This window comes from Streptomyces blastmyceticus, assembly GCF_039521185.1.
Classification (GTDB): domain Bacteria; phylum Actinomycetota; class Actinomycetes; order Streptomycetales; family Streptomycetaceae; genus Streptomyces; species Streptomyces blastmyceticus.
The window spans coordinates 1-42,494 of sequence record NZ_BAAABW010000025.1; the positions used below are offsets into that span (position 1 = coordinate 1).

General features: G+C 71.8%; 34 protein-coding genes. 25 read left to right on the plus strand and 9 right to left on the minus strand.

Annotated elements, in window-relative coordinates; all coding sequences use genetic code 11:
- Positions 1-153 precede the first annotated feature (153 nt).
- Positions 154-1,083 (minus strand): SDR family oxidoreductase, encoded by a 930-nt coding sequence (locus ABD269_RS22265; RefSeq protein WP_344120315.1) that lies wholly within the window; start codon positions 1,081-1,083, stop codon positions 154-156.
- Positions 1,084-1,269: 186 nt separating this feature from the next.
- Here ABD269_RS22265 and ABD269_RS22270 point away from each other — a divergent pair, with 186 nt between their 5' ends.
- The 3 genes from ABD269_RS22270 (at position 1,270) to ABD269_RS22280 (ending at position 4,210) form a co-directional block, all read left to right on the plus strand.
- Positions 1,270-1,791: a DUF4240 domain-containing protein gene (locus ABD269_RS22270; protein WP_344120509.1), complete on the plus strand. Its 522-nt coding sequence runs from the start codon at positions 1,270-1,272 to the stop codon at positions 1,789-1,791.
- 21 nt (positions 1,792-1,812) lie between these two features.
- Positions 1,813-2,712, plus strand: coding sequence for a TIGR01777 family oxidoreductase (locus tag ABD269_RS22275; protein ID WP_344120317.1), 900 nt, complete (start codon positions 1,813-1,815; stop codon positions 2,710-2,712).
- A 172-nt stretch (positions 2,713-2,884) separates the two neighbouring features.
- Entirely contained in the window at positions 2,885-4,210 is a 1,326-nt protein-coding gene (locus tag ABD269_RS22280) for an NAD(P)/FAD-dependent oxidoreductase (protein WP_344120319.1), read from the plus strand.
- 49 nt (positions 4,211-4,259) lie between these two features.
- Here the strand turns inward: ABD269_RS22280 and ABD269_RS22285 are convergent, their stop codons facing one another.
- A complete protein-coding gene (locus tag ABD269_RS22285) occupies positions 4,260-5,711 on the minus strand; it encodes an NsdA family TPR-like regulatory protein (protein ID WP_301887881.1) in 1,452 nt (483 codons plus the stop codon).
- A gap of 311 nt (positions 5,712-6,022) precedes the next feature.
- Here ABD269_RS22285 and lipB point away from each other — a divergent pair, with 311 nt between their 5' ends.
- From lipB to ABD269_RS22305, 4 genes are all read left to right on the plus strand, one after another.
- Positions 6,023-6,805: a lipoyl(octanoyl) transferase LipB gene (gene lipB, locus ABD269_RS22290; RefSeq protein ID WP_301887880.1), complete on the plus strand. Its 783-nt coding sequence runs from the start codon at positions 6,023-6,025 to the stop codon at positions 6,803-6,805.
- Positions 6,806-6,966: 161 nt separating this feature from the next.
- Positions 6,967-7,932, plus strand: coding sequence for a lipoyl synthase (gene lipA, locus ABD269_RS22295; RefSeq protein WP_301887879.1), 966 nt, complete (start codon positions 6,967-6,969; stop codon positions 7,930-7,932).
- A 223-nt stretch (positions 7,933-8,155) separates the two neighbouring features.
- Positions 8,156-8,404 carry an SCO2195 family GlnR-regulated protein gene (locus ABD269_RS22300; protein WP_301887878.1) on the plus strand — a complete coding sequence of 83 codons (249 nt, stop codon included), beginning with the start codon at positions 8,156-8,158 and terminating at the stop codon, positions 8,402-8,404.
- A gap of 10 nt (positions 8,405-8,414) precedes the next feature.
- Positions 8,415-9,095, plus strand: a complete 681-nt coding sequence (locus ABD269_RS22305) for a DUF4191 domain-containing protein (RefSeq protein WP_301887877.1) — start codon at positions 8,415-8,417, stop codon at positions 9,093-9,095.
- A 99-nt stretch (positions 9,096-9,194) separates the two neighbouring features.
- Here the strand turns inward: ABD269_RS22305 and ABD269_RS22310 are convergent, their stop codons facing one another.
- The gene (locus ABD269_RS22310; protein ID WP_344120324.1) at positions 9,195-9,662 is read right to left on the minus strand and encodes an RDD family protein; all 468 of its coding nucleotides are present in this window, start codon (positions 9,660-9,662) and stop codon (positions 9,195-9,197) included.
- Between the two features lie 250 nt (positions 9,663-9,912).
- Here ABD269_RS22310 and glnA (ABD269_RS22315) point away from each other — a divergent pair, with 250 nt between their 5' ends.
- Both glnA (ABD269_RS22315) and ABD269_RS22320 read left to right on the plus strand, forming a co-directional pair.
- The gene (glnA, locus tag ABD269_RS22315) at positions 9,913-11,322 is read left to right on the plus strand and encodes a type I glutamate--ammonia ligase (protein WP_116211339.1); all 1,410 of its coding nucleotides are present in this window, start codon (positions 9,913-9,915) and stop codon (positions 11,320-11,322) included.
- Positions 11,323-11,401: 79 nt separating this feature from the next.
- Positions 11,402-11,914, plus strand: a complete 513-nt coding sequence (locus ABD269_RS22320; protein WP_344120327.1) for a hypothetical protein — start codon at positions 11,402-11,404, stop codon at positions 11,912-11,914.
- A 65-nt stretch (positions 11,915-11,979) separates the two neighbouring features.
- Here the strand turns inward: ABD269_RS22320 and ABD269_RS22325 are convergent, their stop codons facing one another.
- Positions 11,980-12,258, minus strand: coding sequence for a hypothetical protein (locus ABD269_RS22325; protein ID WP_344120329.1), 279 nt, complete (start codon positions 12,256-12,258; stop codon positions 11,980-11,982).
- A 118-nt stretch (positions 12,259-12,376) separates the two neighbouring features.
- Here ABD269_RS22325 and ABD269_RS22330 point away from each other — a divergent pair, with 118 nt between their 5' ends.
- The 9 genes from ABD269_RS22330 to ABD269_RS22370 all read left to right on the plus strand — a co-directional run bounded on the left by ABD269_RS22330 (position 12,377) and on the right by ABD269_RS22370 (position 23,703).
- Positions 12,377-12,745, plus strand: coding sequence for an arsenate reductase family protein (locus tag ABD269_RS22330; protein WP_344120331.1), 369 nt, complete (start codon positions 12,377-12,379; stop codon positions 12,743-12,745).
- 130 nt (positions 12,746-12,875) lie between these two features.
- Positions 12,876-13,880 (plus strand): sphingomyelin phosphodiesterase, encoded by a 1,005-nt coding sequence (gene sph, locus ABD269_RS22335; protein WP_344120333.1) that lies wholly within the window; start codon positions 12,876-12,878, stop codon positions 13,878-13,880.
- Between the two features lie 132 nt (positions 13,881-14,012).
- Positions 14,013-14,387, plus strand: a complete 375-nt coding sequence (locus tag ABD269_RS22340) for a hypothetical protein (RefSeq protein WP_344120335.1) — start codon at positions 14,013-14,015, stop codon at positions 14,385-14,387.
- A gap of 401 nt (positions 14,388-14,788) precedes the next feature.
- Positions 14,789-15,355: a winged helix-turn-helix domain-containing protein gene (locus ABD269_RS22345; protein ID WP_301887868.1), complete on the plus strand. Its 567-nt coding sequence runs from the start codon at positions 14,789-14,791 to the stop codon at positions 15,353-15,355.
- Positions 15,356-15,500: 145 nt separating this feature from the next.
- The gene (locus ABD269_RS22350; protein ID WP_425572956.1) at positions 15,501-16,802 is read left to right on the plus strand and encodes a sensor histidine kinase; all 1,302 of its coding nucleotides are present in this window, start codon (positions 15,501-15,503) and stop codon (positions 16,800-16,802) included.
- A gap of 29 nt (positions 16,803-16,831) precedes the next feature.
- The gene (locus tag ABD269_RS22355) at positions 16,832-17,479 is read left to right on the plus strand and encodes a LuxR C-terminal-related transcriptional regulator (protein WP_344120337.1); all 648 of its coding nucleotides are present in this window, start codon (positions 16,832-16,834) and stop codon (positions 17,477-17,479) included.
- Between the two features lie 109 nt (positions 17,480-17,588).
- The gene (locus ABD269_RS22360; protein WP_344120339.1) at positions 17,589-20,708 is read left to right on the plus strand and encodes an alpha-N-acetylglucosaminidase; all 3,120 of its coding nucleotides are present in this window, start codon (positions 17,589-17,591) and stop codon (positions 20,706-20,708) included.
- A gap of 140 nt (positions 20,709-20,848) precedes the next feature.
- On the plus strand, positions 20,849-21,640 hold the full coding sequence (locus ABD269_RS22365; RefSeq protein WP_301887864.1) for a tyrosine-protein phosphatase: 792 nt from the start codon (positions 20,849-20,851) through the stop codon (positions 21,638-21,640).
- Between the two features lie 119 nt (positions 21,641-21,759).
- Complete coding sequence (locus tag ABD269_RS22370) at positions 21,760-23,703, plus strand: hypothetical protein (RefSeq protein ID WP_425572957.1); 1,944 nt, start codon at positions 21,760-21,762, stop codon at positions 23,701-23,703.
- Positions 23,704-23,737: 34 nt separating this feature from the next.
- On the opposite strand, the gene ABD269_RS22375 is transcribed toward ABD269_RS22370, so the two are convergent.
- Positions 23,738-24,940: an RNA-guided endonuclease InsQ/TnpB family protein gene (locus tag ABD269_RS22375; protein WP_344120342.1), complete on the minus strand. Its 1,203-nt coding sequence runs from the start codon at positions 24,938-24,940 to the stop codon at positions 23,738-23,740.
- 352 nt (positions 24,941-25,292) lie between these two features.
- On the opposite strand from ABD269_RS22375, the gene ABD269_RS22380 reads away from it, so the two are divergent.
- Positions 25,293-26,003: a TetR/AcrR family transcriptional regulator gene (locus ABD269_RS22380; RefSeq protein WP_344120344.1), complete on the plus strand. Its 711-nt coding sequence runs from the start codon at positions 25,293-25,295 to the stop codon at positions 26,001-26,003.
- A gap of 19 nt (positions 26,004-26,022) precedes the next feature.
- On the opposite strand, the gene pulA is transcribed toward ABD269_RS22380, so the two are convergent.
- Both pulA and ABD269_RS22390 read right to left on the minus strand, forming a co-directional pair.
- Positions 26,023-28,620, minus strand: a complete 2,598-nt coding sequence (gene pulA / locus ABD269_RS22385; RefSeq protein ID WP_344120346.1) for a pullulanase-type alpha-1,6-glucosidase — start codon at positions 28,618-28,620, stop codon at positions 26,023-26,025.
- Between the two features lie 291 nt (positions 28,621-28,911).
- The gene (locus ABD269_RS22390) at positions 28,912-30,312 is read right to left on the minus strand and encodes an alpha-amylase (protein ID WP_344120348.1); all 1,401 of its coding nucleotides are present in this window, start codon (positions 30,310-30,312) and stop codon (positions 28,912-28,914) included.
- A gap of 323 nt (positions 30,313-30,635) precedes the next feature.
- On the opposite strand from ABD269_RS22390, the gene ABD269_RS22395 reads away from it, so the two are divergent.
- The 6 genes from ABD269_RS22395 to ABD269_RS22420 all read left to right on the plus strand — a co-directional run bounded on the left by ABD269_RS22395 (position 30,636) and on the right by ABD269_RS22420 (position 37,717).
- Positions 30,636-31,940 (plus strand): extracellular solute-binding protein, encoded by a 1,305-nt coding sequence (locus ABD269_RS22395; protein WP_344120350.1) that lies wholly within the window; start codon positions 30,636-30,638, stop codon positions 31,938-31,940.
- 149 nt (positions 31,941-32,089) lie between these two features.
- Positions 32,090-33,061 carry a carbohydrate ABC transporter permease gene (locus tag ABD269_RS22400; RefSeq protein WP_344120352.1) on the plus strand — a complete coding sequence of 324 codons (972 nt, stop codon included), beginning with the start codon at positions 32,090-32,092 and terminating at the stop codon, positions 33,059-33,061.
- Complete coding sequence (locus ABD269_RS22405) at positions 33,058-33,906, plus strand: sugar ABC transporter permease (protein ID WP_301887858.1); 849 nt, start codon at positions 33,058-33,060, stop codon at positions 33,904-33,906. Before ABD269_RS22400 ends, ABD269_RS22405 begins: the two co-directional genes overlap by 4 nt.
- Before the next feature lie 126 nt (positions 33,907-34,032).
- On the plus strand, positions 34,033-35,667 hold the full coding sequence (locus ABD269_RS22410; protein ID WP_344120354.1) for a glycoside hydrolase family 13 protein: 1,635 nt from the start codon (positions 34,033-34,035) through the stop codon (positions 35,665-35,667).
- A 25-nt stretch (positions 35,668-35,692) separates the two neighbouring features.
- The gene (locus ABD269_RS22415) at positions 35,693-36,826 is read left to right on the plus strand and encodes a LacI family DNA-binding transcriptional regulator (RefSeq protein ID WP_344120356.1); all 1,134 of its coding nucleotides are present in this window, start codon (positions 35,693-35,695) and stop codon (positions 36,824-36,826) included.
- A gap of 36 nt (positions 36,827-36,862) precedes the next feature.
- Complete coding sequence (locus tag ABD269_RS22420) at positions 36,863-37,717, plus strand: phosphatase PAP2 family protein (protein WP_301887855.1); 855 nt, start codon at positions 36,863-36,865, stop codon at positions 37,715-37,717.
- Between the two features lie 18 nt (positions 37,718-37,735).
- Here the strand turns inward: ABD269_RS22420 and ABD269_RS22425 are convergent, their stop codons facing one another.
- Positions 37,736-40,801, minus strand: a complete 3,066-nt coding sequence (locus ABD269_RS22425) for a bifunctional [glutamine synthetase] adenylyltransferase/[glutamine synthetase]-adenylyl-L-tyrosine phosphorylase (RefSeq protein ID WP_344120359.1) — start codon at positions 40,799-40,801, stop codon at positions 37,736-37,738.
- A gap of 155 nt (positions 40,802-40,956) precedes the next feature.
- Positions 40,957-42,318, minus strand: a complete 1,362-nt coding sequence (gene glnA, locus ABD269_RS22430) for a type I glutamate--ammonia ligase (RefSeq protein WP_301887853.1) — start codon at positions 42,316-42,318, stop codon at positions 40,957-40,959.
- Positions 42,319-42,494: the final 176 nt, after the last annotated feature.

Genomic DNA, 42,494 nt, shown 5'->3' on the forward strand with positions numbered 1-42,494 from the left:
CCGTCCGGCGTTTGAGGACCGGGGTCTGGGGCGGAGCCCCAGTTTCGGGAAGGGGCGGGATAGGGGAAACAACCCGCCGGGCCGCACCCGACCGGGGTCCGGGGCGGAGCCCCGGCCGCAGCGGCGGGGCAAGGGGAACAAAGCCCCCAAGCGCTAGCGGTAGTCCGCCGCCGGCGCCCGCTTTCCCCCGAACACCACATCCCTGAAGTACGCGAAGCAATCCGGCCGAGACCCATCCGCGTCAGTGAACCCGTACGCCCGAGCCAGCTCACCACTCGACAGCGAAGCCCCGTTCCACCGCCCCCTGTCCGGGTCCGCCGCGAGATGCGCGACCGCGCGGCCGATGAACGCCGGCGACTCCGCGATCGCGAAGTGCGGGTCCTTGGACACCGCGCCGCGCCACGTCTCCTCCGTCACCCCGAAGTGGTCGAGCATCTCCTCGGACCGCAGGAAGCCGGGGGTGAGCGAGACCGCGGTCCCGCCGTGGTCCTTGAGCTCCTCCGCGAGGCCGCGCGCCATCCGGATCGGGCCGTACTTCGCGAGGTCGAAGAAGAGGTTCCCGCGGTAGGCGGCGTTGAACTCGTCCGTGCCGTCGGTGATCTCCACGACCAGTCCCCCGGGCCGCCGGATCAGCAGCGGCAGCGCGTAGTGGCTGGTGATCGCGTGCGTCTCCAGGGAGAGCCGCAGCATGCGCAGGCCCTTGGCGAGATCCACCTCCCAGACCTTGGTGTCGAACTCCAGCAGGTGGTCGCCGCCCCAGACGTCGTTGACGAGCACGTCGAGCCGCCCCCGCTCCCGGTCGATCCGCTCGACGAGCGCCCTGACCTGGTCCGGCTCCAGATGGTCGGTGGGCACGGCGATGCCGGTGCCGCCCGCTGCCGTCACCAGCTCGGCGGTCTCCTCGATGGTCTCCGCCCGCCCGACCTCGCTGCGGTGCTCGCGCGTGGTGCGGCCGGTCGCGTAGACGGTCGCGCCTGCCTCGCCGAGTGCCACGGCCATGGCCCGGCCCGCCCCTCGCGTCGCGCCCGCGACCAGGGCGACCTTGCCCACCAGCGGTCCGCTCGCCGTGCTCCGAGTGTTCACGTTGCGGTGTCCCTTCGTCGTACCGATGTCCTGCCGGTCGTTGCGTGGGCGACCCTGCCACCGAATCCGGACACCTCCTGTCGTGATTCGCGAGATCCCCTTCGGGCGACGCGCCGGTAACGACACGGCCGCATCCGGTCCGCTCCACGTGCGGCGCCCGGTGCTTGGCCCGATGCTGGTGCCGTGATGGACGAGACGGAGTTCTGGGAACTGATCGACGCCACGCGCGAGGCCGCCGAGGGCGACGCCGAGGACCAGGCCGACCTGCTGGTCGAGCGGCTGATGCAGCTCGACCCGGACGTCGTCGTGGACTTCGCCCGGCACTTCGAGGCGCGCTACAACCGCTCCTACCTGTGGGACCTGTGGGGCGCCGCGTCCGTGCTGCTGAACGGCGCGAGCGACGACGCGTTCGACTACTTCCGCTGCTGGCTCATCGGCCAGGGCCGGGAGGTCTTCGAGGGCGGCATACACGACCCCGACCACCTCGCGGAGCTCCTGGAGGACTTCGACGACGAGGTGGACGGCGACGGGGAGGACCTGGGCTACGCGGCCGACGAGGCGTACGAGCAGCTGACCGGCGCCGAGACGCCGGACCTCGGCCTGCCCGCCCCGCCGCGCGAACCCCTCGGCACGCCCTTCGACCTGGAGGACGAGTCCGCCCTGGCCGAACGCTTCCCCAGACTGTGGTCCCGCTTCAGGGATCAGTGAGAGGCCCGACAGGATAGGCACATGCGGATCGCGATCACCGGCTCGACCGGTCTCATCGGCACGGCACTCGTACGCTCCCTCACCGCGGACGGCCACCACGTCGTACGCCTCGTCCGCCGCCCGCCCCGCACCCCGGACGAGGTGGAGTGGGACCCCCGGCGGCAGTGGGTGGACACGGACGGGCTCGCCGGGTGCGAGGGCGTGGTGCACCTGGCGGGGGCGGGCGTGGGCGACCACCGCTGGACGGCCGCCTACAAGAAGACGATCCGCGACAGCCGCGTGCTGGGCACCGCCGCCCTCGCCGAGGCCCTCGCCTCCCTCGACACCCCGCCGCGCGTGCTGGTCAGCGGCAGCGCGATCGGCATCTACGGCGACACCGGCGACCGGGAGACCGACGAGAGCACCCCTCCCGGCCACGGCTTCCTCGCCGACGTCTGCCAGGAGTGGGAGGAGGCGGCCGGGCCCGCGGCGGAAGCCGGCGTACGGACCGTGTTCGCGCGCACCGGGCTCGTGGTGGCGCGCGGCGGCGGCGCCTGGGCCAAGCTCTTCCCGCTGTTCCGGCTGGGCCTGGGCGGGCGGCTGGGCAGCGGCAGCCAGTACTGGAGCTTCATCGCCCTGCACGACCACGTCGCCGCCCTGCGCCACCTCCTGGACACCGGGACGCTGTCCGGGCCGGTGAACCTGACCGCGCCCCGGCCGGTCACCAACCGGGAGGTGACGGCGGTCATGGGGCGCGTGCTGCACCGGCCGACGCTCTGCACCGCCCCCGCGCCCGCGCTCAGGCTGGCGCTGGGCGAGATGGCGGGTGACGTGCTGGCGAGCCAGCGCGTGCTGCCGCGGCGGCTGCTGGACTCCGGCTTCTCCTTCGCGTTCCCCGACGTCGAAAGCGCCGTACGCGCGGCGCTGACCGACACACGCTGAACACGGCCCCGGCACGGCCCTCCAGGACGTGCTACCGCCGTGCGACCGTGCTCTGTCCGTGCGCGACTGTTGTTGACCGAATTTCTCTCTACGGTCGAGGCAAATCGCGCATTGCCGCTGCCCGTTGAGGGCATCAGGCCCCAGAGCGAGCGGACCGACCCCAGGAGGGCACGTGCTCAGCAGCGCACGCGACACCGCACACGACGCCGACGTCGTCATCGTGGGAGCCGGCCTCGCCGGGCTCTCCGCGGCGCACCGGCTCACCGCCGCCGGGGTAACGGTCACCGTCCTGGAGGCCGCCCCTTACGTCGGTGGACGGATGACGACCGGCCAGATCGACGGGTTCCGGCTGGACCGCACGGCACAGCTGCTCAACACCGCCTTCCCCGAACTGCTCCGCACCCCGGGCCTGGACGCGCTCACCCTGCGCCCCTTCGCCCCCGGGGTCCTGGTCCACGCCGACGGGCGCAACCAGCGCACCGGCGAACCCGGCCACACCAAGCGCGCGTTCACCACGGCCCGCGCCCTCGCGACCGCCGCCCGCGCCTCCCGCGTCGGCGGCCTCGACCAGGCCCGGCTGGGCACCGCCCTGGCCCGGCTGGCCGCCCTGCCCGCCCACCGGGTCCTCGCCCGCCCCGACCGGCCCACCGCCGACACCCTCGCGGGGCGCGGCCTGCCGTCCCGCACGGTCGAGGGCTTCCTGCGCCCCCTGCTGGCGTCGCTGCTGTGCGACCCGGACCTCACGACCTCCAGCCGCTGCGCCGACCTGGTGCTGCGCGGCTACGCCCGCGGCCGCCTCTGTCTGCCCGAGGGCGGCGCGGACACCGTCCCCGAGCTGCTCGCCGCGCTGCTGCCGCCCGGCACGGTCCGTACGGGCGTCCGCGCCGAGGCCGCCTGCACCACCTCCGTCGACACGGCCGGGCACGGCGGGTTCCGCTGCCGCTCGGTGGTGGTGGCCACGGGCGCCCGGGCCGCGGCGGAGCTGATCCCGGGCCTGCGGATGCCGGGGTTCCACCCGGTGACGGTGCTGCACCACACCACCGTGGACCCACCGCTGCGCGAGGCATCGCTGATCATCGCCGGAGGGCGGCGCGGACCCGTCGCGCACACCATGGTGGCCAGCGAGGTCGACCCCACCCGGGCGCCCGCGGGCCGGGCGCTGATCACCTCGACGGTGCTCGGGGCCGCGGCCGGGCTGCCCACCGCGGAGCTGGACCGCGCGGCCCGCGCCCAACTCGCCCGGGTCTACGGCACGTCCACCACCGACTGGCAGCTGCTGGCCGCCCACCACGACGCCGACGCGGTCCCGGCCATGCCGGCCCCGCACGACGTGCGCCGCCCGGTCCGCCTGCTGTCCGGCCTCTACGTCTGCGGCGACCACCGCGACACGAGCACAGTCCAGGGCGCGCTCTTCTCGGGCCGCCGCGCCGCGCTGGCGGTCCTCCGCGACCTGGGCATCCGCGCGCCCCAGGACACGGACGAACTCCAGGCGGCGTAAGGCCTCTTGGGGCGGGCGGGGGCAGGACCCCAGCCCGCCCCCGGCCCGCTCACAGCATCGCGACCTTCTCCCGGTACCCGCGGACGGCCGCCGCGTCGCGGTACGGCTCCAGCCGGCGCTCGAAGTCGCGGACGTACTCCAGGGCCCGCACCGACCGCATCTCGGCCGCCTGCGCCGCCGCCTCCGCGCCCAGCGCACACGCCTGCTCCAGCTCGCCAAGCCCCAGCCGCGCCGTGGCCAGCACCACCCGGCAGAAGAGCCGGCTGCGGGCGTACGCCGCGCTCCGCAGCTGCAGGGACCGCTCCGCGTGCTGCGCCGCGGCCCGGTACTGCTGGAGGTCGCGGTGGCAGTGCCCGAACTCGTCCGCCAGCTGCGCCTCGTCGAAGAACCGGGCCCAGTACGGCACCTCGTCGCCGGGCCGGGCGCTCTCCAGCGCCCGCTCCGCCCGCGCGAGCGACGCCGAGCAGGCCCGCACCTCGCCGAGCACCCCGTGCCCGCGGGCCTCGACCGCGTGCAGCAGCGACTGCACCACGGACGGCGCGCCCGAGCCCACGCCCTGCTGCGCCACCCGGGCCAGCTGCACCGCCTCCCGGCCGTGCCCGAGATAGACCGCCTGCCTGCTCATGGTCACGAGCACATAGCTGCCGTACGGCCGGTCCCCCGCCGCCTGGGCGAGCCGCAGCGCCTGCACGAAATAGCGCTGCGCCAGGCCGTGGGCGGCGATGTCGTACGACGTCCACCCGGCGAGCCGGGTGAGGTCGGCGACGGCGCCGAAGAGCCGCCGCCCGGCCGCCTCGCCGTAGGTGCCGCGGAGCATCGGCTCGGCCTCGTGCTCCAGATAGCGCACCAGGGCCTGCCGGGCGTGCCCGCCGCCGTACGCGTGGTCGAGCGTCCGGAAGAGCTCGCCGACCGAGCGCAGCGCCGCGATGTCGCCCATCGAGACCCGGCCGCCGGGCCCGCGCTCGGCGTGCCGCTGGCGCGGCGGCAGCCCGCGGGCCTGCGCGGGCACCCGGGCGCCGCCGTCCGTGACGGGCACGGGGGCCGCGCCGCGGGCCACGCGCTCGTCGGCCCGGCCGATCAGCCAGTCCCGGCTCGGCACCACCAGCCCCGCCGGGGTGAAGGCGATCTTCCGTAGCTCGGTGTGGCTCCCGGAGTCCTTGCGCCAGAGACCGCTGACGATGTCAATGGCCTCTTCCGGGGAGGCGGCGAATTCCAGCCCGGCGTACACCGGCGCACACGCGTCGAGCCCGAGATCCTGCGCGGACAGCCGTCGGCCCAGCCGCCGGGTGAAGACCTCGGCGATCAGCGCCGGTGTCGTGCCGCGCGGCTGCTGGCCACGCAGCCACCGGGTGACCGAGGTCTTGTCGTAGCGCAGGTCGAGGCCGTGCTCCAGCCCTAACTGATCGACGCGCCGAGCCAGCCCTGCGTTGGAGAAGCCAGCCTCCGCGATCAGCGCGGCGAGCTGACGATTGGGGATGCGCTGCGGGGGTCGTTCCGTCATCAGCCTGCCGGTCTCCCTGATCGCGTTGTGGAACGGCGCGAACTTAGCGGCCGCGCAACGCCCCGATCGCCGCCTTCGCCCCGCATTCATCCGATCGTGTGAGGACAGATCAAATACGCATGGAAGGCGCTCCCGGTGCCCAGGGGGCCGGTCCGCCGCCGACCGGCCGCCTGCGGCGGTGCCGGCGGTCCGCCGTACAGTGGCAAGGGCGTGAGTGACAGCGTGCGGAACGGCCGTGAGACGGCGTGGGACGCACGGGGAGCACCCACCCGTGCACTGCAAGGTTCGAAAAGGTTCGAAGAGGAGCTGCCGTGAGTGAGCTGCGCTTTGTCCACCTGGGCTTCGGGGCGGACGCCGTCGAGTATCAGGAGGCGTGGCAGGAGCAGCGGCGGGTGCACGCGGCCAGGTTCGCGGACGAGGTCCCGGACACCTGTCTGCTGTTGGAGCACCCGGCGGTCTACACCGCGGGACGGCGCACGGAGGACAGCGAGCGCCCCCTGGACGGCACCCCCGTCGTCGACGTCGACCGCGGCGGGAAGATCACCTGGCACGGCCCGGGCCAGCTGGTCGGCTATCCGATCCTCAAGCTGCCCCGCCCGGTGGACGTCATAGCCCACGTGCGCCGCCTGGAGGAGGCGCTGATCCGCGCCTGCGCGGATTTCGGACTGGAGACCACCCGGGTCGAGGGCCGCAGCGGCGTGTGGGTGCTGGGCGACGCCCGGGAGGCGGAGCCGGCGGCCGGCGGGCTGGAGCTGGACTTCGACCCGCGGCTCGCGGACGAGGAGTTCGACCCGCGGCTCAACGGCCCGGAGTACGCCCCGTCCAACGCCGGGCAGCGCGGCGAGGACCGCAAGCTCGCGGCGATCGGCATCCGGATCGCCAAGGGCGTGACCATGCACGGCTTCGCGCTGAACTGTGACCCGGACAACACCTGGTTCGACCGGATCGTGCCCTGTGGCATCCGGGACGCGGGAGTGACCTCGCTCTCCAATGAGCTGGGGCGCCGGGTGCCCGTGAGCGAGGTGGTGCCCGTGGTGGAGAAGCGGCTGCGGGAGGTCCTGGAGGCGGCGGAGCCGCTGCCGAGGGCCGTCTAGCGGCTCCCCCGGGACGGCCCGGCGGCACGGGGGAATGGCCCCCACCGGCCGCGGGTTGTCCCACCCGTAACCCACACGCGCACCCCATACGCGTAAACACGTACGAATTAACGGGCGTACCCTGGTGTCCGCCGAAGAATCGAAGCCATAGGGAGCCGGACGTGTCCGCTGTCGCACCCGACGGACGCAAGATGCTGCGCTTGGAGGTCCGGAACGCCCAGACCCCCATCGAGCGCAAGCCCGAGTGGATCAAGACCCGGGCGAAGATGGGCCCCGAGTACACCAAGATGCAGAACCTCGTGAAGAGCGAGGGCCTGCACACCGTGTGCCAGGAGGCCGGCTGTCCGAACATCTACGAATGCTGGGAGGATCGCGAGGCGACCTTCCTCATCGGTGGCGACCAGTGCACCCGGCGCTGTGACTTCTGCCAGATCGACACGGGCAAGCCGCAGGCGCTGGACCTCGACGAGCCGCGCCGCGTGGGCGAGTCCGTCGTCACGATGGACCTGAACTACGCCACCATCACCGGCGTCGCGCGCGACGACCTGGCGGACGGCGGCGCCTGGCTCTACGCGGAGACGGTCCGGCAGATCCACGCGATGACGGCGGAGCGCGAGGGCGGCCACACCAAGGTCGAGCTGCTGATCCCCGACTTCAACGCGGTGCCCGAGCAGCTGGCCGAGGTCTTCTCCTCCCGCCCCGAGGTGCTCGCCCACAACGTCGAGACCGTGCCGCGCATCTTCAAGCGCATCCGCCCCGGCTTCCGCTACGAGCGCTCCCTGGAGGTCATCACCAAGGCGCGCGAGGCCGGTCTGGTCACCAAGTCCAACCTGATCCTGGGCATGGGCGAGACCCGCGAGGAGGTCAGCGAGGCGCTGCGCGACCTGCACGAGGCGGGCTGCGAGCTGATCACCATCACCCAGTACCTGCGTCCCACCCCGCGCCACCACCCCGTCGAGCGCTGGGTGAAGCCGCAGGAGTTCGTGGAGCTCAAGGACGAGGCCGACGCGATCGGCTACTCCGGTGTGATGTCCGGGCCGCTGGTCCGCTCCTCGTACCGCGCGGGCCGGCTCTTCCAGCAGGCGATGGACCGGCGCGCCGCCGCCCCCTCGGCGCAGGCGGTCTGAGCGACCCGCCCCGCAGCACCCCGACGCGGCCGGTACCCGCCCACCCGAAAGGGGGCACGGTATCGGCCGCGTCAACGTTTCATAGGTGTTTGACCAACTGGTCATCCATTGGTAACACCGTTCAGTGACGATGGGAGTACGCACCGCAGCAGTGCTCCCGCACTCCGCACCGCCAGCCCCCCGCTGCTCAGTCATCCCATTCCGCTTCCGAGGGGACCATGACATGCAGGCCGCGCCGGTACGCGCCTCTTCCGCTCCGCCCTCCGCACTGCCCGCCACCCTCTCCGTGAGGCCACCGTCCGTCACGGGGGCCCTGCGCGCCCTGGAGGGGCTGCTGATGCGCGGTGGTCAGCGCACCGCCCGCCGGAACGCCTGGACCGCGGTGCTGGAGGACCGCCGCCGGGCCAAGGCCCGGCGCGAGGCGCAGCACCTGCTGGAGGCCGTGGCCACCCCGGGTCCGCAGGCCACGTAAACTTCGCCTTATGGCGAGGAAGGAAACATCCGAGAACCCCGGGCGACTGAAGCAGATCGCCCTGACCTACAAGATGACCAAGAAGGTCGACTCGAAGGTCGGTCTTGTCGTCGCGGCTGTGGGCATCGTCACCTTCGGTGTGCTCCTCGCCATCGGCTTCTGGATCGGCCACCCGGTCTACCTGGGCATCCTGGGCTTCCTGCTGGCCTTCCTCGCGATGGCGATCGTCTTCGGACGCCGGGCCGAGCACGCCGCCTTCGGGCAGCTCGAAGGTCAGCCGGGCGCCGCTGCCGCGGTCCTGGAGAACGTCGGCCGTGGCTGGACCACGACGCCCGCGGTCGCGATGAACCGCAACCAGGACGTCGTGCACCGCGCCGTCGGCAAGGCGGGCATCGTGCTCGTCGGCGAGGGCAACCCCAACCGGGTCAAGGGCCTGCTGGCGGCCGAGAAGAAGCGCATGGCGCGCATCGTGGCGGACGTCCCGGTGCACGACATCCTGGTGGGCGACGGCGAGGGCCAGGTGCCCATCAAGAAGCTGCGCACGACGCTGCTCAAGCTCCCCCGGGTCCTGCCCGGCGCCCAGGTGACGGTCGTCAACGACCGACTGCGGGCGCTCGGCGACCTGCTCAGCAACATGCCCATCCCGAAGGGGCCGATGCCGAAGGGCACACGGATGCCGAAGGGCCGCTGAGGCGCCCGTAGGACCCCCGATACGACACGAAGGCGGGGCGGAACCGAGAGGTTCCGCCCCGCCTTCGTTCGTTGTCGTACGCCCTGTGTGCCGCTCTCCTCAGATACGGACCTGGACGGCCCGGGCGAAGCGGTCGTGCAGGCCGCGGCCGTCGCGGTCCCAGACGATCGCCGGGATGACGATCACGAGGAGCACGCTGCGCAGCAGGACCTTCGGGAGCGTGAGCCGGCCGCCGTCCTCACCGATCACGCGCAGCCCCAGGAGACGCTTGCCCGGGGTGCAGCCGATCGTACCGACGGTGAGCACACTGAGTACGAAGAAGATCAGCAGGGCCCAGTTGCTCGTGTGTTGGGCCTTGCCGTCCGCCAGGAAGGCGTAGGCGACGAGCATGCACAGCGCCCAGTCGATGAAGATTGCCGCGATGCGCCGCCCGGGCCGTGCGATCGAGCCCGGTCCGCTCTCCGGCAGTCCGAGGCGCTCGCCCCGGTACCCGAAGTCGACGCCCATCTCCTCGGCGGCCGCGCGCGGTCCGGAGAGCCATGAGCCCATTGCTTGCCTGTTGTCCACCTGACCACGGTACTGCGACCGCATACGTTCGCTTCCGTCCGGGTCCGGTATTCGCCGTTTCGACCCCGCTTCGAGCCGTGTTCCGGTTAACCTCGGCGAAACAAATGGGTCATGCTTGGGAAATCCCGTCTCTCTAGGGTCGGCTCAGCGCGGCGCTGCATATGGACCCGCATATGAACGTGCACGAAACCGCATGGGCCGCGCCACCGAAGCAACCCCGACCGCTCGCGGCCGGGCTAGGAGGAGTTGGATGTTCCAGAACGGCGACGACGCCAAGAAGTTCATCAAGGACGAGGACGTCAAGTTCGTCGATGTCCGCTTCTGCGACCTGCCCGGCGTGATGCAGCACTTCACGATCCCGGCGAAGGCGTTCGACCCGGCCGAGGAGCTCGCCTTCGACGGTTCCTCGATCCGCGGGTTCCAGGCCATCCACGAGTCCGACATGGCGCTCCGCGCGGACCTGTCGACGGCGCGCCTCGACCCCTTCCGCCGCGACAAGACGCTCAACATCAACTTCTTCATCCACGACCCGATCACGGGCGAGCAGTACAGCCGCGACCCGCGCAACATCGCCAAGAAGGCCGAGGCCTACCTCGCCTCCACCGGCATCGCGGACACCGCGTACTTCGGCCCGGAGGCCGAGTTCTACGTCTTCGACAGCGTCCGCTTCGAGACCAGCGCGAACCAGTCCTTCTACCACATCGACTCCGAGGCCGGCGCCTGGAACACCGGTGCGGTCGAGAACAACCGTGGCTACAAGGTCCGTTACAAGGGCGGCTACTTCCCGGCCCCGCCGGTCGACCACTTCGCCGACCTGCGTGCCGAGATCTCCCTGGAGCTGGAGAACTCCGGCCTCCAGGTCGAGCGCCAGCACCACGAGGTCGGCACGGCCGGCCAGGCGGAGATCAACTACAAGTTCAACACGCTGCTCGCCGCGGCCGACGACCTGATGCTCTTCAAGTACATCGTGAAGAACGTCGCCTGGCGCAACGGCAAGACCGCGACCTTCATGCCGAAGCCGATCTTCGGTGACAACGGCTCGGGCATGCACGTCCACCAGTCGCTGTGGCAGGGCGGCGTCCCGCTCTTCTACGACGAGCAGGGCTACGCGGGCCTCTCCGACACCGCCCGCTACTACATCGGCGGCATCCTCAAGCACGCCCCGTCGCTGCTGGCCTTCACCAACCCGACGGTGAACTCCTACCACCGCCTGGTCCCCGGCTTCGAGGCCCCGGTCAACCTGGTCTACTCGCAGCGCAACCGCTCCGCCGCGATGCGCATCCCGATCACGGGCTCCAACCCGAAGGCCAAGCGCGTCGAGTTCCGCGCCCCGGACCCGTCCTCGAACCCGTACCTCGCCTTCTCGGCCCTCCTCCTGGCCGGCCTCGACGGCGTGAAGAACAAGATCGAGCCCGCCGAGCCGATCGACAAGGACCTCTACGAGCTCGCCCCCGACGAGCACGCGGGCGTCCCCCAGGTCCCCACCTCCCTCCCGGCGGTCCTGGAGGCCCTCGAGGCCGACAACGAATACCTCCAGGCCGGCGGCGTCTTCACCTCCGACCTGATCGAGACCTGGATCGACTACAAGCGCACCCAGGAAATCGCCCCGATCCAGCTGCGGCCGCACCCGCACGAGTTCGAGATGTACTTCGACCTCTAGATCGCGCGGTTCGTTCGGCTGAGCCCCGCCGCTGCCTCATGGGCAGCGGCGGGGCTCAGCCGTTGTTTAACCTGGGACGATGCCCGCACCCTCCGCTCCGCCCCTCCGCTTCCGGGATCCCGGACACGACAAGTACCACTTCGCCTGTACCGACAGGGTGCTCGTACGCTGCCCGAAGTGCGAGCGGCAGGCGCAGGTCGTCCCGGTGCCCCGCGACGCCGACAGCGCGACGCCCCGGTGGCCCGCGGAGCGGCGGCTCGTGTGCCGCCACTGCGGGCTGTCCCGGAAGCGGGACGAGCAGACGATGACCTTCCGCTGGTACGGCGATCCCGAGATGAGCGACCCTTATTTCCAGGTGCCGCTGTGGCTCCGGACGCGGACCCGGCACGGCCTCCTGTGGGCGTACAACGCCGAACACCTCGACCTGCTGCGGCAGTACGTGCAGGCGACACTGCGCGAGCACGACCCCTGGCACGAGCCCTGGCGCAAGATGGGACTCATCGGCCGCCTCCCGGCATGGATCAAGCAGGCGAAGAACCGCGACGAGGTGCTGCGCGGGCTGGACCGCATGCGGGCGTCGCTCACGGGCTGAGCGAGAGCCGAGCCCGTCAGGTCCCCTTGCCTCCACGAGAGGCAAGGGGACCCGTGCGTCGTGGGTCAGCCCGCGCTCGGGTGGATGAGGGAGCGGACCAGGCTGCATGTGGTGTCGGATGGGACGTGGACGCCTATCTGGGTCGCGGCCACGCGGATTCGGCGGTTGTCGGCGCGGTCCTGGGTGTGGACGCCCGAGTGGAGCAGGGCGATGGCGAGGCGCATGGCCTTCAGGCGGCGGTTGTGCGTCTCGTACCACTCGCGTGGCCGGCCCGCGGGCAGGCGCTTCTTCGGCAGGGTCGGGAGACTGGGCAGGTTCGGGTGAGGTGGTGCGGCTATGGCCATCGACATCCTCCTGACGCGTGTGTGAGCCCTCGCTCAACACCCCCTATTTTACTGCCGGGCACTGACAATCGGCCCAGGTCAGACCGCACTTGAGGGGTCTCGCGATACGGTGGCGGGCATGGAGATCTGGATCAATCCCGCCTGTTCGAAATGCCGTGGCGCGCTGTCGCTGCTCGACGCGGAAGGGGCCGACTACACCGTCCGCCGCTACCTGGAGGACGTACCGGGCGCCGAGGAGATCCGCGCCGTGCTCGGCCGGCTCGGGCTGGAGCCGTGGGACATCACGCGGACGCAGGAGGCGGAGGCCAAGGAGCTCGGGCTGAAGGACTGGCCGCGGGACGCGGAGGCGCGGGAGCGCTGGATCGCGGCGCTCGCCGGGCATCCGAAGCTGATCCAGCGGCCGATCATCACGGCGGACGACGGATCGGCGGTGGTGGCCCGCACGGACGAGGCGGTACGAGTGGCTCTGTCCAGGTCCACTCCCTGACCGCCGAGGCCCAGCGCTTTCGACTTCTTCCGTAAGCGATTCGATCACCTGGGGGCTAACCGGAAGTAACCCTTTCTGATTTGATGTTGACGGCCCGTCTGATTCGTCCCTCACCCCCCAGGGAGATGCAGTGCCGCACATCAAGCCCGTGAAGTCCGCAAGAATCGTCTCCGCATTCGCCACGGCGCTCGCCGCGGTGGCGGTGTCCACGGCAATGCCGCAGTCGGCTCGGGCCGCAGCGCCCGCCGACGGCTCGGTGCCGGAGCTGAAGGTGCTGACGTACAACACCTTCTTGATGAGCAAGAACCTCTATCCGAACTGGGGTCAGGACCACCGGGCCAAGGCGATAGCCGCCGCCGATTTCTTCCAGGGCAACGATGTCGTCGTGCTCCAGGAGGCATTCGACAACAGTTCCTCGGACGCCCTCAAGGTCAATGCGGCCGGGCAGTACCCGTACCAGACGCCGGTCGTCGGGCGGAGCAAGGACGGCTGGGACGCGACGGGCGGGAATTACTCCTCCACCACGCCGGAGGACGGCGGCGTGACCGTGCTCAGCAAATGGCCGATCGTCCACAAGGAGCAGGTGATCTACCAGGACGCGTGCGGCTCGGACTGGTGGTCCAACAAGGGCTTCGCCTATGTGGTGTTGAATGTGAACGGCACCAAGGTGCACCTCGTCGGCACCCACACGCAGTCCACCGACAGCGGCTGCAAGGCGGGCGAGGCGGTGGCGGACCGCGCCAAGCAGTTCCGGCAGACCGACGCCTTTCTGGACGCGAAGAAAATCCCGGCGAACGAGCAGGTCATGCTCGCCGGTGACCTGAATGTGGACTCGCACGGCACGGAATACGCGTCGATGCTCGCCAACGCCGATCTCGCGCCCGCGGCGGCCCGCACCGGCCACCCGTACTCCTTCGACACCAAGGAGAACTCCATCGCGTCCTATCGCTATCCGACGGACGGCCGGGAGGATCTCGACTACGTGCTGCACCGCAACGGCCACGTACGGCCGGACAACTGGCGGAACACGGTGGTCAAGGAGCGGTCCGCGCCGTGGACGGTCTCCAGCTGGGGCAAGGAGTACACGTACACCAACCTCTCGGACCACTATCCGCTGATCGCCGGGAACGGGTGAGCCGCGCGACGGCGGGCCCGGTGCGGGACTTCTCCCGCGCCACCCCGCCGTCGCCGGGATGTCAGTGGGGGGTGACAAGATTCCTCCATGCGGGCCGCTGATCGCGAGCGGTCCCCGGAGCGAGGGGGAACCATGCTGCCCATCACCGTGAACACCGAGCCCGGCGAGGTCCGTTCGGGGATCGACGCCGAGGAGCTGGCCCGCCTGATCGGCCGGCTGGGCGCGGACGGTGACCGCTTCGTGGTGGTCGAGCGAATAGCCGACGGGCGCGAGGGCGACCACTACATCCAGACGTGGCACGAGGGCGACGGGCCGTACGAGGTGGAGTACCGCGACGGCTCGGCGGAGCGGCACTTCGGGGTGCGGATGGCGGACGCGGAGGAGGTCGTGGCCGTCTTCGTGGCGTGGGCGCGCGGCGCGGAGGGCTGGGCGGACGGCTATGACTGGGAGCCGGTCGAGCTGGAGGCGGAGCCGGAGGTGATGGAGCCCGAGGTGATGGAGCACTGAGCCTTCGGCGCGGAGCGCCGGGCGTGCGAGCCTCGCGGGGCCTCCCAGTGGGGCTCGCAGCGGGGGCTCCGCCCCGGGCCGCGGCCTTCACGGTGCCCGCGCCGCGTTCGGAACGCGGCAACAACCTGCGGTAACCCCTGCTCTCCCGTCGCGGGTCATGCTTCAATAGGCGCATGGCCAGCTTCCAGAACACCGCGACGGGTCGCAGCGACCTCGAGCCCTTCTGGCCTTCCCGCCAGCACCACGACTTCGACCGAGTGTGTTGCCGCGCGACTTCCGCGCAGGCCCACTCCCCTCGCTGACCCCCACGTCGAAGTCAGCCGCCGGTCACCGGTACCGGCCAACGGCCCGCGCAACGCACGTCCCTCGACGGTCTCCCGCGCGAAAGAGCTGAGCTCTCCATGACGAACCTCCGTACCCTCGCCGCGCCCGCCCCGGCATCCTCGGGCACCCCCACCGCCGCCCATGGCGCGCACCGGCACCGACTGCGGGCCGTGGCCCCCGACGAGGTGCCGCCGGTCGCCGAGCTGCTGCACTCCGGTGCGGCGACCTGGCTGCCCGCGCCCCAGCACACCGTGCCCACGCTCCCCGGCCAGCCGCCGATGATCGGGTATCTCGTGCTCGTGCCGGCGGAGCAGCCCGCCCCCGAGGCCGCTGCGGCCACCACCCGGGGGGATGCTCTGGTGAGCATCGACCCCGAGCAGCGGATCGCCCGGATCGCGGGCAAGCCGCTGGATCTGACCTACCTGGAGTTCGAGCTGCTGGCCCATCTCGTCGCGCACCCCCACCGGGTGCACACGCGCGACCAGTTGGTGACCACGGTGTGGGGCTACGGTCACGTGGGCGACGGCCGCACGGTCGATGTCCACGTCGCCCGGCTGCGCCGCAAGATGGGCGCGGAGCACCGCGCGTCCATCGTGACCGTGCGTCGCGTGGGCTATAAGTACGCGCCTCCCGCCGGCTACTGAGCAGCGCCCCTCGGACCGTCCCCGAAAAGGGATCGTCCGAGGTCAGGGGGGTTAGGTACACCATGGCCGGGGTGGTGACCCCAGTGACCGGGCGGGTGTGCGTGCGCAGACTAGAGTCAGTTCGGGGCCGAGCCACGGTCCCGGGATGACGCGCACGGGGGACACCGGAATGAAGATCGTCAACGCTCTGCTGGCCGCGGCTCGGGGGCTGTGGCTGACGGTCTTCGGGTTGGTGATGTCGACGCTGCTCTTCGCGTTCACGCTGATATCCCTGGTGCTGATGATGCTGGGGATCGGTTTCTTCACCACCCCGGTCGTCCTGTCGGCCGTGCGGTCCCACGCCGACCAGCGGCGCCGCCAGGCCGAAGCGTGGTCGGGGGTGCGCATTCCGGCTCCGTACCGCAAGCTGCCCGCGCGGCGCGGCGGGTTCGCGGGGCAGGTGGAGCACTGCCTCACCCTGCTCAAGGACAAGGCGACGTGGCGCGATGTGCAGTGGCTGTTCGTCGACCTGTCGGCGGGCGCGGTGCTCGCGCTGCTGCCCGCGACGCTGATCGTCTATGTCTTCTGGGGCCTGGTGCTGGCCCTCGGTGTGTGGAAGCCGATCGTCCGGGTCAATGACGTGCAGTGGTTCGCGTTCGTGCCCGTCACCGACCAGTTCACCGCCAATCTGGCGGCGGCCACCGGCCTCGCGTTCGGCGTGCTCGGGATCTTCGTCAACCAGTACCTCCTGCGGGCGCACTTCCTGCTCGCCAAGCAGCTGTTGCAGCCGACCCGGGAGCGCGAGCTCGCGCTGCGCGTCGAGCACCTCACCGATACCCGGCACGACGCGGTGGACAGCTCCGCCGCCGAGCTGCGCCGCATCGAGCGCGACCTGCACGACGGCGCGCAGGCCCGGCTGGTGGCGATGGGGATGAGCCTGGGCACGATCGAGGCGCTGATCGAGCAGGACCCCGCCCAGGCCAAGCGGCTGCTGGCCACGGCCCGCGCCGACTCCGCCGAGGCCCTGGCCGAGCTGCGCGACCTCGTCCGCGGCATCCACCCGCCCGTGCTCGCCGAGCGCGGTCTCGGTGACGCCCTGCGCGCCCTCGCGCTGCGGATGCCGCTGCCCGTCGAGGTGGAGGTCCAGCTGCCGGGCCGGGCCGAGGAGCCGGTCGAGTCGGCCGCGTACTTCGCGGTCAGCGAGGTGCTCACCAACGCCGCCAAGCACTCCCGCGCCCGGCGGGTCTGGCTCGACGTGCGCCATGCCGAGGGGGCGCTGCGGATCTCCGTCACCGACAACGGCCGCGGCGGCGCGGCGCCGTCCTCCGGCGGGCGGGGCGAGGCGGGCGGCACCGGTCTCCTCGGCATCGAGCGCCGCCTCGGCGCCTTCGACGGCGTCCTGGCCGTCAGCAGCCCGGCGGGCGGGCCCACCATGGTCACGATGGAGATCCCCTGCATCCTCCGCTGACGCTCCGTCACCATCCCATGGAGTTCCCCTTGCGCGTAGTGCTCGCCGAAGACCTGTTCCTGCTGCGGGACGGCCTGGTCCGGATGCTGGAGGCATTCGGCTTCGAGATCGCCGCGGCGGTGGAGAGCGGTCCCGAGCTCACCCGGGCGCTCGCCGAGCTGAATCCCGACGTGGCGGTCGTGGACGTACGGCTGCCGCCGTCGTTCACCGACGAGGGCCTGCAGTGCGCGCTGGCCGCCCGCCGGCACACGCCGGGGCTGCCGGTGCTGGTCCTGTCCCAGCACGTGGAGCAGCTGTACGCGCGGGAGCTGCTCGCCGACGGCACCGGGGGCATCGGGTATCTGCTGAAGGACCGGGTGTTCGACGCGGCGCAGTTCGTCGACGCCGTACGGCGGGTGGCGGCGGGCGGCACCGCGATGGATCCGCAGGTGATCTCGCAGCTGCTGACCCGGCGGTCGCAGGACACGCCGATGGGGCGGCTCACGCCGCGCGAGCGGGAGGTGATCGAGCTGATGGCCCAGGGGCGGTCGAACGCCGCGATCGCCGCGCAGTTGCAGATCACGGAGCGGGCCGTCACCAAGCACACGTCGAACATCTTCGCGAAGCTCGGCCTTCCGCCGTCGGACGACGACAACCGGCGGGTGCTCGCCGTACTGGCGTACCTCGACCGCGGCTGAGGTCGTCCGCCGTCCGCGGGCCTTCGGCCGCCGTTGCTCCCCCTGATGGCCCCCGCTAGCGTGCGCCTCGCACGTGTGCGTTGTCGCGTACCGCACAGTGGGGAGCGCCATGACCGAGCTGCCGAGGCCGTCGCCGTCGAGACGCGCGGTGCTGGGGGCCGTCGGAGCGATCGGCGCGGGAGCCGCCCTCGGTGCCTCCCCCGCGGCCGCCTCCGCGTCCCGGCGCCCCGCCCCCTTCGATCCCTCACCCGCCCACGCCGCGCTGGGGCGCCTGCTGCCCGACCACGCGCGGCAGTTCCTGCTGACCCCGCTGCCGCCGGGCCAGGACCGCTTCGAGGTCACCGGAACGGCCGGCCGGATCGAGGTGGCGGGCACGAGCCCTGCGGTGCTGCTGACCGGTGTGCACTGGTATCTGAAGTACGTGTGCGGGGCCCACATCACCTGGAGCGCCCGCCACCTCGACCTCCCGGCCGCCCTCCCCGCGCCGGGCGCCCCGCTGCGGCGCGCGACCGCGCTCCCGCACCGCTTCGCGCTCAACGACACCAATGACGGCTACACCTTCCCGTACGCCGACTGGCCGTACTGGGAGCGGATGATCGACATCCTCGCCCTGCACGGCTGCAACGAGGTCCTGGTGATCGCCGGGCACGAGGCGGTCCACCACCGCACCCTGCTGGACTGCGGGTACGACGACGCCGAGGCGCGCGCCTGGCTGCCCGCGCCCTCCCACCAGCCGTGGTGGCTGCTGCAGAACCTGAGCGGGTACGGCGGCCCCCTCTCCCCCGCGCTGATCGCCGGGCGCGCCGCGCTGGGCAGGCGGATCTGCGACCGGCTGCGCGAGCTGGGCATGGCGCCCGTCCTGCCGGGCTACTACGGCTGTGTGCCCGACGGCTTCGCCGAGCGGAATCCCGGCGCCCGCGTCGTCCCCCAGGGCGTGTGGCACGGCTTCGAGCGCCCCGACTGGCTCGATCCGCGCACCGGCGCCTTCGCCCGCACAGCGGCCTCCTTCTACCGGCACCAGCGCGAACTGTTCGGCGAGGCCGCGCACTTCAAGATGGACCTGCTGCACGAGGGGGGCACGGCGGGCGGGGTCCCCGTCGCGGCCGCCGCCCGGAGCGTCGAACGGGCGCTGCGCGCCGCGCACCCGGAGGCGACCTGGGTGATCCTCGGCTGGGAGAACAACCCGCTCCCCGAGTTGCTCGCCGCCGTCGACCGCGAGCGGATGCTGATCGTCGACGGCATCTCCGACCGCTTCGAGGGGATCACCGACCGGGAGAAGGACTGGGGCGGCACCCCGTACGCCTTCGGCAGCATCCCGAACTTCGGCGGGCGCACGACGCTGGGCGCGAAGACCCATGTGTGGGAGGAGAAGTTCTTCGCGTGGCGGGACAAACCAGGCAGCGCCCTGGCCGGCACCGCGTATCTGCCGGAGGCCGCCGACCGCGACCCGGCCGCCTTCGAGCACTTCTCGGAGCTGGCGTGGCGGGAGACGGCGCCGGACCGGGCGCAGTGGTTCGGCGCGTACGCCGACTTCCGCTACGGCCGCAAGGACGCCGCGGCGCGGGAGGCGTGGGCGGCGCTGCGCGACACCGCGTACCGGCAGCACGCGCCCGAGCGCAGCGACCCGCACGACAGCCTCTTCGCCGCCCGCCCGGACCTCGCCACCGACCGGGCCGGGGAGTACGCGCCGAACGCCCTGTCCTACGACCCGGCCCGCTTCGACGCGGCGCTCAGCGCCCTGCTGGCGGTCGGCGCGGATCTGCGGGACCGCGACACCTACCGCTACGACCTGGCCGACGTCGCCCGCCAGGCGCTCGCGCACCGCAGCAGGCAGCTCCTGCCCGAGCTCCGCGCCGCCCACGACCGCCGGGACCTGACCGCCTTCCGGGCGCTCGCGGCGCTGTGGCTGAAGCTGATGGGCCTGGCCGACGACGTCGCGGGCACGCACCGGGCGTTCCTGCTGGGGCCCTGGGACGCCGCCGCGCGCGCCATGGCCACGGAGCCGGAGGAGGCCGACGAGCTGGTGCGCACGGGGCGGGCGCTGCTGACCATATGGGGCGGCCGGGCGACCTCCGACGGTGGGAAGCTGCACGACTACGCCAACCGCGACTGGCACGGCCTGATGGGCGGCTTCTATCTGCCGCGCTGGCGGCGGTGGCTGGAGGAGCTGGAGGACGCGCTGCGCGAGGGGCGGCCGCCGCGGGCCGTGGACTGGTTCGCGGTGGAGGAGCCGTGGACGCGGGACGGCACGGCGCACCCGCTGCGGCCGGTGGCCGACGCCCACCGCACGGCCGTACGCGTACGCGACACGCTGGCCGCCGCCCCGTACCAGGGCGCGCTGACCACCGCCGTGCGCCCGGCCGCCGTGCCGCCGGGCGGCACCGCCACGGTCACCGTCACCCTCACCAATGTGAACGGACTGCGGGCCACCGGACGCGTCGACCTCGCCGTGACGGGCCTCAAGGCCGCGGCACAGGGCCCCACTTCGCTGCCCGGCCTGGCCCCCGGCGGCACGGGCACGGCCCGCTGGCGCGTCACCGCGCCCGCCGCGCCGCTCGACCGCCCGCTGCGCCGGCTGCCGTACGAGGCGGGCGCGCTCTACGGCCCGCGGGGCGAGCAGCGGGTGCGGAGCGTACGGAGCGACGCGCTGTTCCTGGCCGGGCCGCTCGCCGCCGGGTGGCGCACGGTCGACGACAACGCCGCCGTCTTCGGCCAGCTGGGCACCGACCGCTTCGCGATCGACGGCTCCGGCGCCGACCTGTGGAAGGGCACGGAGCAGTTCGGGGCTCTCTACCGCGAGGGCGCGCTGACGGCGGGCGGCACCGCGACCGTGCGGGTCGACGGCCAGACGGACACGGGCGGTTGGGCGCGTACGGGCATCATCGCGCGCAACGGCCTCGCGGCGCGGTCGCCGGGGGCGGTGAACCTCGCGGTGACGCCGGGGCAGGGGGTGGTGCTGTCGTACGACGCGCGTGGTTCCGGGGCGTTCGACACGTACCGGCGCGTCACGGGGGTACGGGCCCCGGTGATGCTCCGGCTCGGCCGGATCGCCCCGGACGTCTTCCGGGGGGAGTGTTCCTCGGACGGCGGCGGGACGTGGCGGGTGGTCGCGGAGGTACGGGTGCCGGGCACGGCCACGGCGCAGGACGTGGGCCTGTTCCTGACGGCGGGCAACGACGGCAGCGGCGCGCGGGGCCTGGCGGAGTTCAGCGGGTGGCGGCTGGCCTGAGCGGTCCCCTCCCGCCCGGGAAAGGCCACCGCGCGCGGACGGTCACGGCGGGCATGAGGCAGGCTGGGCGGGGTGCGGGCGCGCCCTCGGCTACCGTTCGGCACAATAACGGTAGAAATCCGACAAGGAGAGACGCGCCCATGCCGCAGTTCGACGCCTCTACGATCATTAATCTTCGCGACCTCGGCGGCATCGCGCTCGCCGGCAATTCGGCCGTCCGCCCCGGTCTGCTGCTGCGCTCCGGCCAGCTCGACCGGCTCGACCCGGAGCTCGACCCCTCGGTCGCCGCCCTCGGCATCCACACGGTCGTGGACCTGCGCACCGAGCACGAGCGGCACGAGCGCCCCGACCAGGTGCCCGAGGGTGCCCGGCTGATCGTCGCGGACGTGATGGCCGCCGGCATGTCGGGCGCCGAGCGCGTGCCCGCCAAGCTCGACTCGGTGCTCGGCAACCCCGCGGTCGCGGAGGAGCACCTGGGCAACGGCAAGGCCGAGAAGCTGCTCTGCGACGCCTACCGCGCCTTCGTGACCTCCGAGTCCGCCTGCGACGCGTACCGCCTCCTGCTGTCGGCGCTCGCCGAACCGGACTGCGGCCCGCTCCTCTTCCACTGCACGGCGGGCAAGGACCGCACGGGCTGGGCGGCCACCGTCATCCTGCTGCTCCTCGGCGCGGACGAGGCCACCGTGCGGGAGGAGTACCTCTCGGTCAACCCGGCCGTGCGGGCCGCTTTCGCACCGATCATCGACCGCTTCACGGCGGCGGGCGGCGACCCGGAGATCGCCGACGCGATCCTCGGGGTGCGGCCCGCGTATCTGGCGGCGGCGCTGGAGGAGATGGAGCGGGCGTACGGCGGGGTGGAGGCGTACGTGCGCGACGGGCTCGGCATCCCGGACGAGGCGGTCGACCGCATCCGCGCCCGTTGCGTGGCGTGAACACCGGGCCATGACCTCCGGACCCACCGGTCACTGCTGTCACGTATGACCCCACGGGTCACTCCCGTCGCCGGGCGGGGGTGAGGTGACCATCTCACGATTCACTCGTTCTACGGATCGTGGAGCAGCAAGCGACAGCCCCCCGGCCCCTTCCGCCCGTCGACGTCGAGCAGGCGGAGGCCGCGCTCATCGAGCACTACCCGCGTCTCGTACGGCTCGGGTATCTGGTGCTGCCGCCCGCCCTGGGCCGCAACCGCCGTGTGCTCACCGCGCACGCCCTCGTCCAGCGCGCCCTGCCCCGCAACAGGGTCACCACGACGGAGCTCACCGGGCTGGCCGTGCCCGCCCCGCGCGGCGGCGCCGGATCCCCGGCCGACCCGGGCTACGCGTATGTACGGCAGCGGGTGCTGCGGGCCGCGCTGGAGGCGGGGCGGCCGCGCGGGCGGTGGCAGCTGCCGAAGCCGGGCCAGCTCCCCCCGCTGCTGCCGCAGGTGTGGGGCCTGCGGCTCTTCCCCCGCTCGGGCGGCGCCGACGAACTCGCCCTGGACCAGGCGCTAGCCGCCCTCTCCGGACCCGGCCGGGCCGCGTATGTGCTGCGCGTCCTGGAGCTGCCGTCCGACAGTGACGTGCGGCAGGTGCTCAAGGCCGCCGGGGTCGAGGATCCGGCGGCGGCGGTCGTCGAGGCGTCGGGCCTGCGCACGCCCGCCGGGAGCCGGGACGCGTCGCTGCTGGAGTCGATGGAGTTCGACCCGTGCTCCCTCCAGGCCCGGCCGACGGACCTGATGCGCCGCCGCCAGCACGCCCGGGCGGCCCTCGCGGCCGCCGCCGCGGCCGCCGTGTGCGGGACGCTGCTGGTGCTGCCCGGCAGCGGCTGGGGCCCGGACGGCGCGGCCGCTCCCCCGTACGCGCAGAACGCCGCGGCCCAACAGGCACTGGATCCCGCCAAGTTGACCCGCGCGAGCACCGGGACCTGGAAGCGCGCGGACCGCTCCGGCTTCGCGGTCTGGCCCGCCCGCGGCGACCGCACCGACGACCAGGAGCTGCTGCGCCGGGCCCTCGCCGTCTGGGCGCGGCCGGGGAGCAGCGTGCGCGTGACGTCCACGCCTGGCACCGCCACCGGGCCCGCGGCGGGCCCCCCGCAGCTGCTGTACGCGGGCGAGGTCGGCCAGGCAACGGTCGTGGTGTTCCACGACGGGCTGCGGCTGGTGCGCTACGCGGAGGCCAAGAACGGCGACACCGGCGGCGCGGCCCTCGACTTCGCCCGCGCGGACGCCGCGGACGGGGATTCCGCGACCGCCGTCGTGGTCGGCCGGGCCGACGGCAACGTCCGCTATCTGACGGCCCCTTGGGTGAGCGAGGTCGCGGTGCGCGACCTCCTCAAGCCCGGTGAGAGCGCGCAGCCCCTGCGCACGGCCGCGGACGGGGTGACCGACCCGACGATCAGCCCGGCGCCGACGAACGACTGCCGCAGCTGGCCGGCGCTCCAGATGGGCGGCCGCCTGGTGACCGACCTCGGCGAGCTGACCCCGGCCCGGCTCACCGTCGGCGCCCCCGACGGGCAGCACGACGTCACCGGCCCCGCGGCCCGCGCCGACTGGGCGCACACCGCCTGCCACCTGCAGACCATGCGGTCGCAGGGCGTGCGCTCGGTGAACTCCTGGACCTTCGCGACCCAGCCGCTGCCCGGTGGCGCGGCGGGCAGCGCGGAGTGGCTGTGCACCCGGGCCGAGACCTGGCGGGGCGCGGGGAGCCGGGTGCTGGCGCTGTTCCAGCCGCCGGGGGCCCGGCCGGGCGCGGCGAGCCCGCCGGTCGCCCGCGCCGAGGACTCCCCCGCGTGCGGGGCCCACGACCCGCACGCCCTGGCGGGCGTCCTGTGGAAGTCGCCCGCCGGGAACTGGTACGCGCTCGCGGCGGGCAGCGACGACGTGGAGTCGATCGCCGCGACCGGCGCGGTGCAGGCGACCGCCTCCGGCCGACTGCTGGCCGTACCGGCGAAGCCCGGCGCCCGGAGCGCGCTCACCGCGCGCCTGACGGACGGGAAGAAGCTGACCGCCATCCATTGACTGCTCCCCCAGCGTGAGCCGGGGGATTCCTGGCTCACGCCGCCTGGCGGACCGGCGGCCCGTCAGGTCTTCCGCGATCAGCGCCAGCCGGGTCCAGACCAGCCCGGACGAGCATCACGCGTGCGGAGTTCTTGTCCCTGGGCGAGACGGCTCCGCACGCGGTGCAGGTGTAGGTACGTTCCGACAGCGGCAGTGCGTGCTTGGTTCTCGCTTCGCAACGTCCGCAGTCCATGGTGGTGTGCGCAGGATGCACGAGGTAGAGGTCCCGGCCGTGCTTGCGCGCCATGTTGATCAGCTCGTGCTTGGTGGCCGAGATCGCCGCATCGGCGGCCTTGCGGGCCATGGTGGACTTCGCGAGGAACTTCGGCCGGAAGTCCTCTACCGCAAGCCGACCGAAGTCCGAGACGACGCGCTTTGCCCATTTGCGGGCGGTGTCCTGCCGCTGCCGGGCAATCTTCTTGTGCACCTTCGCAGCCTGCCGCTTCGCCTTGCGATATCGCTTCGATGCGGCCTGGCCGCGCCCGGGCTTCCTGCGGGCCATCATCCGCTGGTACCGGGCGAGCTTGTCGGCGGCCTTCTTCCCGTGCCCGGCATGCGGGAGGTCGTGACCGTCGCTGGTGGTGGTCGCGGTCTCCTTCACGCCCCAGTCGATACCGATACACCGGTCGGACGCGGGAAATGGCTGGGCTCCGGCTCTGACGACGAACGAGGCATACCAGTGACCCAGACTGTCGCAGTAGATGCGCACACTGGACGGATCGGCGGGAAGGCCCCGCGACCACACCACCGTCAAGACGATGCCCCCGGCCAGGTGCAGACGCCCGTCCTTGAGACGGAATCCGCGCCGGGTGTAGTTCAGCGTCGGCTCCGCCAGATCCTTCTTCTTGAACCTGGGCATCCCCGCCCGCCGCCTGACCGACAGCCGCGCCTTGATGTCCTTGAGGGCTTTGGCGCGGGACTTGGCGAAGTCCCGGATGATCTGCTGCTGCGGCACCGAACAACCAACCCGCAGCCACTCATGCCCGGTACGCCAACCGGTCAGCATCCTGTCCAGCCGCGCCGGGCCGCACTTCTCCCCGGCCTTGTGCGCGGCACGGGATTCGGCGACGCACTGGTTCCACACCCAGCGACACCGGCCCCATTCGGATGTCAGCGCAGCGAGCGCAGCAGACGACAGACGAAGCCGGTAGGTGTACCGGGCGTGCCCGGCATCCCCGGCTTCATATGGTGTCGTCACGGTGTCAGCATAGCGGGCATGGATCACGTACGCCTCACACTCCGAATCCCCGAAGAACTCCACAACTAGCTGAATACCCAGGCCCGTTAAGACCGGCGGTCCCTCAACTCACAGATCTTCCACCTACTGGAGGTCACCCGCCGCACTCCCCCAGTGAACGCCGATTCACCCGGTGGTAAATCGGCTATCCCCGCCCCGCTGTGCGAGAAGCCAGACTCCTCCCCGGCCTGAACGCCAGAGCGTCCTCCGGTACGGGGTGACAGGCCAGCCCCCCCCAGGGGGCAACGACCCTCGCCCGCCCGGGTTCTGAGCGTGCCCGGGGCCCCTGCGGGCTGGCATTAGTATGACCGCCATGACGAACGGGGTACGGCGCAGGATGGCGGTCGAGCAGCGACGCGAGCAACTGATCGCGGTCGCCCTCGACCTGTTCGGCCATCGCCGCCCTGACGACGTCTCCATCGACGAGATCGCAACGGCGGCCGGGATATCCCGGCCGCTCGTCTATCACTACTTCCCCGGCAAGCAGAGCCTGTACGAGGCGGCGCTGCGGCGGGCGGCGGACGAGCTCGCGGCGCTCTTCGACGAGCCGCGCGAAGGCCCGCTGGGCGAGCGGCTCTCGCGCGTGATGCGGCGGTTCTTCGACTTCGTCGAGGAGCACGGCACGGGTTTCTCCGCCCTGATGCGCGGCGGTCCGGCTGCGGGAAGCAGCCGGACCTGCGCCGTGATCGACGGGGTGCGGCAGGCGGCGTACGAGGAGGTGCTCCACCACCTCGGCGTGCAGTCGCCGTCCCCTCGCCTCGAACTCGCCGTCCGCTCCTGGATCTCCCTGACGGAGACGACGGCCCTGCTCTGGCTCGACGGCCGCCGGATCCCGCGCGCCGAGCTGGAACGCCAGCTGGTCCACGACTTCGCCGCACTCACCGCGGTGAGCGCGGCCTACGACGAGGAGATGGCGGAGGTCCTGCGCCGCCTGCTCGCCGACGAGTCGGACCGGGGCCCGTTCCTGGATCTGATCACGCGCCTCGCGGTGCTGACGCCCCAGCCGCAGCCACAGCCGTCCTGACGGTCCGGGGCGAGCCGCCTCAGCCCGCCCGCCGGAAGACCGCCACCGTCCTCCCCGGCACGGAGAACGTTCCCGAATCGCGGTCGTACGACGCCGACTTGACCACCGGATCGGTTCCCCGGGCCTGGACCGGGTGGAGGGCGTAGGGCGTTCCCGTGACGGCCGTGACGTGTTGCGTGCGGCGTTCGGGGGTGGCGTTGAGGACGACGAGCAGGTCGTTCACGCGCATGGTGAGCACCCCCGGTGTCTCGTCCTTGCCGGAGAGCGGGAAGGACAGGTCCGCCTGGACACCCTCGGACGTGGTGTGGCTGAACGCCTTCTCCGTCGTGCGGATCCGCAGCAGGTCGCGGTAGGCGGCGGAGGCCGCCTCCGTGGCCGGGCAGCCGGGGCGCAGGGCCGGGTCGGCCAGGAGGGGCCTGGCGTAGGGCCACTTGGGCGCGTTGTCCCCGGCCGGGGGCAGGCCGCGGCCGAAGCCGTTGCCGTCGGCGCAGTCCCAGTGGATCGCGTTGAACCAGTCCCCGCTGTCGAAGGAGTTGCGGTCCAGGGACTTGGAGCGCAGCAGGTCCGTACCGGCCTGGGAGAGGGCCGGCCCCTGGGACAGCGCCGCGGTGGCCATCGCGAGGACCTGCATCCGGGCCCGGTCGGCCGCCGTGGTGCGCTGCGGCAGTTTGTAGGCGAGGGCGTCGTAGAGGGACTCGTTGTCGTGCGCGTCGACGTAGGCGAGGGCGTCCCCGGGGGCGGCGGCGTAGCCGGCCGGTGAGCCGTTGTAGTCGACGTCCGAGCCACGGACGCCGCGGCCGGTGGAGTCGGTGAAGCGGTACGCGGCGAGGTTGCCGGTCAGGCCCACCTTGATGAGGTCCTGGGCGTGCAGGAGGCGGGAGCGCTGCTCGTCGGGGGTGCCGGGCGTCGCGCCGTTGGGGTCGGTGTAGAGGCCGGAGGCGAAGCCCTGGACGCGCGGGTCCGCGTCGAAGGGGCCGCCGCCGCGGACGGCGTCGCGGGCGCGGTCGGAGAAGGTCGCGATGCCGGTGCCCGCCATGTTCTTCTGGGTGGCCTGGACGAAGCGGGCGTCGTCGGCGGCCTCCCCGAAGTTCCAGCCCTCGCCGTAGAGGATCACGGCCTTGCCGTCGACGCCGTCCTTGGCGACCGTGAGCGCGTCGAGAGCCTTGCGCACGGCCAGGATGTTGGCCTTGGGGTGGTGGCCCATGAGGTCGAAGCGGAAGCCGTCGACCTTGTAGGCCCTGGCCCAGGTGACGACCGAGTCGACGACGAGCTTGCCCATCATCGCGTGCTCGGGCGCGGTGTTCGCGCAGCAGCTGGAGTTGGCGACGCTGCCGTCGTCCAGCAGCCGTTGGTAGTAGCCGGGGACGATGCGGTCGAGCACGGACCGGGGATCCTGCCCGGACGCGGCGGTGTGGTTGTAGACGACGTCCATGACCGTACGCAGCCCGGCCCCGGCCAGCCCCTGGACCATCTGCCGGAATTCGAGCGTCCGGCGCGGTCCTTCGGGGTCGGAGGCATAGCTGCCCTCAGGGACGGTGTAGTGCAGCGGGTCGTAGCCCCAGTTGTACGCGTCCCGGGCGGCCGTCCGTCCCACGCACTCCTGCTGCCGCTCGGAGTCGGCGGGCAGCGCGGCCAGGTCGCAGGCGGGCGTCGCCTGGTCGGCGCGCCTTTCGGGGGCGGTGGCGAAGTCGAACGCGGGCAGCAGGTGGACGTACGAGGTGCCCGCGTCGGCGAGGCTCTTCAGGTGCCGCATGCCGGCCGAGGCGCGGTCGGTGAAGGCGAGGTACTCCCCCGGGTGCGCCGAAGTGCGGTCCGCCACGGAGAAGTCACGGATGTGCAGCTCCTGGATCTGCGCGTCCCGCAGCGGCACGGCGCGGGGCTTGCGCAGATCCCGCCAGCCCGGCGGGGCGAGGGCGGGGTCGGCGAGGTCGGTGACCAGACTGCGCGCGGAATCCGTGGTGAGCGCGGTGGAGTAGGGGTCGGTCACGAGATTGGTGACCACTTTCTGCACGGTCGGGGCCCAGACGGTGACGGCATAGCGATAGGGCTTGCCCGCCCACTCCCGGGGGCCGGTCACACTCCACACACCACTGGCGGCGTCGCGCCGCATGGAGACGGTGCGGCCGTCGAGTTCGAGGTCGACGCGGCGCGCGGTGGGTGCCCAGACGGAGAGGGTGGGACGGCCGCGCCGGAAGACCGGGCCGAGCTCGGCCCTGGGCGCGGACGCGGCGTAGAGGTCGTCGAGGACGCCGGGTATCTGCACACTGGTGGTGATGTCGTCGGTGACGGCGGCGACCCGTCCTCTCAGGGCGTCGGGCACGCGGCTCCGGTCGGCGGCGGCCACTTGAAAGGCGTCATAGGCGGCGAGGTGGGGGAACTTCGCACGCTGGGCGGGGGTGAGCCCGCCGGGCTGCTGGGTGAGGGTGAAGGTGCCGGTGTCGTGTACGAGGCGGTGGGGGTGGCCGGGCGTGCCGAGGTTTTTGGGCCAGGCGAGGGTGTTGCGGTCGATCCATTGAACGGTGGCTTTGGGCGGTGGGGTGGGGTGGGGTTCGGCGTGAGCGGCGCTTGTCAGTGGGAGCAGGAAGAGGAAGGCGGCGCTCAGGGCGAGGCGTCTCATGGGGCTCCTTCGCTGGGGTGGGTGGACGGTTTTTTGCCCCAGTCCCGCCCCTTCCCGAAACTGGGGGCAAGCCCCCAGACCCCCGGGGTGCGCAATTCAGCCCGTCCGGCGTTTGAGGACGCGCCCGCAGGGCGCTGGGGGTCCGGGGGTCTCCCCCGGTTTCGGGAAGGGGCGGGGCAGGGGAACAAAGCCCGCCGGGCCGCACCCGAGCGGGGGCCCGGGGCGGAGCTCCGGCCGCGGCGGAGCCGCGTATCAGACACTGCGGGAAGGGGCGGGGTAGGGGAACAAGCCCTACGGGGCACACTCGCGCGCACCCACATGCAGCGCCAGCGCCGTGTTCGGGGCCAGGGAAGCCGTGAACGTGCCGTCCGGAGCCACCGACACCCGCCGTCCGCTCTGCACGTCGCAGTAATCACCCCCCGGCAACGACGTCCGAAACGTGCGGCTCACCGCGAACGACTCGTGGTTGATGGCCACATAGCCCTTGTTCCCGCGCCCGAAGGCGATCGCCTGGTAGCCGTTGTCCCACCAGTCACCGACCGCCGCGCCCCGCGTCGCATTGCGGAATCCCACCATGGACTTGATCTCGGGCCATTTGTGCTGGCACTTCCAGCCGTCCTGCCAACAGGCAGTGACAGAGCCGCCATTGGGCGGTCCCGCGTCGCGGTCGGTGAATTCGTAGCCGGAGTGGACGTCCGGGGAGCCGTAGGGCCAGGCGAGCATGAAGACGTTGGCGAGGGTGTAGTTCGCGCCGTCCTTGTAGCTGAGGGTGTCGCCGCCTCGCTCGGTGTCCCAGTTGTCGGTGAAGACGGATGCCTGGCCGCCGGGCAGATAGCCCCAGCCCTCGCCGAAGTTCTTGAGATAGGCGAGCCGTTCGCCGGTGAGGACCCGTTTGAGGTCGCGCGCGTAGCGGAATTCCTGGACGTCGCCGTTGCGCAGGTATTCCTCCGGCTGGACGGCCTCGCCCGCGCCGTAGATGGTCTCCTGTTTCCAGTAGACATCGGGTCTGCTCAGCCGGGACTTGATGGCGGCGAGGTCGTCGGTGGCGATGTGCTTGGCGGCGTCGATGCGGAATCCGTCGACGCCGAGGGAGAGCAGGTCGTCGAGGTAGGCGGCGATGCGGTCGCGCACGTGCTCCGCGCCGGTGTCGAGGTCGGCGAGGCCCACGAGTTCGCAGTTCTGGACGTCGCCCCGGTCGCGGTAGTCGCCGATGGGCTTGCGGCAGCCGTGGAAGTCCCGGTCCTGGTACGTGCCCGGGTAGTCGTACTTCGTATACGGGGTGCCGCCGGTGCCGGTGCCGGAACCGGCGGCCATGTGGTTGATCACGGCGTCGGCGACGACCTTGACCCCGGCCGAGTGGCAGGCGTCGACCATGCCCTTCAGGGCGGCGCGGTCACCGAGCCGACCGGCGACGCGGTAGCCGACGGGCTGGTAGGAGGTCCACCACTGCGGCCCCTGGATGTGTTCCTGAGGCGGTGACACCTGGACGTATCCGTAGCCCGCCGGGCCGAGGGTGTCCTTGCACTCCTTGGCGACGGAGGCGTAGCTCCACTCGAAGAGCACGGCGGTGACGTCGCGTTCGCCGGGTGCGGCCGCCCGCGCGGGCGGGGCGCAGGTGAGGGTGCCGGCCACGAGGGCGGCGACGGCGAGCAGCGCTCTTCGGGTGGTTCCGGGCAGGGCGAAGGGGGGCATGGCGCCTCCTGGGGGGGGGTGGCCGGTTCCTGATGAACCGGGACAAAACAGCCTCATATGGCAACACGTCGCACCCATAGGGCCGATGAAGGTTCTTGCTGTTCTTGCTGCAACTTCTGTCCGCACGACCGCGGCAACAGCCGCGCACGAGACCGTACGAGGCCCGTCGCCGCCGGTCAACCCTTGGGACACGGTCCGGTTACGACCCGGAAATCTCGCTGTTTCGTTCTTGCAAACCCTTTCGCAAGAGATTGCAGCCTGTTAACTTCCTCCACAGCTCGGGCCGTCCGCGACTGGTCGGCCTCCTTGATGAGGAGATCCATATGCGAAGAGGCATATCGGTTGCGGCCGTCGTCGGCGTGCTGGCCCTGACCGCGACCGCCTGCGGCGGTGACAGCGGCGGCGACGGCGGCGACGGCTCCAAGGCGGCGAACGACCCGGGCAGTGTGAGCGGGACGGTCACCTGGTGGGACACTTCGGACGCCACCAACGAGGCACCGGCCTTCAAGAAGCTGGTGTCGGCCTTCGAGACGAAGTACCCCAAGATCAAGGTCGATTACGTCAATGTGCCGTTCGACCAGGCGCAGCAGAAGTTCAAGACGGCGGCGTCCACGGGCAAGGGCGCGCCCGACGTGCTGCGCTCGGACGTCGGCTGGACCCCGGGCTTCGCCCAGCTCGGCTACCTCAAGGACCTCACCGGCACGCCGGCGCTCGACAACGCCGGCGACTTCCTCGACGGGCCGCTGAAGAACGCCGCGTACCAGGGCAAGACGTACGGCGTCCCCCAGGTCACCGACACGCTCGCGCTGCTCTACAACAAGGACCTGTTCCACAAGGCGGGCATCGAGGCGCCCCCGGCCGACTGGAACGCGGTCAAGGACGCCGCCCAGAAGATCAAGGACAGGACGGGCGCCGGGGGCATCGGCCTCAGCCCGGACAGCTACTACTCGCTGCCCTTCCTCTACGGCGAGAACAGCGACATGGTCGACGTCGCCGGCAAGAAGATCACCATCTCCGACGCCGCGTCCGTCAAGGGCATCGAGACGGCCGTCGACCTGGTCAAGTCCGGTGCCGCGCCCAAGCCGGCGGGCACGGACGGCTACAACGCGCTGAAGACGGACTTCAAGAACGGCAAGCTGGCCATGATGGTCGACGGGCCGTGGGCGACGAAGGAGATCTTCGGCGGCGACGCGTACAAGTCGAAGGACAACCTGGGGATCGCGACGATCCCGGCGGGCTCGACAGGGACGGCGGGGGCGCCGGTCGGCGGGCACAACCTCGTCGTCTACGCGGGGTCGAAGAACTTCGACGCGTCCTACCTCTTCACGCGGTTCATGACCGAGGCCGCGCAGCAGGAGTCGGTGTCGTCGGCGATCGGGGTGCTGCCGACGCGGAAGTCGGCCTACACGAAGGAGGTGCTGGCCGATCCGGTGCGGAAGTCTTTCTACGAGGCGCTGGGGAAGGCGCATGCGCGGCCTCCGATTCCGCAGGGCGGGGATCTGTTCACGGACTGGCTCCAGCACTACACGAAGATTTTGACGCTGAAGGAGTCGCCCAAGGAGGGGACGGCGGCTACTGCGAAGGCTTGGCAGGGGGCGTTGCTGAAGGACTGGTCGGTGCAGGAGTAGTGGGGCGGGGGATTTTTCCCCTACCCGCCCCTTCCCGCTGCATCCGATGTGCGACTCCGTCGCGTGAGGGGCTCCGCCCCGGACCCCGGTCCTCAACCGCCGGACGGGCTGAAAGATCGTGCCGCGTCCCTCGACGAAAGCCCTTCGAAATGACCACAGCAGTTTCCCCGAGCGGTAGTCCGCCCACGTTGTTCACCCGGCTCAGGCGGTCCTTCGACACGCACTGGTACGCCTGGGCCATGGTGCTGCCCGTGGTCGTCGTGCTGGCGGTGCTGGTCGGGTATCCGCTGGGGCGCGGGATCTATCTCTCCTTCACCGACGCCAACGAGGCCAATGTCGGGCGGACCATCGGCGTCAACCACATCGCGTCGACGTACAAGTCCGTCGGTCTCGACAATTACTGGAAGGTGCTCTCGGGGCAGGAGGGCCACTTCTATTCGCGGCTGGGCTGGACCGTCGTCTGGACCGCTTCGTGCGTGTTCCTGCACTACACGATCGGCCTCGGGCTGGCCCTGCTGCTCAACAGGCCGATGCGGTTCCGGGCGCTGTACCGGGTGCTGCTGATCCTGCCGTGGGCGGTGCCGGCGTTCGTCGCGACGTTCTCGTGGCGGCTGATGTTCAACGAGAAGTACGGCGTCCTCAACGCCTTTCTCACCAAGCTGGGCATGGACCCCGTGGACTGGCTCGGGGACTCGACGCTCCAGAAGGTGTCGGCCGTCGCGGTCAATGTGTGGCTGGGCGTGCCGTTCATGATGGTGGCGATACTCGGCGGACTCCAGGCGATACCGCGGGAGTTGCACGAGGCGGCGGAGATGGACGGCACCTCGCCCTGGCAGCGGTTCCGGCACGTGACGCTGCCGGGGCTGCGGCCGGTGAGCGGGACCGTGATCCTGCTGGGCGTGATCTGGACGTTCAACATGTTCCAGGTGATCTACCTGCTGATCGGGCAGGGGGCGAGCTCCGACAGCGAGATCCTGGTGACGTACGCCTACCGCCTGGCCTTCCAGGGTGTGCGCGACTACGCGGGCTCGGCCACGTACGGCATCCTCATCCTCTCGCTGCTTCTGGTCTTCGCCGTCTTCTACCGCCGGATGCTCTCCCGACAGGAGTCCACGCGATGAGCTCCACCACCCCCCGGGCCCGCGGCGAGCGGTCGCGCGGCGCCTCGGCCGCGCTGCACACGGCGCTGGCCCTCGCGAGCCTGGTCGCGGTCTTCCCGGTGCTGTTCGTCGTCTTCGTCTCCCTGCGCGGCCGGGACGGCTGGCAGGAGCCGACGCGGTTCGTCGGCTTCGACGTCTCCAACTACACGCACATCCTGGGGCACACCAAATTCCTGACGTGGTTCGGGAATTCGGTGATCGTGGCGGTGGGCGCCACCGTGCTCGGGGTGTTCGTCGCGGCGACGGCCGGCTACGCCGTGTCGCGGATGCGTTTTCCCGGGCACCGGTCGCTGATGTGGACCTTTCTGATCGTGCAAATGTTCCCGATGGCGGTGCTGATCGTGCCGCTGTACAACATTCTGGGTGAGCTCGAACTCCTGGACTCCTACACCGGTCTGATCGTGACCTACTGCTCGGTATCCGTGCCGTTCTGCGCCTGGATGCTCAAGGGGTACTTCGACACCATTCCCGCCGAGATCGACGAGGCGGGCCGGGTGGACGGGCTGAGCCCGTTCGGCACCTTCTGGCGGCTGATCCTGCCGCTCGCCCGGCCCGGTCTGGCCGTCACCGCCTTCTACTCCTTCATCACCGCCTGGGGCGAAGTCGCCTTCGCCACCCAGTTCATGAGCAGCGAGGAGCACTACACCCTCGCGGTCGGGCTCCAGACCTTCGTCGGCCAGCAGAAGGCCGAGTGGGGTCTGATGACGGCCGCGGCGGTCCTCATCACCGTCCCCGCAGCCGCCGTCTTCTTCCTCGCCCAGCGGCACCTGGTCGCCGGGCTGACCGCAGGTGGCACCAAGGGCTGACCCCGGCCCGTGGTGCGTCACCGGACGCGTCGACCGCGCGTTGACATGTTCGTACCGCCCGCACCGCCTCGTACGGCCCTTCGCACCGCCTCTTCCGTGACCGCACTTTTCGACCTAGGGAAGTACATGACCCAGGATCTCGCGCCCTCCGTCCGCCCGGCCGCCGACTCCTCGTCCGCGCACGCGGAGGGCTGGTGGCGCAGCGCCGTCATCTATCAGGTGTACGTGCGCTCGTTCGCCGACAGCGACGGTGACGGCATCGGCGATCTGCGGGGGATCCGGCAGCGGCTGCCGCACCTGGCGGAGCTGGGGGTGGATGCGGTGTGGCTGACGCCGTTCTACGCGTCGCCGCAGGCGGACGGCGGTTACGACGTCGCGGACTACCGCGCGGTGGACCCGCTGTTCGGGGATCTGTCGGACGCGGACGACCTGGTGCGGGAGGCGCACCGGCTGGGTCTGCGGGTCATCGTCGACATCGTGCCCAACCACACGTCCGAGCGGCATGCGTGGTTCCGGGCGGCGCTCGCGGACCGCCCGGGGGGGACGGCCCGCGAGCGCTACCACTTCCGTCCGGGCAAGGGCGTCTCGGGGGAACTCCCGCCCAACGACTGGGAGTCCGTCTTCGGCGGCCCGGCCTGGACGCGTACGCAGCTCCCCGACGGCACCCCGGGCGAGTGGTACCTGCACCTCTTCGCGCCCGAGCAGCCGGACCTCAACTGGGACAACCAGGAGGTCCGGGAGGAGTTCGAGTCGGTGCTGCGGTTCTGGCTGGACCTGGGCGTGGACGGGTTCCGGATCGACGTGGCGCACGGCATGGTCAAGGCGCCCGGGCTGCCGGACATCGGCCGCAAGGAGCAGGCGAAGCTGATCGGCGCGCAGGTGCTGCCGTTCTTCGACCAGGACGGGGTGCACGAGATCCACCGCTCGTGGCGGGCGCTGCTGGACTCCTACGAGGGCGAGCGGATCGGGGTGGCCGAGGCGTGGGCGCCGACCTCGGAGCGGCTGGCGCTGTACGTGCGCCCCGACGAGCTGCACCAGGCGTTCAACTTCCAGTTCCTGACGTGCGCGTGGGACGCGGACGCGATGCGCACGGTGATCGACGAGTCGCTGGCGGCCACGCTGTCGGTGGGCGCGCCGACGACCTGGGTGCTCTCCAACCACGACGTGGTGCGGCACGCCACCCGCTACGGCGCCGGCGAGCCGGGGCTGCGGCGGGCGCGGGCGGCGGCGCTGCTGATGCTGGCGCTGCCGGGCTCGGCGTACGTCTACCAGGGCGAGGAGCTGGGGCTGCCGGAGGTCGTGGACCTGCCGGACGAGGTGCGCCAGGACCCGGCGTTCTTCCGGGGCGACGGCCAGGACGGCACCCGGGACGGCTGCCGGGTGCCGATCCCGTGGTCGGGCGACGAGGCGCCGTACGGCTTCGGGCCGGGCGGCAGCTGGCTGCCGCAGCCCGAGGAGTGGCGGGAGCTGTCGGTGGCGGCCCAGTCGGGCGACCCGCGCTCGACGCTGGAGCTGTACCGCTCGGCGCTGACGCTCCGCCGTGAGCTGCCGGGGCTCGGCGACGGGGAGATGGTCTGGCTGGACGCGCCCGAGGGGGTGCTGGCGTTCTCGCGGCCCGGCTTCCTCTGCACGCTCAACACGCTGGGCGAGGAGGTGGAGCTGCCGGTTCCGGGGCGTCCGGTGCTGGCGACGTCGGCGCTCGAATTCGGCGGCGGCACGGTACGCGTGCCCTCGGACACCTGCGTCTGGTGGGCAGTCTGAGATGCGACCGGTAAGGTCCAGTCCTGTGACCGCCCGGCTTGCCGATATCGCAGCGCAGGCGGGTGTCAGCGAAGCAACCGTCAGCCGCGTCCTCAACGGGAAGCCGGGGGTCGCCGCCTCCACCCGCCAGTCCGTGCTGGCCGCGCTCGACGTGCTGGGCTACGAGCGTCCGGTGCGGCTGCGGCAGCGCAGCGCGGGCTTGGTCGGGCTGATCACCCCGGAGCTGGACAATCCCATCTTCCCGGCGTTCGCGCAGGTCATAGGGCAGGCGCTGACCCGGCAGGGGTATACGCCGGTGCTGGCCACGCAGACGCCCGGCGGCTCCACGGAGGACGAGCTGACCGAGATGCTGGTGGACCGGGGGGTCGCCGGGATCATCTTCGTCTCCGGGTTGCACGCGGACACCTCCGCGGATATGCAGCGCTATGAGCGGCTGCGGGCCCAGGGCGTGCCGTTCGTGCTCATCAACGGTTTTTCGGCCAAGGTGCGGGCGCCCTTCGTCTCCCCCGACGACCGGGCCGCGGTCCGGCTCGCCGTCACCCATCTGGCCGCACTGGGCCACCGGCGCATCGGGCTGGCGCTGGGCCCCGAGCGGTATGTGCCGGTGCAGCGGAAGATCGAGGGCTTCCTGGCGGCCGTGCGGGAGCAGCTGGGGGTGGCGGAGGCCGAGGCGGGTGAGCTGGTCCAGCACTCGCTGTTCAGCCTGGAGGGCGGCCAGGCGGCCGCCTCCGCGCTCCTGGACCGGGGCTGCACGGCCGTGGTGTGCGCGAGCGACATGATGGCGCTGGGCGTGGTGCGCGCGGCCCGTCAGCGCGGCCTGGAGGTCCCGCGGGACGTCTCGGTGGTCGGCTTCGACGACTCGCCCCTCATCGCCTTCACGGACCCGCCGCTGACCACGATCCGACAGCCGGTGCAGGCGATGGGGCAGGCGGCGGTGGGGGCGCTGCTGGAGGAGATCGGCGGTACGCCGGCGCCGCACAGCGAATTCGTCTTCCTGCCTGAGCTGGTGGTCCGGGGTTCAACGGCTTCGGCCCCGGGCACGGCCCGTGTCGGCGCGGACACGCCGCTTCCCGAACAGGCCCGTACAGACACGCGTACGGGCGCTCGTACGGTGGTGGCGAACCGGGCGGAAAGCGGCGAAGACCAGTCTTGGGGATGATCTGCCCCAGGCCGCTTTCTGGCAGACTGGTTGGCTATGGGTGAAGCGACAGTAAGGCAACTGGAAGGCCGCACGGCCGCCCCGCCACCCACCGAGGAGCGAGCGGACCGGCCGTCGGCGGAATGTGCCACCGGGCGAAAAGTCGGCCTGTGGAAGCCGCGTTCGCCGCGTCGGCCGCGCCTGTGGTTCGAGGTGCTGCTCATCGCGGTGAGTTACTGGACGTATTCCCTCGTGCGCAACGCCGTGCCGGAGCAGCGGGCGGCGGCGCTGCGCAACGCCGACTGGGTCTGGCGCACCGAGAACACCCTGCACATCGCCGTCGAGAACTCGGTCAACCACGCGGTGAATTCGGTGACGTGGCTGATCGTGGGGATGAACTACTACTACGCCACTTTGCACTTCGTGCTCACGATCGGGGTGCTGGTGTGGCTCTACCACTGGCACCCCGGCCGCTATGCCGCGGCGCGGCTGGTCCTCTTCGCCACCACCGGCGTCGCGTTGCTCGGCTATTACCTCTTTCCGCTGGCCCCGCCGCGGCTGATGAACAATGTGAACTTCATCGACACGGTCGTGGTGCACCACACGTGGGGCTCGATGGCCTCGGGCAATCTGGCCGACATGTCGAACCAGTACGCGGCGATGCCGTCGATGCACATCGGGTGGTCGGCGTGGTGCGGTGTCACCATCGCGACGCTGGCCCGGCCGGTGTGGGTGCGGGTGCTGGGGGCGGTGTATCCGGTGGCGACGCTGGTGGTGATCGTGTCCACCGCGAACCACTTCTGGCTGGACGCGGTGGGCGGCCTGCTCTGCCTCGCGTTCGGCTTCGCGCTGTCGTACGCCTGGTACCGCTCGTTCCCCTACCGGCTGGCACGCCACGTGGCGAAGGCGTAGGCGGGGGGCGCGGCTCCGTCAGGAGCCGTAGAAGAGCTCCTCCACCACGGCCCGGGCGCGTCTGGTGGTGCGGCGGTAGTCGTCGAGCATCTCCCCGACGTGGCCCGGTTCGTAGCCGAGATAGCGGCCGACGGCGGCCAGCTCGCGGCTGTGCGAGGGGAAGGTGTCCCCCGCCCGACCGCGCACGAGCATCACCGCGTTGCGGACGCTCGTCGCGAGCACCCACGCGTCATCCAGTATGGCCGCCTCCTCGGCACTCAGCAGCCCGGCGGCGCAGGCCGCGTGGAGGGCCTCGCGGGTGCGCGTCGTGCGCAGCCCCGGCTCGGCCCAGCCGTGCCGCATCTGGAGCAGCTGTACGGTCCACTCCACGTCCGACAGGCCGCCGCGCCCCAGCTTGGTGTGGGTCGTGGGGTCGGCGCCGCGCGGCAGCCGCTCGGACTCCATGCGGGCCTTGAGGCGTCTGATCTCGCGCACGGCGTCCTCGCCGAGGCCCTCGGCGGGGTAGCGCAGCGGGTCGATCAGCTCGATGAACCGCCGCCCGAGTCCGGCGTCGCCCGCGACCGGCTCGGCGCGCAGCAGGGCCTGGCTCTCCCACACCAGCGACCAGCGGCGGTAGTAGGCGGCGTACGAGGCGAGGCTGCGCACGATGGGGCCGGACTTGCCCTCGGGCCGCAGGTCGGCGTCGACGATCAGCGGCGGGTCGGTGGTGGGCAGTTGCAGGAGCCTGCGCATCTCGGTGGCGACGGCGAAGGCGGCGCGGGCGGCCTCCTCGTCGCCGACGCCCTCGCGGGGTTCGTGGACGAACAGCACGTCGGCGTCCGAGCCGTAGCCCTGCTCGTGGCCGCCGAAGCGGCCCATGCCGATGACCGCGAACCGGGCGGGGAGGGTGTCGCCCCACTCGGCGCGCACGGCGGCGCGCAGGGCCCCGGCGACGGCTGCGGCGTTGAGGTCGGAGACGGCGCCGCCGACGGCGTCGACCCGGTGGTGGGTGTCCTTGATCTCGGGGGTGCGGCCGGGCAGGGAGGTGCCGTTGCCGCTCCCGGCGGGTCCGTACGCGCCGATGATGTCGGAGGCGGCGGTGCGGAAGAGCTCGCGGCGGCGCACCCCGCGGACCGCGACGATCGCCGCCTCGGCGCCCTCGGCGCGGCCCACCGCGGACAGCACCTCCTGGTCCAGGGCCTCCCGGCTGCGGGGGCGCAGCCCTTCGGGGTCGCCGAGCAGGGCGACTGCCTCGGGGGCGCGCAGCAGCAGGTCGGGGGCGAGGCGGCCGGCGGACAGCACGCGGGCGAGGTTCTCGGCGGCGGCGCCCTCGTCGCGCAGCAGCCGCAGGTACCAGGGGGTCCGGCCGAGGGCGTCGGAGACCTTGTGGAAGTTGAGGAGTCCGGCGTCGGGGTCGGCAGAGTCGGCGAACCAGCCGAGGAGTACGGGCAGCAGGGTGCGCTGGATGGCGGCCTTGCGGCTCACCCCGGAGGCGAGGGCCTCCAGGTGGCGCAGGGCGGCCGCGGGGTCGGCGTAGCCGAGGGCCTCCAGGCGGTGGCCGGCGGCCTTGGCGCTCAGCCGGATCTCGCCGGGCTCCAGTTGGGCGACGGCGTCCAGCAGCGGGCGGTAGAAGAGCTTCTCGTGCAGCCGGCGGGCCTCGCGGGCGTGCTTCTTCCATGCCTTGGCGAGCTCGGCGACCGGTTCGGTGCCGGGCGGCCACTGGAAGGCGCGGGCCAGGGAGCGGCCGAGGCGGCGCCGGTCGGTCTCGTCCTCGGGCATGAGGTGGGTGCGGCGCAGCCGGTAGAGCTGGATGTGGTGTTCGAGGGTGCGCAGGAAGCGGTACGCGGCGTCGAGGGCGGCGGCGTCCGAGCGCCCGACGTAGCCGCCCGCCGCGAGCGCGGTCAGCGCGTCGAGGGTGCCGCTGCCGCGCAGCGTGGCGTCGCTGCGGCCGTGCACCAACTGCAGGAGCTGGACGGCGAATTCGACGTCGCGCAGGCCACCGGGACCCAGCTTCAGCTCGCGGTCGACCTGTCCGGCGGGGATGGAGGCGATGACGCGGCGGCGCATCTGCTGGACGTCGGCGACGAAGTTCTCCCGCTCGGCGGCCTGCCACACCAGTGGGGAGACGGCGTCGAGGTACTCCTGGCCCAGTGCCGCGTCGCCGGCGACCGGGCGGGCCTTGAGCAGGGCCTGGAACTCCCAGGTCTTGGCCCAGCGTTGGTAGTAGGCGAGGTGGCTGGAGAGGGTGCGCACGAGCGGGCCGTTGCGCCCCTCGGGGCGGAGGTTGGCGTCGACGGGCCAGATGGTCCCCTCGGGGGTGACGTCCGAGCAGACGCGCATCATCCGGGAGGCGAGCCGGGTGGCGGCCTGCACGGCGGCGCCCTCGGTGGTGCCGCCGCGGGGCTCGGCCACGAAGATGACGTCGACGTCGGAGACGTAATTGAGCTCGCGGCCGCCGCACTTGCCCATGCCGATGACGGAGAGCCGGCAGGCCGCGGCGTCCTCGGGGTGCTCCTCGGCGGCGATGTCGAGGGCGGCGCGGAGGGTGGCGGTGGCGAGGTCGGCGAGCTCGGCCGCGGTCTGGGCGACGTCGGAGGTGCCGCAGACGTCGCGGGCGGCGATGGTGAGCAGGCAGCGCCGGTAGGCGGCGCGCAGCGCGTCGGCGGGCGCCATCCCTGCGCCCCGCTCCCCGCGCACCCCTTCGGTGAGGGCCTTCTCGAACTCCGGTGTGGCGGGGTTGAGATCGGCCGGTTCGTAGGTGACGAGGGCGTGCCAGTCGCCGGGGTGGCGGGCGAGGTGGTCGCCGAGCGCCTCGGAGGCGCCCAGCACGCCGAGCAGCCGGTCGCGCAGGGGCTTGGCGGTGACCAGGGTGTCCAGCAGCGTCTGCCGCTCGGCGGTGCCGGTGGCCTCGACGAGCCGGACGAGCCCCTGGAGGGCCAGGTCGGGGTCGGCGGTGGCGCCGAGGGCGTCGAGGAGGAGCGGGTCGGAGCGCACGGGGGCGAGGACGGGGGTGTCGAGGAGGCGCTCGGCTCCCGCTGCGTCGCTGAACCCGTGCCGCAACAACCGGCTGTAGGAACTGCGACGACGCCCATCCGGCACGGTCATCTGTTTCCTCCCCGCGCGTGTTCGGTCCCGGCCGCCGAACGCCGGGCGGTGCCCGATTCCAGCCCGTCCGGCGATTGAGGACGCGGCCGCAGGCCGCTCCCGCCGCAGGCGGCAACGGCGGGAGAGCCGACGACGGCGAGAACCCCGGACAACGGCTACAGAACCGGAAGCATCTTGCGGAGCTCGAACGCGGTCACTTCCGAACGGTACTCCTCCCACTCCTGCTTCTTGTTGCGCAGGAAGAAGTCGAAGACGTGCTCGCCGAGCGTCTCGGCGACCAGCTCGCTGCGCTCCATCAGCTCGATCGCCTCGCCGAGGTTCTGCGGCAGCGGCTCGATGCCCATCGCCCGCCGCTCGGCGTCGGACAGCGCCCAGACGTCGTCGTCGGCGCCGGCGGGCAGCTCGTAGCCCTCCTCGATGCCCTTGAGGCCGGCGGCCAGCAGCACGGCGTAGGTGAGGTAGGGGTTGGCGCCGGAGTCGATGGAGCGGACCTCGACGCGGGCGGAGCCGGTCTTGCCGGGCTTGTACATGGGCACGCGGATGAGCGCGGAGCGGTTGTTGTGGCCCCAGCAGATGTACGAGGGTGCCTCGCCGCCGGCGCCGGCGCTGCGGGCCGAGCCGCCCCAGATGCGCTTGTAGGAGTTGACCCACTGGTTGGTGACGGCGGAGATCTCGGCGGCGTGCCGGAGCAGTCCGGCGATGAAGGACCGGCCGACCTTGGAGAGCTGGTATTCGGCGCCTGACTCGTAGAAGGCGTTGCGGTCGCCCTCGAAGAGGGAGAGGTGGGTGTGCATGCCCGAGCCGGGGTATTCCGAGAACGGCTTGGGCATGAAGGTGGCCTGCACGCCCTGTTCCAGCGCGACCTGCTTCATCACGAGCCGGAAGGTCATGACGTTGTCGGCGGTGGAGAGCGCGTCGGCGTAGCGCAGGTCGATCTCCTGCTGGCCGGGGGCGCCCTCGTGGTGGCTGAACTCGACCGAGATGCCCATGGATTCGAGCATGGTGATGGCCTGCCGGCGGAAGTCCATGCCCACGTTCTGCGGGGTGTGGTCGAAATAGCCGGAGGAGTCGGCGGGCACCGGGCGGGTGCCGTCGACCGGCTTGTCCTTGAGCAGGAAGAACTCGATCTCGGGGTGGGTGTAGAAGGTGAATCCGAGGTCGGAGGTCCTGGCGAGGATGCGCTTGAGGACGTAGCGCGGGTCGGCGTAGGACGGGGAGCCGTCCGGCATCAGGATGTCGCAGAACATCCGGGCCGTGCCGGGCGCCTCGGCGCGCCAGGGCAGGATCTGGAAGGTGCCCGGGTCGGGCTTGGCGATCATGTCGGATTCGTACACGCGAGCGAATCCTTCGATCGCCGAGCCGTCGAAGCCGATGCCCTCGTCGAAGGCCTGCTCCAGCTCCGCCGGGGCCACGGCCACGGACTTCAGATAGCCCAGCACATCGGTGAACCACAGCCGTACGAACCGGATGTCGCGCTCTTCGAGCGTACGGAGCACGAACTCCTGCTGCTTATCCATAATCCACCTATCCTCGGTCAGGCCGCCCCTTCCCAAGCCGCGGGGCACATCGGGGGCACATGAGCATCCCACCACACGATTTCGAGTGCGTTGCGTACGCGCGTCTGAATGCCTCGGCCCGTGCGGGGTGCCTCACTGCCCATACTGCCTGCTGCTCCTCGTCCGTGTAACGGCCG

Excerpts from the sequence above, each read along its gene's own strand:
- ABD269_RS22270 (WP_344120509.1), top strand. The coding sequence starts at position 1,270 with ATGGACGAGACGGAGTTCTGGGAACTGATCGACGCCACGCGCGAGGCC.
- ABD269_RS22275 (WP_344120317.1), top strand. The coding sequence starts at position 1,813 with ATGCGGATCGCGATCACCGGCTCGACCGGTCTCATCGGCACGGCACTC.
- ABD269_RS22285 (WP_301887881.1), bottom strand. The coding sequence starts at position 5,711 with ATGACGGAACGACCCCCGCAGCGCATCCCCAATCGTCAGCTCGCCGCG.
- ABD269_RS22300 (WP_301887878.1), top strand. The coding sequence starts at position 8,156 with ATGCAGGCCGCGCCGGTACGCGCCTCTTCCGCTCCGCCCTCCGCACTG.
- ABD269_RS22305 (WP_301887877.1), top strand. The coding sequence starts at position 8,415 with ATGGCGAGGAAGGAAACATCCGAGAACCCCGGGCGACTGAAGCAGATC.
- glnA (WP_116211339.1), top strand. The coding sequence starts at position 9,913 with ATGTTCCAGAACGGCGACGACGCCAAGAAGTTCATCAAGGACGAGGAC.
- ABD269_RS22320 (WP_344120327.1), top strand. The coding sequence starts at position 11,402 with ATGCCCGCACCCTCCGCTCCGCCCCTCCGCTTCCGGGATCCCGGACAC.
- ABD269_RS22325 (WP_344120329.1), bottom strand. The coding sequence starts at position 12,258 with ATGGCCATAGCCGCACCACCTCACCCGAACCTGCCCAGTCTCCCGACC.
- ABD269_RS22330 (WP_344120331.1), top strand. The coding sequence starts at position 12,377 with ATGGAGATCTGGATCAATCCCGCCTGTTCGAAATGCCGTGGCGCGCTG.
- ABD269_RS22340 (WP_344120335.1), top strand. The coding sequence starts at position 14,013 with ATGCTGCCCATCACCGTGAACACCGAGCCCGGCGAGGTCCGTTCGGGG.
- ABD269_RS22345 (WP_301887868.1), top strand. The coding sequence starts at position 14,789 with ATGACGAACCTCCGTACCCTCGCCGCGCCCGCCCCGGCATCCTCGGGC.
- ABD269_RS22350 (WP_425572956.1), top strand. The coding sequence starts at position 15,501 with ATGACGCGCACGGGGGACACCGGAATGAAGATCGTCAACGCTCTGCTG.
- ABD269_RS22360 (WP_344120339.1), top strand. The coding sequence starts at position 17,589 with ATGACCGAGCTGCCGAGGCCGTCGCCGTCGAGACGCGCGGTGCTGGGG.
- ABD269_RS22365 (WP_301887864.1), top strand. The coding sequence starts at position 20,849 with ATGCCGCAGTTCGACGCCTCTACGATCATTAATCTTCGCGACCTCGGC.
- ABD269_RS22380 (WP_344120344.1), top strand. The coding sequence starts at position 25,293 with ATGACGAACGGGGTACGGCGCAGGATGGCGGTCGAGCAGCGACGCGAG.
- pulA (WP_344120346.1), bottom strand. The coding sequence starts at position 28,620 with ATGAGACGCCTCGCCCTGAGCGCCGCCTTCCTCTTCCTGCTCCCACTG.
- ABD269_RS22390 (WP_344120348.1), bottom strand. The coding sequence starts at position 30,312 with ATGCCCCCCTTCGCCCTGCCCGGAACCACCCGAAGAGCGCTGCTCGCC.
- ABD269_RS22395 (WP_344120350.1), top strand. The coding sequence starts at position 30,636 with ATGCGAAGAGGCATATCGGTTGCGGCCGTCGTCGGCGTGCTGGCCCTG.
- ABD269_RS22400 (WP_344120352.1), top strand. The coding sequence starts at position 32,090 with ATGACCACAGCAGTTTCCCCGAGCGGTAGTCCGCCCACGTTGTTCACC.
- ABD269_RS22405 (WP_301887858.1), top strand. The coding sequence starts at position 33,058 with ATGAGCTCCACCACCCCCCGGGCCCGCGGCGAGCGGTCGCGCGGCGCC.
- ABD269_RS22410 (WP_344120354.1), top strand. The coding sequence starts at position 34,033 with ATGACCCAGGATCTCGCGCCCTCCGTCCGCCCGGCCGCCGACTCCTCG.
- ABD269_RS22420 (WP_301887855.1), top strand. The coding sequence starts at position 36,863 with ATGGGTGAAGCGACAGTAAGGCAACTGGAAGGCCGCACGGCCGCCCCG.
- ABD269_RS22425 (WP_344120359.1), bottom strand. The coding sequence starts at position 40,801 with ATGACCGTGCCGGATGGGCGTCGTCGCAGTTCCTACAGCCGGTTGTTG.
- glnA (WP_301887853.1), bottom strand. The coding sequence starts at position 42,318 with ATGGATAAGCAGCAGGAGTTCGTGCTCCGTACGCTCGAAGAGCGCGAC.